This is a genomic window from Pseudomonas sp. REP124, assembly GCF_020164475.1.
Classification (GTDB): domain Bacteria; phylum Pseudomonadota; class Gammaproteobacteria; order Pseudomonadales; family Pseudomonadaceae; genus Aquipseudomonas.
In genome coordinates this window covers 1-55,666 of the sequence record NZ_JAIQWX010000009.1, presented here as the reverse complement: position 1 = coordinate 55,666, position 55,666 = coordinate 1, and the positions used below count along the sequence as shown (strand labels likewise).

General features: G+C 62.1%; 62 protein-coding genes (1 of these 62 cut by a window edge). 57 read left to right on the top strand and 5 right to left on the bottom strand.

Annotated elements, in window-relative coordinates:
• The 33 genes from fleR to K9857_RS03995 all read left to right on the top strand — a co-directional run.
• On the top strand, positions 1–610 hold the end of the coding sequence (gene fleR / locus K9857_RS04155) for a sigma-54-dependent response regulator transcription factor FleR (protein ID WP_224533619.1). Its footprint begins 782 nt before the window's first position; the window shows 610 of its 1,392 coding nt (coding positions 783–1,392); its start codon lies beyond the left edge, outside the window; the stop codon is at positions 608–610.
• 219 nt (positions 611–829) lie between these two features.
• Positions 830–1,159, top strand: a complete 330-nt coding sequence (gene fliE / locus K9857_RS04150) for a flagellar hook-basal body complex protein FliE (RefSeq protein WP_056853024.1) — start codon at positions 830–832, stop codon at positions 1,157–1,159.
• A 15-nt stretch (positions 1,160–1,174) separates the two neighbouring features.
• Positions 1,175–2,962 carry a flagellar basal-body MS-ring/collar protein FliF gene (fliF, locus tag K9857_RS04145; RefSeq protein WP_224533618.1) on the top strand — a complete coding sequence of 596 codons (1,788 nt, stop codon included), beginning with the start codon at positions 1,175–1,177 and terminating at the stop codon, positions 2,960–2,962.
• Positions 2,955–3,974: a flagellar motor switch protein FliG gene (gene fliG, locus K9857_RS04140; RefSeq protein WP_056853022.1), complete on the top strand. Its 1,020-nt coding sequence runs from the start codon at positions 2,955–2,957 to the stop codon at positions 3,972–3,974. Before fliF ends, fliG begins: the two co-directional genes overlap by 8 nt.
• Before the next feature lie 4 nt (positions 3,975–3,978).
• Complete coding sequence (fliH, locus tag K9857_RS04135) at positions 3,979–4,767, top strand: flagellar assembly protein FliH (RefSeq protein WP_224533617.1); 789 nt, start codon at positions 3,979–3,981, stop codon at positions 4,765–4,767.
• A complete protein-coding gene (gene fliI / locus K9857_RS04130; RefSeq protein WP_175376845.1) occupies positions 4,757–6,115 on the top strand; it encodes a flagellar protein export ATPase FliI in 1,359 nt (452 codons plus the stop codon). The genes fliH and fliI overlap by 11 nt, the downstream gene beginning before the upstream one ends.
• A gap of 6 nt (positions 6,116–6,121) precedes the next feature.
• On the top strand, positions 6,122–6,571 hold the full coding sequence (gene fliJ, locus K9857_RS04125) for a flagellar export protein FliJ (RefSeq protein ID WP_224533616.1): 450 nt from the start codon (positions 6,122–6,124) through the stop codon (positions 6,569–6,571).
• 189 nt (positions 6,572–6,760) lie between these two features.
• Positions 6,761–7,060, top strand: a complete 300-nt coding sequence (locus tag K9857_RS04120; protein ID WP_224533615.1) for an STAS domain-containing protein — start codon at positions 6,761–6,763, stop codon at positions 7,058–7,060.
• A 5-nt stretch (positions 7,061–7,065) separates the two neighbouring features.
• Complete coding sequence (locus K9857_RS04115; RefSeq protein ID WP_318011742.1) at positions 7,066–8,772, top strand: fused response regulator/phosphatase; 1,707 nt, start codon at positions 7,066–7,068, stop codon at positions 8,770–8,772.
• A gap of 31 nt (positions 8,773–8,803) precedes the next feature.
• Entirely contained in the window at positions 8,804–9,172 is a 369-nt protein-coding gene (locus K9857_RS04110; protein WP_224533613.1) for an Hpt domain-containing protein, read from the top strand.
• Between the two features lie 84 nt (positions 9,173–9,256).
• Complete coding sequence (locus K9857_RS04105; protein WP_224533612.1) at positions 9,257–10,609, top strand: flagellar hook-length control protein FliK; 1,353 nt, start codon at positions 9,257–9,259, stop codon at positions 10,607–10,609.
• Between the two features lie 216 nt (positions 10,610–10,825).
• Complete coding sequence (gene fliL / locus K9857_RS04100) at positions 10,826–11,326, top strand: flagellar basal body-associated protein FliL (RefSeq protein WP_224533611.1); 501 nt, start codon at positions 10,826–10,828, stop codon at positions 11,324–11,326.
• Between the two features lie 9 nt (positions 11,327–11,335).
• On the top strand, positions 11,336–12,304 hold the full coding sequence (gene fliM, locus K9857_RS04095; protein ID WP_224533610.1) for a flagellar motor switch protein FliM: 969 nt from the start codon (positions 11,336–11,338) through the stop codon (positions 12,302–12,304).
• 67 nt (positions 12,305–12,371) lie between these two features.
• On the top strand, positions 12,372–12,824 hold the full coding sequence (gene fliN / locus K9857_RS04090) for a flagellar motor switch protein FliN (protein WP_224533609.1): 453 nt from the start codon (positions 12,372–12,374) through the stop codon (positions 12,822–12,824).
• Positions 12,825–13,292, top strand: coding sequence for a flagellar biosynthetic protein FliO (gene fliO / locus K9857_RS04085; RefSeq protein WP_224533608.1), 468 nt, complete (start codon positions 12,825–12,827; stop codon positions 13,290–13,292). It abuts the gene before it with no gap.
• Positions 13,292–14,050 (top strand): flagellar type III secretion system pore protein FliP, encoded by a 759-nt coding sequence (gene fliP, locus K9857_RS04080; protein ID WP_224533607.1) that lies wholly within the window; start codon positions 13,292–13,294, stop codon positions 14,048–14,050. The genes fliO and fliP overlap by 1 nt, the downstream gene beginning before the upstream one ends.
• Positions 14,047–14,316, top strand: coding sequence for a flagellar biosynthesis protein FliQ (gene fliQ, locus K9857_RS04075; protein WP_175376855.1), 270 nt, complete (start codon positions 14,047–14,049; stop codon positions 14,314–14,316). The genes fliP and fliQ overlap by 4 nt, the downstream gene beginning before the upstream one ends.
• Before the next feature lie 12 nt (positions 14,317–14,328).
• A complete protein-coding gene (gene fliR, locus K9857_RS04070) occupies positions 14,329–15,105 on the top strand; it encodes a flagellar biosynthetic protein FliR (RefSeq protein WP_224533634.1) in 777 nt (258 codons plus the stop codon).
• A 3-nt stretch (positions 15,106–15,108) separates the two neighbouring features.
• A complete protein-coding gene (flhB, locus tag K9857_RS04065; protein ID WP_224533606.1) occupies positions 15,109–16,248 on the top strand; it encodes a flagellar biosynthesis protein FlhB in 1,140 nt (379 codons plus the stop codon).
• Positions 16,249–16,473: 225 nt separating this feature from the next.
• Complete coding sequence (gene flhA, locus K9857_RS04060) at positions 16,474–18,603, top strand: flagellar biosynthesis protein FlhA (RefSeq protein WP_224533605.1); 2,130 nt, start codon at positions 16,474–16,476, stop codon at positions 18,601–18,603.
• A 12-nt stretch (positions 18,604–18,615) separates the two neighbouring features.
• A complete protein-coding gene (gene flhF, locus K9857_RS04055; protein WP_224533604.1) occupies positions 18,616–19,941 on the top strand; it encodes a flagellar biosynthesis protein FlhF in 1,326 nt (441 codons plus the stop codon).
• 116 nt (positions 19,942–20,057) lie between these two features.
• Positions 20,058–20,888, top strand: coding sequence for a flagellar synthesis regulator FleN (fleN, locus tag K9857_RS04050; RefSeq protein ID WP_008001746.1), 831 nt, complete (start codon positions 20,058–20,060; stop codon positions 20,886–20,888).
• Complete coding sequence (fliA, locus tag K9857_RS04045; protein WP_077045792.1) at positions 20,885–21,625, top strand: RNA polymerase sigma factor FliA; 741 nt, start codon at positions 20,885–20,887, stop codon at positions 21,623–21,625. The genes fleN and fliA overlap by 4 nt, the downstream gene beginning before the upstream one ends.
• 165 nt (positions 21,626–21,790) lie before the next feature.
• Complete coding sequence (locus K9857_RS04040) at positions 21,791–22,162, top strand: chemotaxis response regulator CheY (RefSeq protein ID WP_003183998.1); 372 nt, start codon at positions 21,791–21,793, stop codon at positions 22,160–22,162.
• A gap of 19 nt (positions 22,163–22,181) precedes the next feature.
• Entirely contained in the window at positions 22,182–22,970 is a 789-nt protein-coding gene (locus K9857_RS04035; protein WP_224533603.1) for a protein phosphatase CheZ, read from the top strand.
• 39 nt (positions 22,971–23,009) lie between these two features.
• Positions 23,010–25,289 carry a chemotaxis protein CheA gene (locus K9857_RS04030; protein WP_224533602.1) on the top strand — a complete coding sequence of 760 codons (2,280 nt, stop codon included), beginning with the start codon at positions 23,010–23,012 and terminating at the stop codon, positions 25,287–25,289.
• A 50-nt stretch (positions 25,290–25,339) separates the two neighbouring features.
• Positions 25,340–26,494 carry a chemotaxis response regulator protein-glutamate methylesterase gene (locus K9857_RS04025; RefSeq protein WP_224533601.1) on the top strand — a complete coding sequence of 385 codons (1,155 nt, stop codon included), beginning with the start codon at positions 25,340–25,342 and terminating at the stop codon, positions 26,492–26,494.
• Positions 26,494–27,234, top strand: a complete 741-nt coding sequence (locus tag K9857_RS04020; RefSeq protein ID WP_110964366.1) for a flagellar motor protein — start codon at positions 26,494–26,496, stop codon at positions 27,232–27,234. The genes K9857_RS04025 and K9857_RS04020 overlap by 1 nt, the downstream gene beginning before the upstream one ends.
• 12 nt (positions 27,235–27,246) lie before the next feature.
• On the top strand, positions 27,247–28,137 hold the full coding sequence (motD, locus tag K9857_RS04015; RefSeq protein ID WP_175376862.1) for a flagellar motor protein MotD: 891 nt from the start codon (positions 27,247–27,249) through the stop codon (positions 28,135–28,137).
• Positions 28,138–28,180: 43 nt separating this feature from the next.
• Entirely contained in the window at positions 28,181–28,969 is a 789-nt protein-coding gene (locus tag K9857_RS04010) for a ParA family protein (protein ID WP_224533600.1), read from the top strand.
• A gap of 30 nt (positions 28,970–28,999) precedes the next feature.
• Positions 29,000–29,950, top strand: a complete 951-nt coding sequence (locus tag K9857_RS04005) for a CheW domain-containing protein (protein ID WP_224533599.1) — start codon at positions 29,000–29,002, stop codon at positions 29,948–29,950.
• 85 nt (positions 29,951–30,035) lie between these two features.
• Positions 30,036–30,521 carry a chemotaxis protein CheW gene (locus tag K9857_RS04000; RefSeq protein WP_007980742.1) on the top strand — a complete coding sequence of 162 codons (486 nt, stop codon included), beginning with the start codon at positions 30,036–30,038 and terminating at the stop codon, positions 30,519–30,521.
• The gene (locus K9857_RS03995) at positions 30,522–30,917 is read left to right on the top strand and encodes a DUF2802 domain-containing protein (RefSeq protein WP_224533598.1); all 396 of its coding nucleotides are present in this window, start codon (positions 30,522–30,524) and stop codon (positions 30,915–30,917) included.
• Positions 30,918–31,047: 130 nt separating this feature from the next.
• On the opposite strand, the gene K9857_RS03990 is transcribed toward K9857_RS03995, so the two are convergent.
• Both K9857_RS03990 and K9857_RS03985 read right to left on the bottom strand, forming a co-directional pair.
• On the bottom strand, positions 31,048–31,377 hold the full coding sequence (locus tag K9857_RS03990) for an EscU/YscU/HrcU family type III secretion system export apparatus switch protein (RefSeq protein WP_224533597.1): 330 nt from the start codon (positions 31,375–31,377) through the stop codon (positions 31,048–31,050).
• Positions 31,374–32,948, bottom strand: a complete 1,575-nt coding sequence (locus K9857_RS03985; RefSeq protein ID WP_224533596.1) for a flagellar hook-length control protein FliK — start codon at positions 32,946–32,948, stop codon at positions 31,374–31,376. The genes K9857_RS03990 and K9857_RS03985 overlap by 4 nt, the downstream gene beginning before the upstream one ends.
• A 198-nt stretch (positions 32,949–33,146) precedes the next feature.
• On the opposite strand from K9857_RS03985, the gene ccmA reads away from it, so the two are divergent.
• The 10 genes from ccmA to K9857_RS03935 all read left to right on the top strand — a co-directional run bounded on the left by ccmA (position 33,147) and on the right by K9857_RS03935 (position 40,578).
• The gene (gene ccmA / locus K9857_RS03980) at positions 33,147–33,782 is read left to right on the top strand and encodes a cytochrome c biogenesis heme-transporting ATPase CcmA (RefSeq protein ID WP_224533595.1); all 636 of its coding nucleotides are present in this window, start codon (positions 33,147–33,149) and stop codon (positions 33,780–33,782) included.
• Positions 33,779–34,447 (top strand): heme exporter protein CcmB, encoded by a 669-nt coding sequence (ccmB, locus tag K9857_RS03975; protein ID WP_007980754.1) that lies wholly within the window; start codon positions 33,779–33,781, stop codon positions 34,445–34,447. Before ccmA ends, ccmB begins: the two co-directional genes overlap by 4 nt.
• 97 nt (positions 34,448–34,544) lie before the next feature.
• Complete coding sequence (locus K9857_RS03970) at positions 34,545–35,300, top strand: heme ABC transporter permease (RefSeq protein WP_224533594.1); 756 nt, start codon at positions 34,545–34,547, stop codon at positions 35,298–35,300.
• Positions 35,297–35,473 carry a heme exporter protein CcmD gene (gene ccmD / locus K9857_RS03965; RefSeq protein ID WP_008055370.1) on the top strand — a complete coding sequence of 59 codons (177 nt, stop codon included), beginning with the start codon at positions 35,297–35,299 and terminating at the stop codon, positions 35,471–35,473. The genes K9857_RS03970 and ccmD overlap by 4 nt, the downstream gene beginning before the upstream one ends.
• The gene (ccmE, locus tag K9857_RS03960; RefSeq protein WP_224533593.1) at positions 35,470–35,925 is read left to right on the top strand and encodes a cytochrome c maturation protein CcmE; all 456 of its coding nucleotides are present in this window, start codon (positions 35,470–35,472) and stop codon (positions 35,923–35,925) included. Before ccmD ends, ccmE begins: the two co-directional genes overlap by 4 nt.
• Positions 35,926–35,928: 3 nt before the next feature.
• A complete protein-coding gene (locus K9857_RS03955; protein ID WP_224533592.1) occupies positions 35,929–37,932 on the top strand; it encodes a heme lyase CcmF/NrfE family subunit in 2,004 nt (667 codons plus the stop codon).
• Positions 37,929–38,465 carry a DsbE family thiol:disulfide interchange protein gene (locus tag K9857_RS03950; RefSeq protein WP_224533591.1) on the top strand — a complete coding sequence of 179 codons (537 nt, stop codon included), beginning with the start codon at positions 37,929–37,931 and terminating at the stop codon, positions 38,463–38,465. The genes K9857_RS03955 and K9857_RS03950 overlap by 4 nt, the downstream gene beginning before the upstream one ends.
• Positions 38,462–38,932, top strand: coding sequence for a cytochrome c-type biogenesis protein (locus tag K9857_RS03945; protein ID WP_224533590.1), 471 nt, complete (start codon positions 38,462–38,464; stop codon positions 38,930–38,932). Before K9857_RS03950 ends, K9857_RS03945 begins: the two co-directional genes overlap by 4 nt.
• Positions 38,929–40,137, top strand: coding sequence for a c-type cytochrome biogenesis protein CcmI (ccmI, locus tag K9857_RS03940; protein WP_224533589.1), 1,209 nt, complete (start codon positions 38,929–38,931; stop codon positions 40,135–40,137). Before K9857_RS03945 ends, ccmI begins: the two co-directional genes overlap by 4 nt.
• A gap of 27 nt (positions 40,138–40,164) precedes the next feature.
• A complete protein-coding gene (locus tag K9857_RS03935) occupies positions 40,165–40,578 on the top strand; it encodes a hypothetical protein (protein ID WP_224533588.1) in 414 nt (137 codons plus the stop codon).
• A 120-nt stretch (positions 40,579–40,698) separates the two neighbouring features.
• Here K9857_RS03935 and K9857_RS03930 read toward each other — a convergent pair whose 3' ends face one another.
• On the bottom strand, positions 40,699–41,904 hold the full coding sequence (locus K9857_RS03930; RefSeq protein WP_224533587.1) for an MFS transporter: 1,206 nt from the start codon (positions 41,902–41,904) through the stop codon (positions 40,699–40,701).
• A 139-nt stretch (positions 41,905–42,043) separates the two neighbouring features.
• Here K9857_RS03930 and K9857_RS03925 point away from each other — a divergent pair, with 139 nt between their 5' ends.
• The 14 genes from K9857_RS03925 to phnP all read left to right on the top strand — a co-directional run bounded on the left by K9857_RS03925 (position 42,044) and on the right by phnP (position 53,638).
• On the top strand, positions 42,044–42,940 hold the full coding sequence (locus K9857_RS03925) for a LysR family transcriptional regulator (protein WP_224533586.1): 897 nt from the start codon (positions 42,044–42,046) through the stop codon (positions 42,938–42,940).
• Positions 42,941–43,106: 166 nt separating this feature from the next.
• A complete protein-coding gene (phnC, locus tag K9857_RS03920; RefSeq protein ID WP_224533585.1) occupies positions 43,107–43,940 on the top strand; it encodes a phosphonate ABC transporter ATP-binding protein in 834 nt (277 codons plus the stop codon).
• A 45-nt stretch (positions 43,941–43,985) separates the two neighbouring features.
• Positions 43,986–44,987 (top strand): phosphonate ABC transporter substrate-binding protein, encoded by a 1,002-nt coding sequence (gene phnD / locus K9857_RS03915; protein ID WP_224533584.1) that lies wholly within the window; start codon positions 43,986–43,988, stop codon positions 44,985–44,987.
• A gap of 141 nt (positions 44,988–45,128) precedes the next feature.
• The gene (gene phnE, locus K9857_RS03910) at positions 45,129–45,911 is read left to right on the top strand and encodes a phosphonate ABC transporter, permease protein PhnE (RefSeq protein WP_224533583.1); all 783 of its coding nucleotides are present in this window, start codon (positions 45,129–45,131) and stop codon (positions 45,909–45,911) included.
• Between the two features lie 38 nt (positions 45,912–45,949).
• Entirely contained in the window at positions 45,950–46,654 is a 705-nt protein-coding gene (gene phnF / locus K9857_RS03905) for a phosphonate metabolism transcriptional regulator PhnF (protein WP_224533582.1), read from the top strand.
• A gap of 11 nt (positions 46,655–46,665) precedes the next feature.
• Positions 46,666–47,115 (top strand): phosphonate C-P lyase system protein PhnG, encoded by a 450-nt coding sequence (gene phnG / locus K9857_RS03900; protein ID WP_224533581.1) that lies wholly within the window; start codon positions 46,666–46,668, stop codon positions 47,113–47,115.
• Positions 47,115–47,705 (top strand): phosphonate C-P lyase system protein PhnH, encoded by a 591-nt coding sequence (gene phnH / locus K9857_RS03895; protein WP_224533580.1) that lies wholly within the window; start codon positions 47,115–47,117, stop codon positions 47,703–47,705. The genes phnG and phnH overlap by 1 nt, the downstream gene beginning before the upstream one ends.
• Positions 47,705–48,781: a carbon-phosphorus lyase complex subunit PhnI gene (locus tag K9857_RS03890; RefSeq protein WP_224533579.1), complete on the top strand. Its 1,077-nt coding sequence runs from the start codon at positions 47,705–47,707 to the stop codon at positions 48,779–48,781. The genes phnH and K9857_RS03890 overlap by 1 nt, the downstream gene beginning before the upstream one ends.
• On the top strand, positions 48,774–49,646 hold the full coding sequence (locus tag K9857_RS03885; protein ID WP_224533578.1) for an alpha-D-ribose 1-methylphosphonate 5-phosphate C-P-lyase PhnJ: 873 nt from the start codon (positions 48,774–48,776) through the stop codon (positions 49,644–49,646). The genes K9857_RS03890 and K9857_RS03885 overlap by 8 nt, the downstream gene beginning before the upstream one ends.
• A complete protein-coding gene (phnK, locus tag K9857_RS03880) occupies positions 49,643–50,449 on the top strand; it encodes a phosphonate C-P lyase system protein PhnK (protein ID WP_224533577.1) in 807 nt (268 codons plus the stop codon). The genes K9857_RS03885 and phnK overlap by 4 nt, the downstream gene beginning before the upstream one ends.
• Before the next feature lie 28 nt (positions 50,450–50,477).
• A complete protein-coding gene (phnL, locus tag K9857_RS03875) occupies positions 50,478–51,197 on the top strand; it encodes a phosphonate C-P lyase system protein PhnL (protein WP_224533576.1) in 720 nt (239 codons plus the stop codon).
• Positions 51,187–52,332: an alpha-D-ribose 1-methylphosphonate 5-triphosphate diphosphatase gene (locus K9857_RS03870; protein ID WP_224533575.1), complete on the top strand. Its 1,146-nt coding sequence runs from the start codon at positions 51,187–51,189 to the stop codon at positions 52,330–52,332. The genes phnL and K9857_RS03870 overlap by 11 nt, the downstream gene beginning before the upstream one ends.
• Complete coding sequence (gene phnN / locus K9857_RS03865) at positions 52,332–52,898, top strand: phosphonate metabolism protein/1,5-bisphosphokinase (PRPP-forming) PhnN (protein WP_224533574.1); 567 nt, start codon at positions 52,332–52,334, stop codon at positions 52,896–52,898. The genes K9857_RS03870 and phnN overlap by 1 nt, the downstream gene beginning before the upstream one ends.
• On the top strand, positions 52,889–53,638 hold the full coding sequence (gene phnP, locus K9857_RS03860; protein WP_224533573.1) for a phosphonate metabolism protein PhnP: 750 nt from the start codon (positions 52,889–52,891) through the stop codon (positions 53,636–53,638). Before phnN ends, phnP begins: the two co-directional genes overlap by 10 nt.
• 102 nt (positions 53,639–53,740) lie before the next feature.
• Here phnP and K9857_RS03855 read toward each other — a convergent pair whose 3' ends face one another.
• Together K9857_RS03855 and K9857_RS03850 are read right to left on the bottom strand one after the other, a co-directional pair.
• Positions 53,741–54,619, bottom strand: a complete 879-nt coding sequence (locus K9857_RS03855; protein WP_224533572.1) for a LysR family transcriptional regulator — start codon at positions 54,617–54,619, stop codon at positions 53,741–53,743.
• Positions 54,620–54,767: 148 nt separating this feature from the next.
• On the bottom strand, positions 54,768–55,424 hold the full coding sequence (locus tag K9857_RS03850; RefSeq protein ID WP_224533571.1) for a peroxiredoxin-like family protein: 657 nt from the start codon (positions 55,422–55,424) through the stop codon (positions 54,768–54,770).
• Positions 55,425–55,666: the final 242 nt, after the last annotated feature.

Sequence of the window (55,666 nt, the reverse complement as noted above, 5' to 3'; positions counted from 1 at the left end):
CCTGGATATTCGCGTGGTGGCGACCACCAACCGGGACCTGGCTGCGGAGGTGGCGGCGGGGCGTTTCCGTGAAGACCTTTACTATCGTCTGTCGGTGTTTCCGCTGGCTTGGCGACCGCTGCGTGAGCGGACCGCCGATATCCTGCCGCTGGCCGAGCGTCTGCTGACCAAACACGTCAATAAAATGAAGCACGCTGCCGCGCGATTGTCGCCGCAGGCGCAGGCCTGTCTCGTCGGTTATCCGTGGCCGGGCAATGTGCGCGAGCTGGATAACGCGATTCAGCGCGCGTTGATCCTGCAGCAGGGCGGTTTGATTCAGCCGCAGGATTTCTGCCTGACCGGCCCGATTGCCTGTGCGCCGTTGCCGGTTTCGCCACCAGTCGCCACGCCTGCGCGCCCTGTGGAGGTCGAAGCTGAATCGGCCGGCGCTCTGGGTGACGACCTGCGTCGCCGCGAGTTCCAGATGATCATCGACACCCTGCGCACCGAACGCGGCCGTCGCAAGGAAGCCGCCGAACGCCTGGGCATCAGCCCGCGCACCCTGCGCTACAAGCTGGCGCAGATGCGCGATGCGGGCATGGACGTGGAAGCCTACTTGTTCGCCACTTAATGGCCCACCCCAACCCCCTGTAGGAGCAAGCTTGCTCGCGATGGTCGTCAACGATAACGCTGGCTGTCTGTTGCCCCACGGTGTCATTGCATCCATCGCGAGCAAGCTCGCTCCTACAGATTATTCCTCGAGGCCACTGAGCTGGCACCCTTGTTGCTAACACCCCACTACCCGCCGAGTGAGCGTCAAAAAATTGCGGGCCGCCAATGAGAGTAGATCATGAGCCAAGGTATTGAATTCAATCGGTTGATGCTGGATATGCGTGCCATGCAAATGGACGCCATGTCTGCGCCGAAATCGACTGCCGCCGTCCCTGAACTGAATGGCAGCAGCTTCTCCGACATGCTCGGTCAGGCCGTCAATAAAGTGAATGACACACAGCAGGCTTCCAGCCAGCTCGCCAGTGCCTTCGAGATCGGCAAGAGCGGCGTGGACCTGACTGACGTAATGATTTCCTCGCAGAAGGCCAGCGTGTCTTTCCAGGCTCTGACCCAGGTGCGCAACAAGCTGGTTCAGGCCTACCAAGACATCATGCAGATGCCGGTTTAAGGACGAGACTCAGTCATGGCAGATGCAGTAGCCGATAACGTTCCGGCCAAGACCGCGCCGACAGAGGGCAAACCGCCGCTGTTCGGGCTGTCTTTCCTGGAAAACCTTTCCGAAATGACCATGCTGCGTCAGGTAGGCCTGTTGGTTGGCCTGGCCGCGAGCGTGGCGATTGGTTTTGCCGTGGTGTTGTGGTCCCAGCAGCCGGACTACCGTCCGCTGTACGGCAGCCTTGCCGGCATGGACACCAAGCAGGTCATGGAAACCCTGGCCGCCGCCGATATTCCGTACAACGTCGAACCCAATTCCGGTGTCTTGCTGGTCAAGGCCGACGATCTGTCCCGTGCCCGCCTGAAACTGGCAGCCGCTGGTGTCACTCCCAGCGACGGCAACGTCGGTTTCGAGATCCTCGACAAGGAACAGGGCCTGGGCACCAGTCAGTTCATGGAAGCGACCCGTTATCGTCGCGGTCTTGAAGGTGAGCTGGCGCGCACCATCTCCAGCCTGAACAACGTCAAGGGCGCCCGCGTGCACCTGGCGATTCCGAAAAGCTCGGTATTCGTGCGCGACGAGCGCAAGCCGAGCGCCTCGGTTCTGGTCGAACTGTATCCAGGTCGTGCGCTGGAACCGGGTCAGGTTCTGGCCATCATCAACCTGGTGGCGACCAGCGTTCCCGAGCTGAGCAAATCGCAGATCACCGTGGTCGACCAGAAGGGCAATCTGCTCTCCGATCAGGCGGAAAACTCCGAACTGACCATGGCCGGCAAGCAATTCGATTACAGCCGTCGCATGGAAAGCATGCTCACCCAGCGTGTGCACAACATCCTCGAGCCAGTACTGGGTAACGACCGCTACAAGGCTGAAGTTTCGGCCGATGTGGATTTCAGCGCCGTCGAGTCGACTTCCGAGCAGTTCAACCCGGATCAGCCGGCACTGCGCAGCGAGCAATCGGTCAATGAACAACGTACCGCCAGCAATGGCCCGCAAGGCGTACCGGGTGCCCTGAGCAACCAGCCGCCGTCACCGGCTTCGGCACCGCAAACCACCGGCGGGGCCGCTGCGCCTGCGGGCATGGTGCAACCAGGTCAGCCGCTGGTCGATGCCAACGGCCAGCAGATCATGGACCCGGCCACCGGCCAGCCGATGCTGGCGCCTTATCCTGCGGACAAGCGTCAACAATCGACCAAGAACTTCGAACTCGACCGTTCCATCAGTCACACCAAGCAGCAGCAGGGGCGCCTGAGCCGCCTGTCGGTGTCGGTAGTGGTGGACGATCAGGTCAAGGTCAACCCGGCCAACGGCGAAACCACCCGTGCGCCATGGAGCGCCGACGAATTGGCGCGCTTCACCCGTCTGGTTCAGGACGCGGTGGGCTTCGACGCCAGCCGTGGTGACAGCGTCAGCGTGATCAACATGCCGTTCTCCGCCGATCGCGGCGAAGTGATTGCCGACATTCCGTTCTACTCCCAGCCGTGGTTCTGGGACATCGTCAAGCAAGTGCTGGGTGTCCTGTTCATTCTGGTACTGGTGTTCGGTGTGCTGCGTCCGGTGCTCAACAACATCACCGGTGGCGGCAAGGGTAAGGAGCTGGCCGGTATCGGCAGCGACGTCGAGCTGGGTGGCATGGGCGGTCTGGACGGCGAACTGGCCAACGATCGCGTCAGCCTCGGCGGTCCGACCAGTATCCTGTTGCCGAGCCCGAGCGAGGGCTATGATGCCCAACTGAACGCAATCAAGAGTCTGGTAGCAGAAGACCCGGGTCGTGTGGCCCAGGTCGTGAAAGAGTGGATTAACGCAGATGAGTGATAACCGAGCCGTTGCCGCCAAGCTGACCAAGGTCGACAAAGCCGCGATTCTGCTGCTGTCCCTTGGTTCTACCGACGCCGCCCAGGTGCTGCGCCACATGGGGCCCAAAGAGGTCCAGCGTGTGGGCGTGGCCATGGCCCAGATGGGGAATGTGCACCGCGAGCAGGTCGAACAGGTGATGAGCGAATTCGTCGACATCGTCGGCGATCAGACCAGCCTGGGCGTCGGCTCCGACGACTACGTGCGCAAGATGCTCACCCAGGCCCTGGGCGAGGACAAGGCCAACGGCCTGATCGACCGCATCCTGCTCGGTGGCAACACCAGCGGCCTGGACAGCCTGAAGTGGATGGAACCGCGCGCCGTCGCCGACGTGATCCGTTACGAGCACCCGCAGATCCAGGCGATCGTGGTGGCGTACCTCGATCCGGACCAGGCCGGTGAAGTGCTGGGCAACTTCGACCACAAGGTGCGCCTGGACATCATTCTGCGGGTTTCCTCGCTGAACACTGTACAGCCGGCGGCCCTGAAGGAACTCAACCAGATTCTCGAGAAGCAGTTCTCCGGCAACTCCAATGCCTCGCGCACCACCCTGGGCGGTATCAAGCGGGCAGCGGACATCATGAACTTCCTCGACAGCTCCATCGAAGGCCAGCTCATGGACTCGATTCGCGAAGTCGACGAAGACCTGTCCGGTCAGATCGAAGACCTCATGTTCGTGTTCAACAACCTGGCCGATGTCGACGACCGCGGCATTCAGGCGCTGCTTCGCGAAGTGTCCTCCGACGTGCTGGTGCTGGCCCTCAAGGGTTCGGACGAAGGCGTCAAGGAAAAGATCTTCAAGAACATGTCCAAGCGTGCGGCCGAACTGCTGCGCGACGACCTGGAAGCCAAGGGCCCGGTTCGCGTCAGCGACGTGGAAACCGCGCAGAAGGAAATCCTCACCATCGCCCGTCGTATGGCCGAAGCCGGAGAAATCGTGCTCGGTGGCAAAGGCGGCGAGGAAATGATCTAACACCATGGCCAAGCATGACGATTCACCCACTGACCTGATCCGGGCCAGGGATGTCAGTGGGTTCGACACCTGGGCGCTGCCCAGCTTCGACCCGCCGGTACCTGAGCCTGAGCCTGAGCCGGAACCCGAACCGCCGGAAATCGAGGAAGTGCCGCTGGAGGAAGTCCAGCCACTGACCCTCGAGGAGCTCGAAAGCATTCGTCAGGAGGCTTACAACGAAGGCTTCGCCGTAGGCGAGCGCGAAGGTTTCCACAGCACCACGCTCAAGGTTCGCCAGGAAGCGGAAGCTGCGCTGGCGCCCAAACTCGCGGGGCTGGAGCAACTGATGGTGCATCTGTTCGAGCCTATTGCCGAGCAGGACACCCTGATCGAAAAGTCCCTGGTGGATCTGGTGCAGCACGTCACCCGCCAGGTGATCCAGCGTGAACTGGCCATCGATTCGAGCCAGATCGAACACGTCATGCGCGAAGCCCTCAAGCTGCTGCCGCTGGGCGTGAACAACGTACGCCTGTACATCAATCCCCAGGATTTCGCCCAGGTCAAAGCCCTGCGCGAGCGCCATGAAGAAACCTGGCGCATCGTCGAGGACGAGTCGCTGCTGCCCGGCGGTTGCCGGGTCGAGACCGAGCACAGTCGCATCGACGCCACTGTCGAGACCCGTGTAGCGCGGGTGATGGACAAGTTGTTCGATCAACTCCACGAACAGGCCCTGCATCCGGCTGCGGCCGACGTGACCCTGGAACTGCCGATCGACAGCCAACCTGCCGCTGCGGACACTCCCGATGCGCCTTGAACGCACCAGTTTCGCCAAGCGCCTGGGCAGCTATGCCGAGGCCACGCAACTGGAAGGCGCGCCGATCCTCGAAGGCCGCCTGCTGCGCATGGTCGGCCTGACCCTCGAAGCCGAAGGCCTGCGCGCTGCCATGGGCAGTCGCTGCATGGTGATCAACGACGATAGCTATCATCCGGTGCAGGTCGAAGCCGAAGTCATGGGCTTCTCCGGCAGCAAAGTCTTTCTGATGCCAGTGGGCAGCGTGGCCGGTATCGCCCCCGGCGCGCGTGTGGTGCCGCTGATGGAAAGCGGGCGCCTGCCGATGGGCATGAGCATGCTCGGGCGCGTGCTCGACGGCGCCGGTCGTGCGCTGGACGGCAAGGGCGGAATGAAGGCCGAAGACTGGGTGCCGATGGATGGCCCGACCATCAACCCGCTCAAGCGTGAACCGATCAGCGAGCCGCTGGACGTGGGCATCCGCTCCATCAACGGCATGTTGACGGTCGGTCGCGGTCAGCGACTCGGCCTGTTCGCCGGTACTGGCGTGGGTAAATCCGTATTGCTGGGCATGATGACCCGCTTCACCGAGGCCGACATTATTGTCGTCGGGCTGATCGGTGAGCGGGGTCGTGAAGTTAAAGAATTCATCGAGCACATCCTCGGTGAAGAAGGTCTCAAGCGTTCGGTGGTCGTGGCGTCACCAGCGGACGATGCACCACTGATGCGTCTGCGCGCGGCCATGTATTGCACGCGCATCGCCGAGTATTTCCGCGACAAGGGCAAGAACGTCCTGCTGCTGATGGATTCGCTGACTCGTTTCGCCCAGGCTCAGCGGGAAATCGCCCTGGCCATCGGCGAGCCGCCAGCGACCAAGGGCTATCCGCCTTCGGTGTTCGCCAAGCTGCCGAAACTGGTGGAGCGGGCGGGTAACGCCGAGAAGGGCGGCGGCTCGATCACCGCGTTCTACACCGTATTGTCCGAAGGTGATGATCAACAGGACCCGATTGCCGACTCCGCGCGAGGCGTGCTCGACGGACACATCGTGCTGTCCCGGCGTCTGGCCGAGGAAGGGCATTACCCGGCCATCGATATCGAGGCGTCGATCAGCCGGGTCATGCCGGCGGTGGTGTCGCCGGAGCACATGACGCGAGCGCAGTACTTCAAACAGTTGTGGTCGCGCTATCAACAGAGCCGCGATCTGATCAGCGTCGGAGCCTATGTGGCCGGCGGCGACCGCGAGACCGACCTGGCGATTTCCCTGCAACCGCAGTTGGTCAAATACCTGCGCCAGGGCCTCAACGACAGCATCAGTCTGGGCGAAAGCGAAGCCTATCTCGCCTCGATCTTCGCACCTGCGGCGGGCGGTTAACCGGTCATGGCCCAGAGTCGCGCAGGGCGCCTCGCCCCCGTGGTGGAAATGGCCGAGAAGGCCGAGAAAACCGCGGTCCAGCGCCTGGGGCATTTTCAGGGACAGGTGCGGCTGGCCGAGAGCAAGCTGGCGGACCTGGAAGCCTTTCGTCTCGATTATCAGGAACAGTGGATCGTGCGCGGTAGCAGCGGCGTGAGCGGACAATGGTTGCTGGGTTATCAGGGCTTTCTGGCGCAGTTGGGCACCGCTATCGATCAGCAACGCCAGAGCCTGGCCTGGCACCAGAACAACCTGAACAAGGCGCGCGATACCTGGCAACAGGCCTTCGCCCGGGTCGAGGGGTTGCGTAAACTGGTTCAACGTTACATGGACGAGGCGCGGGCGATCGAGGACAAGCGCGAGCAGAAGCTGCTTGATGAGTTGTCCCAGCGGTTGCCGCGGCAGGAGCAGTATTGAATCCGGTGGACCGCGTTATCGTTCTTCGCGGGCAAGCCTCGCTCCCACAAAAAACTTCACACCTATCCGTAGGAGCGAGGCTTGCCCGCGAAAGCAATTTCATAGGCTCCGCGATGCCGCCTTGCCCCAACCTTTACCAAATGCTACACCTTGTACAAGAAGGTTCATCAATGACAAGGAAGCCATGAAATGTCAGTCATTACCGAAGTTTCCCCGGATGGCCAAAAACTGACGATCTCGGTCAGAGGTCGATTCGATTTCGCCAAACATCAGGAATTCCGCGAATCCTACGAGGACAGAGATCTCGGCGCCGTCGTGATCGACCTGAAGGAAGCCACCTACCTGGACAGCTCCGCGCTGGGCATGTTGCTGCTGTTGCGTGACCACGCCGGCGGCGACGATTCGGATATTCGCGTCGTCAACAGCAGCTCCGACGTGCGAAAAATTCTCGCGATCTCCAACTTCGACAAGCTGTTCGACATCAGTTGAGCGCCGTGCAGGCTGTACTCGAGTCGCTGACGATCCTGATCGCCGAGGATAGCGCGGCCGATCGCATGCTGCTGTCGAGTATCGTCCGTCGCCAGGGCCATCAGGTGCTGACGGCGGGCAACGGTGCCGAAGCGGTCGAAGCCTTTCGCCAGCAGCGTCCGCAACTGGTCCTGATGGACGCGATGATGCCGGTGATGGACGGCTTCGAAGCGGCGCGGCAGATCAAGGAGCTGGCCGGGGAAACCCTGGTGCCGATCATCTTCCTGACCTCGTTGTCCGAGAGCGAAGCCCTGGCTCGCTGTCTGGAGGTAGGGGGCGACGATTTTCTGGCGAAACCCTATAACCAGGTGATCCTGGCCGCCAAGATCAAGGCGATGGATCGCCTGCGGCGACTGCAGGCGACCGTGCTGGAGCAGCGCGACCAGATCGCCCGGCATCACGAGTATCTGCTCAACGAGCAGCGGGTGGCCAAGGCGGTGTTCGACAAAGTCGCTCACTCCGGCTGCCTGAACGCCCCCAACATCCGCTATCTGCAATCGCCCTACGCGCTATTCAACGGTGACTTGCTGTTGGCCGCGTTCACGCCCTCCGGCGACATGCACGTACTGCTTGGCGATTTCACTGGCCACGGTTTGCCGGCGGCGGTCGGTGCGATGCCGCTGGCAGAGGTGTTCTACGGCATGACCGCCAAGGGGTATGGCCTGGCGGAAACCCTGCGCGAGATGAATGCCAAGCTCAAGCGCATCCTGCCGGTGGACATGTTCTGTTGCGCGACGCTGCTGTGTCTGAGTTTTCAGCGTCAGTCGGTGGAGGTCTGGAACGGCGGCATGCCCGATGGTTACTTGCACAGCATCGGCACCGGAGAACGCAAGCCGCTGAAGGCCCGGCATTTGCCGCTGGGTGTGCTCAGCCCGCAGACCTTCGATGACCGCACCGAAGTGTTTCCAATGGCCCTCGGTGATCGGGTTTTCCTGCTGTCCGACGGGGTCATCGACACCTGCGACGTCAACGATCAGCTGTTTGGCGTTGAGCGCTTGCAGCAGGTGTTTGCCGCCAATCGGGAGCCTGATGCGTTGTTCGAGGACATCGAACAAGCGCTGCGGGATTTTCGTGGCGAGGCCCGGGACGATGTGAGTATGGTCGAGATCAGCCTGCTGGACCCGATCCTGCTCAGCCCGCCGGCGCCGATCTATTCCGACAGTGGCCAGTCCTGCCCGCTGGACTGGTCGGTGAGTTTCGAATTCCGCGCCGCCACGCTCAAGCGCTTCAATCCGCTGCCGTATCTGCTGCAACTGCTGCTTGAAGTGCACGGCCTGCGGGCGCAGAGCGGGGCGCTCTACAGTGTTCTGGCCGAGTTGTATTCCAATGCCCTGGAGCATGGCGTGCTGGGGCTCGATTCGAGCCTCAAGCGCGATGTCGCCGGTTTCGCCCGTTATTACCAGGAGCGCAATGCCCGCCTGGAAGCGTTGCAGGATGGCTACGTGCGGGTGCATCTACAGGTCTCGCCGCAGGGCGAGGGTGGCTGTCTGGTGATTCGCGTCGAGGATAGCGGCAAGGGTTTTGATGTCGAACGAGTGATGCAGCGACCGGTCGATCCTGTCCGTTTGTCGGGACGCGGCGTCAGTCTGATCCGTCAGTTGGGGCGTAACGCCGGTTGGTCCGACGATGGTCGAAGTGCCCGCGTGGAGTTTTTCTGGGAGGGTCTGGCATAATTCCGCGCATTCTTGATCAAGGAGTGAGCAAGTGGCTGATACACATCTTGACCCGGACGTGCTGAGCGCGTTGCGGGACGTCATGGAGGATGAGTTCTCGACATTGATCGATACCTTCCTCACCGACTCCGAACAGCGGTTGCGGCAATTGGCCGTGGCTGTCGAGCCTACGCAGTTGCTGGAAACGGCCCACAGTTTCAAGGGCAGCAGCAGCAACATGGGCGCTATTCGCCTGGCGGAGCTGTGCCACGACCTGGAGTACAGGGCAAAGGAGCGCAATCTGTCCGGCGTTGAATCGCTGATCGCGGAAATCTCCCGCGAATTCGCTTTTATCCGGCCTCTCTATGAAGAAGAGCGACAGCGTTCGCACTCTGCCATCGCGACCGTTCGGCCGTATTGATCCACATCAAGGCAAAGCTGGCGCGACCCTTGCAGTCTAATCTCCCAACTGTACCTACGATCCCAGTGCAGCGGAGACCGTTTAATGCCCGTTACCCCCAATATTCTTCTTCAGGCCGCCGCGCAGGCCAAAGCTCAGGCCACCAACGCCAATTCCGTGGCGCAGGCCGCCGAGCCCGGGGACAAGGCTGCAAGCTTCGCTCAGGTCTACGCCAAGCAGGCGCAAAACAAACCTGCTCCCGCGGCGGATAACCCGGTCAAACCGGCCCGCGATAAGGTAGCGGACAATGCCGGCAAGAAGGATGTCGTCGACGACAAGCCTGCCGCCGACGAACCGGTGGTTGCCGATAGCGGCAAAACCTTGCCCGCCGACAAGCCGGCGCAAGCTGATGACAAAACCGACGATGATGCGGCGAATGCTGCTCAGACTCCGGTTGCCAATGCGGCACCGGTAGATCCGGCTGTAGATCCGGCCCTGTTGCAGGCGGTCCAGCCCACTGTCACGACGCCCGTTCCGGCAACGCCGCCAGCGGTCGATCCGCAACCGGCGCCGATTCAAGCGGCGGCTGTCGCGGCAACTCCCGCGCAGGCCGTTGCCGACACTGACACCGATTTCGACCCTGAAGCCGATCCCCTCGACGCACTGCCCGCTGTCCGTATGGCCATGGAGCAGAGCGGTCATGTGTCGGCGTCCAGTCAGGCGCAACCCAAGGCGGCGCCTACACCAGCCCAGGCGCAAGCCGACGGCGAGCAGACCGCCGCGCAGAACTTTGCCGCCGGCATGGCCAGCATGCTTGATGCCCAAGCCAGCAAGGACAGCACCAGCCAGGGCGGCGACAAGGCTTTCAGCGGCCTGATCGACGATGGTCTGAAGGACCTGAAGTCCGCCAGTAGCGATACCCGGGTCGATGACTTCGCCAATCGTCTGGCGGCGCTGACTCAGGCGGCCACGCCGAAGACCGCCAATGCCGTGCCGGTAAACCAGCCAATCGCCATGCACCAGAGCGGCTGGACCGAAGAGGTGGTGAACCGCGTCATGTACCTGTCCAGCGCCAATCTCAAGGCGGCGGATATTCAGCTGCAACCCGCGGAACTGGGGCGCCTGGACATTCGGGTGAACATGGTTCCGGACCAGCAGACTCAGGTGACCTTCATGAGCGCGCATCCCGGCGTTCGCGAAGCGCTGGACGGGCAAATGCATCGCCTGCGTGACATGTTCGCGCAGCAGGGCATGGGGCAGGTCGACGTCAACGTCTCCGACCAGTCCCGGGGTTCGCAGCAGGGCCAGGAACAGGCCCAGCAGAGCCAGAGCGGGCGAACCAGTGCCAGCGGCGGTCGCCTCGACGCCGTGGATGACGAGATCGCACCGAGCGTCGCAGAGGTGGCTGCGGCAACCACCAGCGTGATTGGCTCCAGCGCGGTCGACTACTACGCCTGATCCGCTTCACCTCGCCCCCTGTAGGAGCGAGCATGCTCGCGATGGTCGTCAACGATAACGCTGGCGGCCTGACACCCCGCGGTGTCTGGGCTTGCATCGCGAGCGTGCTCGCTCCTACAGGAGGCGCGTCCGTCTCCTATCCGATCGTTCTGGCATAACCTTTGCTCTTCCCTATCCGTGCGACTGTGAAACCCCGAATAGTGACGGATTATTGGCATGGCGAAGAGCGACGCAGCAGTAAAAGACCCCGCAACCAAAGGCAAACTCAAGTTGATTATCCTGATCGTAGTAGCCGTGCTACTGGCGATCGGTTTGTCCGTGGGAGCGACCTGGTACTTCATGCACAGCGCTCAGAGCAAGCCTGTCGAGGTGGCTGAAGTGGTTCCGGTGGGCAAGCAGCCGGCGATTTTCGAGTCGATGGCACCTGCGTTCGTCGCCAACTACAACCAGAACGGCCGTCAGCGCTACATGCAGGTGAGCATCACCATGCTCGCGCGCAGTCAGGCCGACATGGACGCCCTCAAGGTGCACATGCCGGTGATCCGCAATAACCTGGTCATGCTGTTCTCCGGACAGGATTTCGCCACGCTCGCCTCGCCAGTAGGTCAGGAAATGCTGCGTCAGAAAGCCACGGCCAGCGTTCAGGAAGTGGCGCAGAAAGAACTCGGCAAAGTGGTTGTCGAACAGTTGCTCTTCACTAATTTCGTATTGCAGTAGGTACACGACATGGCCGTGCAGGACCTCCTGTCCCAGGATGAGATCGACGCGCTGTTGCATGGCGTGGACGACGGTCTGGTACAGACCGATACCGTTGCCGAGCCCGGCAGCGTCAAAAGCTACGACCTGACCAGCCAGGATCGCATCGTCCGCGGACGCATGCCGACCCTGGAAATGATCAACGAGCGTTTCGCTCGCTACACGCGCATCAGCATGTTCAACATGCTGCGTCGTTCGGCGGACGTGGCGGTCGGTGGCGTGCAGGTGATGAAGTTCGGCGAATACGTGCACTCGCTGTACGTGCCGACCAGCCTGAACCTGGTCAAGATCAAACCGCTGCGCGGTACCGCGTTGTTCATCCTCGACGCCAAGCTGGTGTTCAAGCTGGTGGACAACTTCTTCGGCGGCGACGGCCGTCACGCGAAGATCGAAGGGCGTGAATTTACCCCGACCGAACTGCGTGTGGTGCGCATGGTGCTTGAGCAGGCCTTCGTCGACCTTAAGGAAGCCTGGCAGGCGATCATGGAAGTGAACTTCGAGTACATCAACTCGGAAGTGAACCCGGCCATGGCCAACATCGTCGGCCCGAGCGAGGCCATTGTGGTGTCGACCTTCCACATCGAACTCGATGGCGGTGGCGGCGACCTGCACGTGACCATGCCGTATTCGATGATCGAGCCGGTGCGTGAAATGCTCGACGCCGGCTTCCAGTCCGATCTCGACGACCAGGACGAGCGCTGGGTCAATGCCCTGCGCCAGGACGTCATGGATGTCGACGTGCCGATCGGCGCGACCGTCGCCCGTCGCCAGCTGAAACTGCGCGACATTCTGCACATGCAACCGGGGGACATCATCCCGGTGGAAATGCCAGAAGACATGATCATGCGCGCCAACGGCGTGCCGGCCTTCAAGGTCAAGATGGGTTCGCACAAAGGCAACCTGGCGTTGCAGGTGATCGAGCCGATCGAGCGCCGCTGAGGCGCATCACACATTCGTATTTAACTGACGGCTTCCCCTTGAAAGGTGGCCTGCCGAGGACACATTGATGACTGACGATATGAACAACGACCAGGCGCTGGCTGACGAGTGGGCTGCGGCCCTGGAAGAGTCCGGTGATGGTGGTCAGGCCGATATCGACGCCCTGCTGGCGGCCGATGCAGGTATTTCCAGCTCCAACCGTGTACAGATGGAAGAGTTCGGCAGCGCGCCGAAAAACAATGAGCCGGTGAGCATGGACGGTCCGAACCTGGACGTGATCCTCGACATTCCGGTGTCGATCTCCATGGAAGTGGGCAGCACCGACATCAACATCCGCAACCTGCTGCAACTCAACCAGGGTTCGGTGATCGAGCTGGATCGTCTGGCCGGTGAGCCGCTGGACGTGCTGGTCAACGGCACCCTTATCGCCCACGGCGAAGTGGTGGTAGTCAACGAGAAGTTCGGCATCCGCCTGACGGACGTGATCAGCCCAAGCGAACGTATCAAGAAGCTGCGCTGAGTGAAAAAGCTCCTGGGTGTTCTGGCGGCGCTGATGTTGCCGCTCTTCGCGCTGGCCGCCGAGCCGGCCGCGACGACAGCGGCGACCACCGCCGCAACCGCTGCCGCGCCTGTGGCCAGCAGTGGCGTTGCCGGGCAATTGACGCAACTGGTGCTGGGCCTGCTGCTGGTGGTGGGGCTGATCTTCTTCCTCGCCTGGCTGTTGCGCCGGGTCCAGCAGGCAGGGCCAGCGGGCAAGGGGCAGGTGATCGACATCGTCGGCACCCGAGCGCTCGGTCCGCGTGACCGTCTGGTGCTGGTGCAGGTGGGCAACGAGCAGATTCTGCTTGGCCTCAGCCCCGGCACAATCACCGCGCTGCACGTGCTCAAGGAGCCGGTGCAGGTGCCGGGTACCACAGAGAAAACCACACCCGAGTTTGCCCAGCGCCTGATGGAACTGTTGGGCAAGGATCAGAAGGATAAGAAGTGATGGGTGCGTTACGCATCGTCTTGACGCTGGCCCTGATGCTGGCCGCGCCGCTGGCGTTTGCCGCCGATCCGTTGTCGATTCCGGCGATCACACTGGGCACCAACGCCCAGGGCGCCCAGGAATATTCGGTCAGTCTGCAAATCCTGCTGATCATGACCGCGCTGAGTTTCATTCCGGCGTTCGTCATGCTGATGACCAGCTTCACCCGGATCATCATCGTGTTCTCGATCCTGCGTCAGGCCCTGGGCCTGCAACAGACGCCGTCGAACCAGATCCTCACGGGCATGGCGCTGTTCCTGACTCTGTTCATCATGGCCCCGGTGTTCGACCGGGTTAACCAGGACGCCCTGCAACCGTATCTGGCGGAAAAGATGACCGCTCAGGACGCGATCGCCAAGGCCCAGGTGCCGATCAAGGACTTCATGCTCGCCCAGACCCGCACCAGCGATCTGGAGCTGTTCATGCGCCTGTCCAAGCGCACCGACATCGCTACGCCCGATCAGGCGCCGCTGACCATCCTGGTGCCGGCGTTCGTGACCTCTGAGCTCAAGACCGCGTTCCAGATCGGCTTCATGATCTTCATTCCGTTCCTGATCATCGACCTGGTGGTGGCCAGTGTGCTGATGGCCATGGGTATGATGATGCTGTCGCCGCTGATCATTTCCCTGCCGTTCAAGATCATGCTGTTCGTGCTGGTGGACGGCTGGGCGCTGATCATCGGTACCCTGGCCAGCAGTTTCGGGGGTGTATCGCCATGACGCCAGAAGTCGCCGTCGACATATTCCGTGATGCCCTGTGGCTGACCACGCTGATGGTCGCGGTGCTGGTGATACCGAGCCTGCTGGTGGGCCTGGTGGTGGCGATGTTCCAGGCCGCCACCCAGATCAACGAACAGACCCTGAGCTTCCTGCCGCGTCTGCTGGTAATGCTGGTGACCCTGATCGTCGCCGGTCCGTGGCTGGTGCAGACCTTCATGGAATACATCCTGCAGCTCTACCACAGCATTCCGCAGGTCATCGGCTAAACCATGTCTTCCCTGTTGCAACTGACGGACACCCAGATCAGTACCTGGGTGGCGGCCTTCATGTTGCCGCTGTTCCGCATCGGCGCCTTGCTGATGGTCATGCCGGTGTTCGGTACTTCGCTGGTGCCCAAGCGCATTCGTCTCTATTTCGCTCTGGCGATCACCGTGGTGCTGGCACCCAATCTGCCGCCGATGCCGCCGGTCAATGCGCTGGACCTGAGCGGCTGGCTGCTGATCGGAGAGCAGATCCTGATTGGCGCGATCCTCGGTTTCTCCCTGCAATTGTTCTTTCAGGCGTTCGTGATTGCCGGGCAGATCCTCGCGATCCAGATGGGCATGGGCTTCGCCTCGATGGTCGACCCCACCAACGGCGTGTCGGTGGCGGTGATCGGGCAGTTCTTCACGATGTTGGTGACCCTGATGTTCCTGGCGATGAACGGCCATCTGGTGGTGTTCGAGGTACTTACCGAGAGCTTTACCACGCTGCCGGTGGGCAGCGGACTGATGACCAACCATTACTGGGAGTTGGCCGGCAAGCTGGGCTGGGTGCTTGGCGCGGCGCTGGTGCTGGTACTGCCGGCGATCACCGCGCTGCTGGTGGTCAACATCGCGTTCGGCGTGATGACCCGGGCGGCGCCGCAACTGAACATTTTCTCCATCGGCTTTCCGCTGACCCTGGTGCTGGGGATGTTCATCCTCTGGGTCGGGCTGGCGGACATTCTCAATCAGTATCAACCGCTGGCCACCGAAGCCCTGCAGTTTTTACGCGAACTGGCGAGGGCGAGCTGAGCCATGTCTGAGAGCGAGAGCGGTCAGGACAAAACAGAAGACCCCACGGAGAAAAAGAAAAAGGACGCACGAGAGAAGGGCGAGATCGCCCGTTCCAAGGAGCTCAACACGCTGGCGATCATGCTGGCCGGTGCCAGCGCGCTGCTGATTTTCGGCGGCATGCTCGCCCAGGAAATGATGGAGCTGATGCGCCTGAATTTCTCCCTGTCCCGGGAGGTGGTGCTGGATCAGCGCTCGATGGGCCTCTTTCTGCTGCAGTCGGGGAAAATCGCCTTGCTGGCGATTCAGCCGGTGATGATCACCCTGATGCTGGCCGCACTGATCGGTCCGATTGCCTTGGGTGGCTGGCTGTTCTCCGCCGGCACCATGGCACCCAAGTTCAGTCGCATGAACCCCGGCGCCGGTCTCAAGCGGATGTTCTCGACCAAGTCCGTGGCCGAGTTGCTGAAGGCTTTGGCGAAATTCTTCATAGTTCTGTTCGTGGCCTTGGTCGTGCTGTGGTCAGACATCGACGACCTGCTGCGCATCGCCCACGAACCGCTGGATCGGGCAATCACCCACAGCCTGCAAGTAGTCGGCTGGAGCACGCTGTGGATGGCTTGCGGGCTGATCATCATCGCCGCCGTGGACGTGCCGATTCAGCTGTGGGAAAGCATCAAGAAGCTGAAGATGACCAAGCAGGAAGTGCGCGACGAGCACAAGGATCAGGAAGGGCGGCCGGAGGTCAAGCAACGGATTCGACAGCTTCAGCGAGAAATGTCCCAGCGCCGGATGATGGCCGCGGTGCCCGAGGCCGATGTAGTCATCACCAACCCGACTCACTACGCCGTGGCGCTCAAATACGACTCGGACAAAGGTGGCGCGCCGGTGCTGATTGCCAAGGGCAGTGACTTTCTGGCGCTGAAAATCCGTGAAATCGCAGCCGCCAACGAAGTCCTGCTGCTGGAATCGCCGGCACTGGCGCGGTCGATCTACTACTCCACCGAACTGGAACAGGAAATCCCTGGCGGACTGTACCTGGCGGTGGCGCAGGTGCTGGCGTATGTCTATCAGATCCGCCAGTACAAGGCGGGCAAGGGCAAACGACCGGAGCCGCTCAAGGATGACCTGCCGATTCCGCCGGATTTGCGGCGTGATTCCTGATTTTTGAGTTGGTAATGCCGGACGCTTCGCGGGCAAGCCTCGCTCCTACAGCTAATCGGATTCTGTAGGAGCGAGGCTTGCCCGCGAAAAACATTTGCGAACAACAAAAAATCCCCTGAAATCCCCCAATTCCCTGTCCATGCAAAAGTTGGAAAGCTTTTTGCAATAACCCCCGTGCGCCTGTTTCCGGCGTCAAAAGTTTGCTTCACGTCACGGGGTATTTCGGTGGATCGGTCTCAATTAATCAGCAGTGCTCGCAGCAACGTGGCAGAGCTCAGTCGCGGCAATCTGGGTGTGCCGTTGCTGTTGCTGGTCATGCTGGCGATGATGATGCTGCCGGTGCCGCCGTTCCTGCTGGACGTGTTCTTCACCTTTAACATCGCCTTGTCGATTGTCGTGCTGCTGGTCTGCGTGTACGCGCTGCGGCCGCTGGACTTCGCGGTGTTCCCGACCATTCTGCTGGTGGCGACCCTGTTGCGACTGGCGCTGAACGTGGCTTCCACCCGGGTGGTGATGCTCCACGGCCAAGACGGTCACGCCGCCGCCGGTAAGGTGATCCAGGCCTTCGGTGAAGTGGTGATCGGCGGTAACTACGTGGTCGGTATCGTGGTCTTCGCGATCCTGATGATCATCAACTTCGTCGTGGTGACCAAGGGTGCCGGGCGTATTTCCGAGGTGAGCGCGCGTTTCACCCTCGATGCGATGCCCGGCAAACAGATGGCGATCGACGCCGACCTCAACGCAGGTCTCATCGATCAGAACCAGGCCAAGGCCCGTCGTGCTGAAGTCGCCCAGGAAGCCGAGTTCTATGGCTCCATGGACGGTGCCAGCAAATTCGTTCGCGGTGACGCCATCGCCGGCCTGCTGATTCTGTTCATCAACCTGATCGGCGGTATGGCGGTCGGTATCTTCCAGCACAACATGACCTTCGGTGACGCCGGCAGGGTGTACGCGCTTTTGACCATTGGTGACGGTTTGGTGGCGCAATTGCCATCACTGTTGTTATCTACAGCAGCAGCCATCATGGTGACCCGTGCTTCCGGATCGGAAGACATGGGCAAACAGATCAATCGTCAGATGTTCGCCTCGCCCAAGGCGCTGGCCGTGGCGGCGGGCTTGATGGCAGTGATGGGCCTGGTGCCCGGCATGCCGCACATCTCCTTCCTCAGCATGGCGGCCCTGGCGGCCGGCGGCGCTTACCTGTTCTGGAAAAAGCAGAACCAGGTCAAGGTGCAGGCGCTGGAAGAGGTCAAGCGTCAGCAGGAACTGCTGCCATCGCCGGCCCGCGCCCAGGAAACCAAGGAGCTGGGCTGGGATGACGTGACGCCGATCGACATGATCGGCCTGGAAGTGGGCTACCGCCTGATTCCGCTGGTGGACCGCAATCAGGGTGGTCAGTTGCTGGCGCGGATCAAGGGCGTGCGCAAGAAGCTGTCCCAGGACCTGGGCTTCCTGATGCCGACCGTGCACATTCGCGACAACCTCGACCTGGCGCCAAGCGCCTATCGCTTGACCCTGATGGGGGTGATTCTGGCCGAAGCCGAGATCTATCCGGATCGCGAACTGGCGATCAACCCGGGGCAGGTCTACGGCACGCTCAACGGCATCACCGCCAAAGATCCGGCTTTCGGGCTGGAGGCGGTGTGGATCGAAATCAGCCAGCGTGCCCAGGCGCAATCGCTGGGCTACACCGTGGTCGATGCCAGTACGGTAGTGGCGACTCACCTGAACCAGATTCTGTACAAACACTCCAGCGAGCTGATTGGCCACGAGGAAGTGCAGCAGTTGATGCAACTGCTGGCGAAAAATTCGCCAAAACTGGCCGAAGAACTGGTACCGGGCGTGTTGTCGCTGTCGCAATTGCTCAAGGTTCTGCAGGCGTTGCTGGCCGAACAGGTGCCGGTTCGCGATATCCGCAGCATCGCCGAAGCCATCGCGAACAACGCTTCCAAGAGTCAAGATACCGCCGCATTGGTGGCCGCGGTTCGCGTCGGCGTATCCCGCGCAATCGTGCAAAGCATTGTAGGCACTGACTCGGAGCTGCCAGTGATCACGCTGGAGCCAAGGTTGGAACAGATTTTGCTCAATAGTCTGCAGAAGGCAGGACAAGGCTCGGAAGAGGGCGTTCTGCTTGAGCCAAGCATGGCTGAGAAGCTGCAACGTTCGTTGATCGAAGCAGCACAGCGTCAGGAGATGCAAGGTCAGCCGGTGATTCTGCTGGTGGCCGGTCCGGTTCGCGCGATGCTCTCGCGTTTTGGCCGGCTGGCAGTGCCGGGCATCCATGTATTGGCCTACCAGGAAATTCCGGACAACAAGCAAGTGACCATCGTTGCGACAGTAGGGCCCAACGGCTGAGGGTAGTGATTCATGCAAGTTAAGCGTTTTTTCGCCGCCGATATGCGTCAGGCCATGAAGCTGGTTCGTGATGAGCTGGGCGCTGAAGCCGCCATTATCGGCAACCGCCGGATTGCCGGTGGTGTCGAGCTGACAGCTGCCCTGGATTACAAGCTGTCGGCGCTGGCTCCTCGGGTTCCGAACATGGAACTCGAAGACGAGCTGCGCAAGACCCAGTCGCGGATCGTCACCGCCCAGGCCGAATTGAGCCTGCGCAGCGAAGGCGAGAGCGACAACGCGGTCAATCGCCAATTGTTCGCCGGCCTGCCGCTGACCGCTGCCGAGCCGCTGATCGAGCCGACCTATGCCGAGCCACGTCGTGCGGCGCCTGCGCCTGCCGCGGCGCCGGCGATCGACCAGCGTGCATTCGACTCGATGCGTTCGGAACTCAACGGTCTGCGCGAGCTGCTGGAAGTACAACTGGGTTCGCTGGCGTGGAATCAGCTGCAAGGCCGCCGTCCGGATCAGGCCAACCTGTGGCGCCGCCTGCAACGCATCGGCCTCTCCGGTCCGCTTTCCCGCGACCTGCTGGCGATGATCACCGACATCGAAGAACCCCGTCAGGCCTGGCGCATGTTGCTGGCGCATCTGGCACGCATGATCGCCACACCGGAAATCGAGCCGCTGGAAGAGGGCGGAGTGATTGCCATGGTCGGCCCTGCCGGCATGGGCAAGACCACCACCCTGGCCAAGCTGGCTGCCCGCTACGTACTCAAGTACGGCGCGCAGAACATCGCGCTGGTGAGCATGGACAGCTATCGTATCGGTGCCCAGGAGCAGTTGAAGACCCTCGGTCGGATTCTCAACGTGTCGGTAACCCACGTCGATCCGGGTCAATCACTGGTTCAGGCGCTGGATCCACTGCTGCGTAAGCGCGTGGTGCTGATCGACACCGCAGGCCTTCAGGCCAGCGATCCAGCGCTGCGCATGCAGCTTGAAAGCCTGGCCGGACGCGGCATTCGGTCGAAAAATTATCTGGTTCTGGCAACCACCAGCCAGAAGCAGGTTCTAACGGCTGCCTACCACAGTTACAAGCGCTGCGGGCTGGCGGGCTGCATCCTGACTAAACTGGATGAAACCGCCAGTCTGGGCGAGGTGTTGAGCCTTGCCATCAGCCATGAATTGCCGGTGGCCTACCTGACCGATGGCCCGCGGATTCCGGATGATCTGCATCTGCCGCGCCGTCATCAACTGGTCAGTCGCGCCGTCAGCGTGCAAATGCAGGAAGAGCCCAGCGAAGAAGCCATGGCCGACATGTTCGCTGATATCTACCACAGCCCGACCAAGCAGGTAGGCTGAGGTAAAAATGAATAGTTTTTGTACCTACATCGATGGTCTGCCACGCATTGTTCCGGTTGTGAACGCGCAGCCAGTAATGTGGCCTCCGTCTATGCAAGACAAGGTAAAGAAATAACATGGGCAGCATGCATCCCGTACAGGTGATCGCGGTGACCGGCGGCAAAGGTGGCGTCGGGAAAACTAACGTGTCAGTGAACTTGTCCCTGGCTTTGGCAGAGCTTGGCCGTCGTGTCATGTTGCTCGACGCCGACCTGGGGCTGGCGAACGTCGACGTTCTGCTGGGCCTGACCCCCAAACGTACCCTGGCCGACGTGATCGAAGGCCGCTGCGAGCTGCGCGACGTCCTGTTGCAGGGGCCTGGCGGCATCCGCATCGTTCCGGCTGCGTCCGGGACCCAGAGCATGGTCCATCTGAGCCCGGCCCAACACGCCGGCCTGATCCAGGCTTTCAGCGACATCGGCGACAACCTCGATGTGCTGGTGATCGACACCGCTGCGGGTATCGGTGACTCGGTAGTCAGTTTTGTGCGCGCCGCACAGGAAGTGTTGCTGGTGGTCTGCGACGAGCCGACCTCCATCACCGACGCCTACGCCCTGATCAAGCTGCTTAACCGCGACTACGGCATGAACCGTTTCCGCGTGCTGGCCAACATGGCCCAGAGCCCACAGGAAGGGCGCAACCTGTTCGCCAAGCTGACCAAGGTGACCGACCGTTTCCTCGACGTCGCCCTGCAATACGTCGGCGCCGTGCCGTACGACGAAAGCGTGCGCAAGGCCGTGCAGAAACAGCGCGCGGTCTATGAAGCTTTCCCGCGTTCCAAGTGTTCGCTGGCGTTCAAGGCCATCGCGCAGAAGGTCGATACCTGGCCGCTGCCTGCGAACCCACGTGGCCATCTGGAGTTTTTCGTCGAGCGCCTCGTGCAACAAACGGCAGGACCCGTGCTATGACAGCCAGCGGTTACAACCTTTACAAAAAGTCGGCGCGTGACGCGCAGTACGAGCTGATCGAGCGTTACGCGCCACTGGTCAAACGCATTGCCTACCACTTGCTGGCGCGTCTGCCGGCCAGTGTGCAGGTCGAAGACCTGATCCAGGCCGGCATGATCGGCCTGCTTGAAGTCTCGACCAAATACGACGCCAGCAAGGGCGCGAGTTTCGAAACCTATGCCGGCATCCGCATCCGCGGCGCCATGCTCGACGAGGTACGCAAAGGGGACTGGGCACCACGTTCGGTCCATCGCAATACCCGGATGGTCAGCGATGCCATTCGCGCGATTGAAGCTAAAACCGGACGTGACGCTAAAGATCATGAGGTTGCTGCCGAACTCCAGTTGAGTCTCGATGATTACTACGCAATTCTGAACGACACCCTGGGTAGCCGTTTATTCAGTTTCGACGACCTGTTGCAGGACGGCGAACACGAAGGGCTGCACGAGGACGGCGCCAGTGCTCATCTCGAGCCGTCACGCGATCTGGAAGATGAACGCTTCCAGGCGGCGCTGGCGGATGCGATTGCCAATTTGCCGGAGCGTGAGCGACTGGTGTTGGCGCTGTACTACGACGAAGAGTTGAATCTCAAGGAAATCGGCGAGGTCCTGGGAGTCAGCGAGTCTCGGGTCAGCCAGTTACACAGCCAGTGCGCGGCCCGTTTGCGGGGGCGTTTGGGAGAGTGGCGAGCGCGCTGAAGGCAGTGTGGGGGCACTGCGAGTTGGCTGGCGGGGTGATGAACCGCGCCGGTCTCGATCCGTTGTATCCCCGACAGTCATCGAGTGTTTGCCAGATTGATTGAAATGGCGCGTCCAGGTGCTGGGCGCGTTTAAGTCTGCTTGGAGGTCGAATTGGACAAGAACATGAAAATCCTCATCGTTGATGACTTCTCAACGATGCGGCGGATCATTAAAAACCTGTTGCGTGACCTTGGGTTCACCAACACGGTCGAGGCCGACGATGGCACTACCGCCATTCCGGTTCTCAACAGCGGGAGCATCGACTTTCTGGTGACTGACTGGAACATGCCCGGCATGACCGGTATCGATCTGCTGCGCCACGTGCGCGCCGATGAAAAACTCAAGCACCTGCCGGTACTGATGGTGACTGCCGAAGCCAAGCGCGAGCAGATCATCGAAGCGGCCCAGGCCGGCGTCAACGGCTATGTCGTCAAACCCTTCACCGCTCAGGCGCTGAAAGAAAAAATCGAGAAGATTTTCGAACGCATCGGTTGATCGGCGTCACGGGGAAGCTATGGGACATAACGAATCTTCGCAGGGCGATTTCGAATCGACCCTGAAAAAACACGCCGTCGAACTGGTCGCGAGCCTTGAAAAAGGCCGATTCGGCGATGCTGTGCAATTGATCCATGAGCTCAATCAGACCCGTGACCGCGGCCTGTATCAGGAAGTGGGCAAGCTCACCCGCGAGCTGCACAGCGCAATCGTCAATTTCCAGATTGACCCGCACATGCCGCAGGCCGAGGAAGTGTCGCAGATCACCGACGCCACCGAGCGTCTGGGGTATGTGGTCAAGCTGACCGAAGCTGCGGCCAATCGCACCATGGACCTTGTTGAAAACGCCACGCCTGTGGTCAACCGCCTGAGCGAAGAAGCCCAGGCGCTGAGCACGGACTGGGGACGTTTCATGCGCCGCGAAGTCGGGGCTGAAGAGTTCCGCGAACTGGCGCGACGTGTCGACGCTTTCCTGGCGCGCAGCAGCGAAGACGGTCGCACGGTGTCGAGCAATCTCAACGACATCCTGCTGGCTCAGGATTATCAGGACCTCACCGGCCAGGTGATCAAACGTGTGACCCAACTGGTCACCGAAGTAGAAAGCAACCTGCTCAAGCTCGTACTCATGGCCAGCCAGGTAGACCGCTTTGCGGGTATCGAACATGACCGTGCGGCGATGCTTGCAGAAAAAGATCCACAAAAACATCTCTCTCAGGGTGAAGGTCCGCAGATTCATGCCGATAAAAGAGAAGACGTTGTATCCGGTCAGGATGATGTGGACGACTTGTTATCCAGCCTTGGTTTTTAGGTTCTTTTTTAGACCTGTTCTGTTAGGAGCACACCATTAATGAGCTTCGGCGCCGATGAAGAGATCCTTCAGGATTTCCTGGTTGAGGCCGGCGAGATTCTAGAGCAACTGTCCGAGCAACTGGTCGAGCTGGAAAGCCGGCCGGACGATGCGGACCTGCTCAATGCAATTTTTCGCGGTTTTCACACTGTAAAAGGGGGCGCCGGCTTCCTTCAGCTCAACGAGCTGGTGGAGTGCTGTCACATCGCCGAGAACGTGTTCGACATCCTGCGCAAGGGTGAGCGTCGCGTCGACTCGGAACTGATGGACGTGGTTCTCGAAGCACTGGACGCAGTCAACAGCATGTTCGGCGAAGTCCGCGACCGCAGCCCGATCACGGCTGCCACACCCGAATTGCTCGCTGCCCTGTCGCGCCTTGCCGAACCGCAAAGCGCTGACGAGGCCGCTGCTGCACCTGTAGCCGAAGTGGTTGAAGAGCCTGTCGCCGAGAGCGAATCGGCCGACATCACCGACAGTGAATTCGAACAGCTGCTGGACTCGCTCAACGCCGTCAAGGCGCAGGCCGAGGCTCCGGCTGCTCCAGCCACTGCCCCGGCTGCAGCCAGTGAGGAAGCGGCCAGCGACGAAATCACCGATGCCGAGTTCGAGTCGTTGCTCGACCAACTGCACGGCAAAGGCCAGTTCGCCGTCAACTCCCTGCCAGCGACGCCTGCCGCGCCCCAGGAGCCGAAAGCCGAAGGCGACAGCTCCGACATTACCGATGACGAATTCGAAGCACTGCTCGATCAGCTGCACGGCAAGGGCAACTTCGCCGTTGAAGCACTGGAATCGGCCATCGCTTCGGCGACGCCGCCTGCTGCCCCCACCGCTGCGGCGGCCGGCAGCGACCTGATTACCGATCACGAATTCGAAGCACTGCTTGACGATTTGCACGGCAAGGGCAAGTTCACCGACGTGGCGGCGAAAGCCGGCACCGCTACTGCTGCTACCAGCGCTCCCGCGGCAACGCCTGCAGCCAAGGCAGCAGCGCCGAAACCCGCGGCCAAGGCGCCTGAGCCAAAAGCCGAAACATCTGCACCAGCCGCCGCTGCCGCACCGGCGCCAGCCCGTGCCCCGGCCTCGCCACCGCCTGAAAAGCCGGCCAGCGAAGCCGAGACCACCGTGCGGGTCGACACCGCGCGTCTGGACGAGATCATGAACATGGTCGGCGAACTGGTGCTGGTGCGTAACCGCCTGGTCCGCCTGGGCCTCAACAGCGGCGATGAAGCCATGTCCAAGGCTGTGTCGAACCTCGACGTGGTCACCGCCGATCTGCAGACCGCGGTCATGAAGACCCGGATGCAACCGATCAAGAAGGTCTTCGGGCGCTTCCCGCGTCTGGTTCGCGACCTGGCTCGCCAGCTCAAGAAAGAGATCAACCTGGAACTGGTCGGCGAAGACACCGACCTGGACAAGAACCTGGTCGAGGCCCTGGCCGACCCGCTGGTGCACTTGGTGCGCAACGCGGTCGACCACGGCATCGAGTCGCCGGAAGAGCGCGAAGCCTCGGGCAAGGCCCGTGGCGGCAAGGTGGTCCTGGCCGCCGAGCAGGAAGGTGACCACATCCTGTTGTCGATCTCCGATGACGGCAAGGGCATGGACCCGAACGTCCTGCGTTCCATCGCGGTGAAACGCGGCGTGATGGACAAGGATGCGGCCGAGCGCCTGAGCGACACCGAGTGCTACAACCTGATTTTCGCCCCGGGCTTCTCGACCAAGACCGAGATCTCCGACGTGTCCGGCCGCGGCGTGGGCATGGACGTGGTGAAGACCAAGATTTCCCAGCTCAACGGCTCGATCAACATCTACTCGGCCAAGGGCCAGGGATCGAAGATCGTCATCAAGGTGCCGCTGACCCTGGCAATCATGCCGACGCTGATGGTCATGCTCGGCAACCAGGCGTTCGCGTTCCCGCTGGTGAACGTCAACGAAATCTTCCACCTCGACCTCTCTACCACCAACGTGGTGGACGGCCAGGAAGTGGTGATCGTGCGGGACAAGGCGCTGCCATTGTTCTACCTCAAGCGCTGGCTGGTCAGCTCCGCCGCTCACGAAGAGCAGCGCGAAGGCCATGTGGTGATCCTTTCGGTGGGCACCCAGCGGATCGGCTTCGTCGTCGATCAACTGGTGGGCCAGGAAGAAGTGGTCATCAAGCCATTGGGCAAGATGCTCCAGGGAACCCCGGGCATGTCGGGCGCCACCATCACCGGTGACGGTCGCATCGCGCTGATTCTCGATGTACCGAGCATGCTCAAGCGTTACGCCACGCGGCGTATTTGATTCTGGTGGAGCGGGGCGACTGAGCCTCGCTCCGTCCTAACGGAGTGTTTATGGCAGTTAAAGTCCTGGTGGTGGATGATTCGGGGTTTTTCCGCCGCCGCGTCTCGGAAATTCTTTCAGCGGATTCCAATATCCAGGTCGTCGGTACGGCGACTAACGGAAAGGAGGCGATCGATCAGGCACTGGCCCTCAAGCCGGACGTGATCACCATGGACTACGAGATGCCGATGATGGATGGCATCACGGCGGTGCGGCACATCATGCAACGCTGCCCGACCCCGGTCTTGATGTTCTCCTCGCTGACCCATGAAGGCGCCCGGGTAACCCTGGATGCGCTGGACGCCGGCGCGGTGGACTTCCTGCCGAAGAATTTCGAAGACATCTCGCGCAATCCCGAGAAGGTCAAGCAACTGCTGTGCGAGAAGATCCACAGCATCTCGCGCAGTAACCGTCGCCTGAGCAGCTATAGCGCGCCGGCGCCAGCGGCCGCCCCTTCGCACACCTCAACCTCTGCGCCTTCGCCTGCGCCATCGAGCATTGGCAGCTACGGCAGCAGCGCGCCTGCACGCACCTCGCCGATCCCGAGCCGGGCACCTGCGCCTGTGCACACCCATGCGTCTGCATCGCCAGCGCCCAAGCGCAAGGCCTACAAGCTGGTCGCCATCGGCACGTCCACCGGCGGTCCGGTTGCCCTGCAGCGAGTCCTGACCCAGTTGCCGGCGAGTTTCCCGGCGCCGATCGTGCTGATCCAGCACATGCCGGCAGCCTTCACCAAGGCTTTCGCCGAGCGCCTGGACAAGTTGTGCCGCATCACCGTCAAGGAAGCCGAGGATGGCGACATCCTGCGTCCGGGCCTGGCGTTGCTGGCCCCTGGCGGCAAACAAATGATGATCGACGGCCGTGGCGCGGTGAAAATCCTGCCGGGCGACGAGCGTCTGAACTACAAGCCGTGCGTGGACATCACCTTCGGTTCGGCAGCCAAATCCTACGGTGACAAAGTTCTGGCGGTGGTGCTGACCGGCATGGGCGCCGACGGTCGCGAAGGCGCGCGTCTGCTCAAGCAGGGCGGCAGTTCGATCTGGGCCCAGGATGAGGCCAGTTGCGTGATCTACGGCATGCCGATGGCCATCGTCAAAGCCGAGCTCGCCGACGCGGTGTACAGCCTGGACGACATCGGCAAGCACCTGGTCGAGGCCTGTATCTGATGGACGTTCTCAGCCTTATCGGCATCATCATGGCCTTTGTCGCCATCATCGGCGGCAACTACCTGGAAGGCGGTCACCTCGGCGCTCTGGCCAACGGCCCGGCGGCGTTGATCGTACTGGGCGGGACCATCGGCGCGGCGCTGCTGCAATCGCCGATGAGCGCCTTCAAGCGCGCCATGCAGATCCTGGCGTGGATCCTGTTTCCGCCGCGGGTCGACCTGGCCGGCGGTATCGACCGTGTCGTCAACTGGAGCCTGACCGCCCGCAAGGAAGGCCTGCTGGGTCTTGAAGGCGTGGCCGATACCGAACCTGACAGCTACTCGCGCAAAGGCCTGCAACTGCTGGTCGATGGCGCCGAGCCGGAAGCCATCCGCAGCATTCTGGAAGTGGATTTCTACACCCAGGAAAGCCGCGACATCGAGGCGGCCAAGGTCTTCGAGAGCATGGGCGGCTACGCGCCGACCATCGGGATCATCGGCGCGGTGATGGGCCTGATTCACGTCATGGGCAACCTGGGCGATCCGTCGCAATTGGGTAACGGTATCGCCGTGGCCTTCGTTGCCACCATCTACGGTGTGGCCAGCGCCAACCTGGTGCTGCTGCCGATTGCCGCCAAACTCAAATCCATCGCATTGCGTCAGTCGCGTTATCGCGAAATGTTGCTCGAAGGCATTCTGTCGATCGCCGAAGGTGAAAACCCTCGCTCCATTGAGTTGAAGCTTCAGGGCTTCATGGATTAAGGGAATAACCTCATGGCCCGTCGTCGCCAGCATGAAGAGCATGTAAACCATGAACGTTGGCTGGTTTCCTATGCCGACTTCATCACCTTGCTGTTCGCATTTTTCGTGGTGATGTACTCCATTTCTTCGGTCAACGAAGGCAAGTACAAGATCATTTCCGAGGCGCTGATCGGTGTCTTTACCGATACCGATCGCGCCCTCAAGCCGATTCCCATCGGCGATGAGCGGCCCAAGACCGTGACCCCGGCCAAGCCTCTGGTCAAGGACAGCGATCAGGTTGACGCGGGAGTTGCCGGTGCCAGCGATCCGCTCAAGAGCATCGCCGATGATATCAGCGCGGCGTTCGGCGACCTGATCAGCTCCAACCAGATGACCGTGCGCGGCAACGAGTTGTGGGTCGAGATCGAACTCAATTCCAGCCTGTTGTTCGGCAGTGGCGATGCCATGCCCAGCGACATCGCGTTCAACATCATCGACAAGGTCGCGGCGATCCTGAAGCCGTTCGACAACCCGATCCACGTCGAAGGTTTCACCGACGACCAGCCGATTCGTACCGCGCAGTACCCGACCAACTGGGAACTGTCGTCGGCCCGTTCAGCGAGCATCGTGCGCATGCTGGCGATGCAGGGAGTCAACCCGGGTCGTCTGGCGTCGGTGGGTTACGGCGAGTTTCAGCCGGTGGCCAACAACGCCACGGCCGAGGGGCGGGCGCGCAACCGGCGCGTGGTGCTGGTGGTGTCGCGCAACCTGGACGTACGCCGCAGCCTGACCGGTACAGGTACCGCTCATACCACTCCCGATGCGGCATTGAAGCGGGCTGGCACACAAACTGCACCGACCCCGGTCAAGTCGCCGGTACGCGAGAGCTCCGTCAATTCTCCGTCACCCGCATTAACACGTTGAGCTATTTCTCGGTCGATCCGTTCGACCGGGAGGAACATTCCGAATGAGAGTCTGGGCAGTCGCCAATCAAAAGGGTGGTGTCGGTAAAACCACTTCCTCCATCGCTTTAGCCGGTTTGCTGGCCGAGGCGGGCAAGCGCGTGGTCGTGGTCGACCTCGACCCCCACGGCTCCATGACCAGCTATTTCGGTTACGACCCCGACAGCCTGGAACACAGCAACTACGACCTGTTCCTGCACAAGGGCACCGTGCCCCAGGGCCTGCCCGGGCAATTGCTGCTTTCCACCAGCGATGAACGCATTTCCCTGTTGCCATCGAGCACGGCGCTGGCGACCCTTGAACGTCAGTCGCCGGGCCAGAGCGGCCTGGGCCTGGTGATCGCCAAGAGCCTGGCGCAGCTGTGGCAGGATTTCGATTACGCGATCATCGACAGCCCGCCGCTGCTCGGCGTGTTGATGGTCAACGCCTTGGCGGCGAGCCAGCAACTGGTGATCCCGGTGCAGACCGAACACCTGGCCGTCAAAGGCCTGGAGCGCATGGTCAATACGCTGACGATGATCAATCGCTCGCGCAAGCAGACCTTGCCGTTCACCATCGTGCCGACCCTGTTCGACCGCCGTACCCAGGCGTCCCTCGGTACGCTGCGGGTCTTGCGCGACAAGTTCCCCGAAGAGATCTGGCAGGGCTACATCCCGGTGGATACGCGCTTGCGCGATGCCAGCCGTGCCGGTCTGACGCCTTCGCAATTCGACGGCAAGAGCCGTGGAGTTCTCGCCTACCGTGCGCTGCTCAAGCAATTGCTGGCGGCGCAGCTTGTTTCGCAGGTGGCGTGAGATGAACCCGATCCGTCTGGGGGCATGCCAATGAATCGGCCGTTGAAGATCACGTCGCGCCCGCAACTGGCCTTGCAGTCGTATCTGGACAGTTTGCTGGAGGATGTGCCCGAGGAATTGGTGCTGCCTGTCGAGGTTTTGCCCGAAGAGGCCGCATCTGAAACCGTGCTGGACGAATTCCAGGCGGCGGTGCTTGAAGAGCAGGTCCGTGATGCCCGTGCAGCCACAGTTACAGCTGCACCGGCTCCGATAGCTCCGGTGGTGAAGGCCCCGGTGCTGGAAGCTGCACTGCCGGTCATGGCCCCGATTTCCACCATCGCGCCGTTGCTCAAAGCCCTGGTGCCGCCACCGGTCGAGGTTCCGCCGCCGCAGGAACCCGTCGTCGAGGTACCGGAACCAGCGGCCATAGAGGTGACGCAAACTCTGATCCCGCCGGTGGTCGAAGTCCACCTGCCGCCGAGCAATACGCCGCCTCCAGTGGAAACCGATGGCCGTCCGAGCTGGGCGGCCGAGCCTTTCGAATGCCTGCTGTTCGACGTCGCAGGTCTGACCCTGGCGGTGCCTCTGGTCTGCCTGGGTTCGATCTATCCGCTGGCCGGTCACGACCTGACGCCACTGTTCGGTCAGCCGGAGTGGTTCCTGGGCATCCTGCCGAGCCAGGCCGGCAATCTGAAGGTGCTCGACACCGCGCGCTGGGTGATGCCGGACCGCTATCGCGACGACTTCAAGCAGGGCCTGCAATACGTGATTTCGGTCCAGGGCTACGAATGGGGGCTGGCGGTCCACCAGGTCAGCCGCTCGTTGCGCCTGGACCCGAATGAAATCAAATGGCGCAGCCATCGCGGTCAACGACCGTGGCTGGCCGGCACAGTGATCGAACACATGTGCGCGCTGCTGGATGTTTCCGAACTGGCCGCGTTGATCGCCAGCGGCGGGGCAAAGCACATGGGCGGCAGCAAGCCGGTCCAGAAATTGAAATGAAATCTGCACGACAAACAGGCGACGGCATTCGAATGCCGCAGCACCGTACACATACCGCCAGAGCGGTTTTTCGAGGGGAAAGGCTATGAATGACAAGGCGACGGCGGCAAAGGGTTCCGAAGATCCGATCCTGCAATGGGTGACCTTCAAGCTGGACAATGAAACCTACGGCATCAACGTGATGCGTGTTCAGGAAGTCCTGCGCTACACCGAAATCGCTCCTGTTCCGGGTGCGCCAAGCTATGTGCTGGGCATCATCAACCTGCGCGGCAACGTGGTCACCGTGATCGACACCCGCCAGCGCTTCGGCCTGATGAATGCCGAAATCAGCGACAACACCCGTATCGTCATCATCGAAGCCGACAAGCAAGTCGTCGGGATCATGGTCGATAGCGTGGCCGAAGTGGTTTACCTGCGTCAGTCGGAAATCGAAACCGCACCGAACGTCGGTAACGAAGAATCCGCCAAGTTCATTCAAGGCGTGTGCAACAAGAACAACGAACTGCTGATCCTTGTCGAACTGGACAAGATGATGAGCGAAGAAGAATGGTCGGAACTGGAGAGTATCTGATTGATTCTCGAGGTAGCGGTCATTGTCCTGTTCCTGTTTTGGGCAGGCACGCTGGCAATGTTTCTGGCGTACATACGCAGTCAAAAGCAGATCGCTGCGCAACAGGCCGAGAGCGATGCGCTGCGTGATCAGCGCATCAAGGACCTGGGCAAACGCGTCGATAACTACCAGAACGGCAACGTCCGCATGGGCGAGGATCTGCACGAACTGCGTGCCATCGTCGCGCCCCTGCCGGACAAACTCGCCCAGGTCGAACAGCGCGACCCCTCCAGCCTGTCGTTCGCCCAAGCGGCCCGACTGGTCGGCATGGGCGCCAGCGTCGACGAACTCACCCAGTCCTGCGGCCTGACCCAGGCCGAGGCGGAGCTGATGAGCAAGCTTCACAAAAACACCTGAACCACCCCTCACCTGTAGGAGCGAGCACGCTCGCGATGGAGGACCGGACACCGCGGGGTGTCTGGTTGCCAGCGTTATCGTTGGCGTCCATCGCGAGCGTGCTCGCTCCTACAGGATGGCGTTCGAAGACTTAGTAATCGTCTCCTCGCTCCGTCACATCCTTCTCCACTCGCGGCGCATTCGGATCCTGTCCTGCCGGGAACTTGCCCTTCAGATTCCACGCGAACGCAATGATCTCGGCAATCGTGCGGTACAGCTCTTCCGGAATGCTGTCTCCCAATTCCATCCTTGCCAGCAATCTCACCAGTTCCGGGTTTTCGTAGATCGGTACTTCGTATTCGCGGGCGATTCGCAGGATTTCTTCCGCCAATTCTTCGTCGCCCTTGGCGGTGAGGGTGGGGGCGTGGTGGCCGTCGTATTGGAGGGCGATGGCCTGGCGTGGGGCGTTGGCGTTGTTCATGCGGTTTCGTCGACCCAGCGTTGTTCGAGGCGGGTTTGGGGGCCTTGGGGCGGTTTGCCCTGGTGGCAGTCGAGATCGGTGACGTTCAGGCCCGAGGCCAGCAGGCGCTGGCGCAGGGCGGCCAGGTTGTTTTCGATCAGGTCGGCGGTGTAGGGGCGTTCGGCCCACAGTTGGCTGGACAGGCTGCCGCGGATCAATTGCGCCTGAACCTGCATCGGACCCAAGGGTTCCAGATCGAATGCCAGTTCGACGCGCCACAGTTGCTGCTTGGGCTCGCGTTCGTCGCGACGTTCCTGGGGTTGCTCCCGGTCGGGGATTTCTTCGCGCTGGAACTTGATCTGCAGGGGCACGATGTCCTGCAGGTTGCGCATCGGGATTTCCAGTTGCCAGGTGCTCACCAAGCGACCGTCGCTGGTCACGCCGGTCTGTTCCAAGCTCGACAGCTGATGGCTTTGCAGGCGCGATACCGCTGCGGCGGCCAGGCGCAGCAGGTGTTCGAGGTCGTCCTCGCCTTCGGCGCTTTGCAGCAGGCGCTCGGGCAGCGGGAAGCTGGTGGGCGAGGGTTTGGCGCTGACCTGGCCGAGCATCCCGAGGGCGTTGCGCACGAAGCTCGGCATGGCCTGGGCCAAAGTATTGGCGGCGATGATCGCACTGAGGTTGGTGCTGGTCGGCAGGTTCGGCGTCAGTTGCGCGATCAGCTTGAGCAGATCGGCTTTCATGTCCGGGGCCAGTGTCGGGTTCTGACCGCCCAGCAGCTTGGTTTCAAGAAACGCGCCGCTGCCGACCAGCGCTTGAAGCAGTCCCTTGGGCGTACTCAGTTGCTGTACGTCGGGCAGACCGGCCAGCAGTTTGTCCACGGCGACGCGCAGGTCGCTGGAGGTCTGATTCGAGGGCGGCAGGTTCTGCAGGAGTTTGAGCAAGCCATCCAGCGAACCCTGGCGGCTGGTTTGGCTGGCCAGTTGCTGAGTCACCGCCAATTGCTCCTGACGACTGCTCAAGGGTAGGAACTTCAGGGTCTGGGTGTCCTGCACCTGGGCGCTGAGCAGGGTGCCGATGCGCAGGGGCTGCGGGCTGTCGATGCTCAAGGTGCTGCCGCTCAGGGCGGTGTTGAGCAGGCTCACCATCGAGCGAAACACCGTCGGTTGCCCCGGCACTTGTGGCAGCACCTGGGAGGTCAGCACTTTGCCCTGCAACAGGGTGCCCACCGGCAGTTGCGCGGTGTCGAGGCGGGTGAGGGTCGCGACGCTGGAAGCGATGGCCTGTTGCACGGTGATGGCCAGGTTGCCGGCCGAAGGCTGGGTCACCGCGATGCTGGTGCCCTGGGCCAGCGGCTGGTTGCTGGTGGCCGAAACCGTGGTCTGGCGACCGCTGTCGAGGGTGACCTTGAGCAGCAGTTGAAAGGTCTGGTCCGCCTGCTTGAGCGACAGCACTTCGGCCTTGGCGGTCTGACCGGCGTTGATCAGGCCCTCGATGGGCGTCAGCAGCTTGAGCAATTCACCACTGACCGTCTGCGGACGCGTGGACGCCGCAGGCGTTTGCGGTAGCGGGAGGATGTTCATTTCGCCTGTCATACGCGGTCACAACCTTGGGAAAATGCGCTCTTTGGAGTAGGAAATGGCATGTATAATGCCGCGCGGTTGTATACAGGCTGCCCGAAACATTGCAATTATTTGACTCAGGTCGCGCGCCCGGGCCGCCAATTCAACTATTGTGCATCTCTTTAACGGCCGCGTCAGAGCCGACTTGAACCGTATAAGGCCCGTGAACCCTTGACCAGTCCTGTCCTGCAAACCGTTGCCCTTGCCTGCGAGCGAGACCTTCGGCTGCTTTTTGAAAATCTCGATTTGAGACTGGCCAGTGGCGAAATGATTCAAATCAGCGGCCCCAATGGCAGCGGCAAGACCAGCCTGTTGCGCCTGCTGTCCGGATTGATGCAGCCGACCGCCGGTGAAGTGCTGCTCAATGGTCAGCCATTGCACGAGCAGCGCGCGGAGCTGGCGCGCAACCTGTTGTGGATCGGGCACGCGGCGGGGATCAAGGACTTGCTCACCCCCGAAGAGAACCTGAGCTGGCTGTGCGCCCTGCATCAGCCGGCCTCCCATGATGCGATCTGGCAAGCCCTGGCGGCGGTCGGATTGCGTGGTTTCGAAGACGTTCCCTGTCATACCCTGTCCGCCGGCCAGCAGCGCCGTGTCGCCTTGGCGCGCCTGTATCTGGACAGCCCGCCGCTATGGATTCTCGACGAGCCGTTCACCGCGCTGGACAAGCAGGGCGTGGCGCAGCTCGAGGAGCACCTCGCCGGCCACTGCGAACGGGGCGGCATGGTGGTTTTGACCACTCACCACACGCTGAGCCGGATGCCGGCCGGTTATCGCGACGTCGATCTGGGGAAATGGGCCGTATGAGTGTGTTTGGCCTGTTGGTCGCCCGTGAGGCCCGTCTGCTGTTCCGTCGTCCGGCGGAGCTGGCCAATCCGCTGGTGTTCTTCGCGATCGTGGTATCGCTGTTCCCGCTGGCGGTCGGCCCCGAGTCTCAATTGTTGCAAACCTTGTCTCCGGGCCTGGTCTGGGTGGCGGCGCTTTTATCGGTCCTGCTCTCGCTGGACGGGCTTTTCCGCAGTGATTTCGAGGATGGATCGCTGGAACAGTGGGTCCTTTCGCCGCACCCCCTGGCTCTTCTGGTTTTGGCAAAGGTACTGGCACACTGGGCTTTTTCCGGGCTGGCACTGGTTTTGCTCGCTCCCTTGCTGGCGTTGATGCTCGGTTTGCCCGCCGCCTGTCTGCCGGTGTTGCTGCTTTCGTTGTTGCTCGGTACACCGGTGCTGAGCCTGCTCGGCGCGGTGGGCGCGGCGTTGACCGTCGGTTTGAAGCGCGGTGGCCTGTTGCTGGCGTTGCTGATTCTGCCGTTGTACATCCCGGTGTTGATCCTCGGCAGTGGCGCCTTGCAGGCGGCCTTGCAGGGCATGCCGGCGACCGGTTATCTGTTGTGGCTTGGCAGCCTGACCGCCCTGGCGATAACCCTGACACCCTTTGCAATAGCTGCTGGCCTGAAGATCAGCGTCGGCGAATAATAATGAGGTCTGATCAATTTTTGATCACTTCTTTTGAAGTAAGGCAGACCCTTTGACCGACTCGTGAAAGCGAGCGGCAACCGTGATGGAAACAGTAATGAACTGGACCTGGTTTCATAAGCTCGGCTCACCCAAGTGGTTCTACGGCATCAGCGGCAAAATGCTGCCGTGGCTGAGCATCGCAGCGTTGCTGCTGATCGGCGTTGGCGTGGTCTGGGGCCTGGCCTTCGCGCCGCCCGACTATCAGCAGGGCAACAGCTTTCGCATCATCTATATCCACGTTCCGGCCGCCATGCTGGCGCAGTCCATCTATGTGATGCTGGCGGTGTGCGGCGTCGTGGGGCTGGTGTGGAAAATGAAACTGGCCGACGTCGCCCTGCAATGCGCGGCGCCCATCGGCGCCTGGATGACCGCGGTGGCGTTGGTCACCGGCGCGATCTGGGGCAAACCGACCTGGGGTTCTTGGTGGGTCTGGGATGCGCGACTAACGTCCATGCTGATCCTGCTGTTTCTGTACTTCGGTGTCATTGCGCTGGGCAACGCCATCAGCAATCGTGACAGCGCGGCCAAGGCCTGCGCGGTGCTGGCGATTGTCGGCGTGATCAACATCCCGATCATCAAGTACTCGGTGGAGTGGTGGAACACCCTGCACCAGGGCGCGACCTTCACCCTGACCGAAAAGCCGGCGATGCCCGCCGAAATGTGGCTGCCGCTGCTGCTGACGGTGTTGGGTTTCTATTGTTTCTTCGGCGCGGTCCTGCTGCTGCGCATGCGTCTGGAAGTGCTCAAGCGCGAGGCGCGGGCCAGTTGGGTCAAGGCCGAAGTGGAAAACAGCCTGGAGGTCGTTCGATGAGTTTTGCGTCATTCGGCGATTTCCTCGCCATGGGCCATCACGGTCTGTATGTCTGGTCGGCCTATGGCATCTGCCTGGCGGTGCTGGCCCTCAACGTGGCGGCGCCGATCCTGGCCCGCAAGCGTTATCTGCAACAAGAGGCGCGTCGTCTGCGCCGGGAGAACGGCAAGTGAATCCGCTGCGTAAAAAGCGTCTTATCATCATTCTCGCGATTCTGGTCGGGGTCGGCGCTGCCGTCGGCCTGGCCCTGAGCGCCCTGCAGCAAAACATCAATCTGTTTTACACGCCCACCCAGATCGCCAATGGCGAAGCGCCGCAAGATACGCGCATTCGCGCCGGCGGCATGGTCGAGAAGGGTTCGCTGCAACGCTCCAGCGATTCGCTGGACGTGAAGTTCATCGTCACCGACTTCAACAAATCCGTGACCATCACCTATCGCGGCATCCTTCCGGATCTGTTCCGCGAAGGGCAGGGCATCGTTGCCCTGGGCAAGCTCAACGCCGATGGCGTGGTGGTGGCCGACGAAGTGCTGGCCAAGCACGACGAGAAGTACATGCCGCCGGAAGTGACCAAGGCGCTCAAGGACAGTGGTCAGTCCGCTCCTGCTCCAGCGAAGGAGGGTTGATTGATGAATTCCGATCTTCTTGTTTCCGGTCTTTTCATTCCAGAGTTGGGCCATTTGGCGATGATTCTGGCGCTGTGTTTCGCGCTGGTTCAGGCCGTGGTACCGCTGCTGGGTGCCTGGCGCGGTGACCGTTTGTGGATGAGCCTGGCCCAGCCGGCCGCGTGGGGCCAGTTCGCCTTTCTGCTGTTCGCCTTCGGTGTCCTGACCTACGCGTTCATGACCGACGACTTCTCCGTCGCCTATGTCGCCAGCAACTCCAACAGCGCGCTGCCGTGGTACTACAAGTTCAGCGCGGTGTGGGGCGCCCACGAAGGTTCTTTGCTGTTGTGGGCCTTGATCCTCGGTGGCTGGACCTTCGCCGTGTCGGTGTTCTCCCGGCAGCTGCCGCAGGTGATGCTGGCGCGGGTGCTGGCGGTCATGGGCATGATCAGCACCGGTTTCCTGCTGTTCCTGATCCTCACTTCCAACCCGTTCGCACGCATCCTGCCGCAGATTCCTGGCGACGGACGCGACCTCAACCCGCTGCTGCAAGACATCGGCCTGATCGTGCATCCACCGATGCTGTACATGGGTTACGTCGGTTTTTCCGTGGCTTTCGCCTTCGCCATTGCCGCGCTGCTGGGCGGTCGCCTGGATGCGGCGTGGGCACGTTGGTCGCGGCCATGGACCATCGTCGCCTGGGCCTTTCTCGGCATCGGCATCACCCTCGGCTCCTGGTGGGCCTACTACGAGCTCGGCTGGGGCGGCTGGTGGTTCTGGGACCCGGTGGAAAACGCCTCCTTCATGCCTTGGCTGGTGGGCACCGCGCTAATTCACTCGCTGGCGGTCACGGAAAAACGTGGCGTTTTCAAGAGCTGGACCGTGCTGCTGGCCATCGCCGCGTTCTCGTTGAGCCTGTTGGGCACCTTCCTCGTGCGTTCCGGCGTGCTGACCTCGGTTCACGCGTTCGCCTCCGACCCGGAGCGCGGCGTGTTCATCCTGATCTTCCTGCTGTTCGTGGTCGGCGGTTCGCTGACGCTGTTCGCCCTGCGCGCGCCGGTGGTCAAGAGCCAGGTCGGCTTCAACCTCTGGTCCCGGGAAACCCTGCTGCTGGGGAACAACCTGGTGCTGGTGGTGGCGGCGTCGATGATCCTGCTCGGCACCCTGTATCCGCTGATTCTCGATGCCATGACCGGCGCCAAGCTGTCGGTCGGCCCGCCATATTTCAACGCGCTGTTCATTCCGTTGATGGCCTTGTTGATGCTGGTGATGGCGGTCGGCGTGATCGTGCGCTGGAAAGACACTCCGGTGAAATGGCTGATGAGCATGCTCACCCCGGTGCTGCTCGGCAGCGTCGCCATGGCCGTGGTGGCCGGCGTCGCCTACGGCGATTTCAACTGGGCGGTACTCGCGACCTTCCTGCTCGCGGCCTGGGTGTTGCTGGCCGGCGTGCGTGACATCTTCGACAAGACCCGCCACAAAGGCCTGATCAAAGGCCTGCCGACCCTGACCCGCAGCTATTGGGGCATGCAACTGGCGCACGTGGGCATCGCGGTCTGCGCCCTGGGTGTGGTGCTGTCGAGCCAGAACAGTGCCGAGCGCGACCTGCGCCTGGCGCCGGGCGAGTCCATGGACCTGGCCGGTTACCACTTCGTGTTCGAAGGCGCCAAGCACTTCGAAGGCCCGAACTTCACTTCCGACAAGGGCACCATCCGGGTGATCCGCGATGGCAAGGAAATCAGCGTGCTGCACCCGGAAAAACGCCTCTACACCGTGCAGAATTCGGTCATGACCGAAGCCGGGATCGACGCCGGATTCACCCGTGACCTCTATGTGGCGCTGGGCGAACCGCTGGGCGATGGTGCCTGGGCCGTTCGCGTTCACGTCAAACCGTTCGTACGCTGGATCTGGTTCGGCGGCTTGCTCACCGGTCTCGGTGGGTTGTTGGCGGCGCTGGATCGGCGTTATCGGGTCAAGGTAAAAAGCCGGGTGCGTGAAGTACTGGGTATGGATGGAGCCACTGCATGAAACGTTGGTTGATGCTGTTGCCGCTGGCGATTTTTCTGGTGGTCGCTGTTTTCCTGTATCGCGGTCTGTACCTGGACCCGGCCGAGTTGCCGTCGGCGATGATCGGCAAGCCTTTCCCGGAGTTTTCCCTGCCGACTGTGCAGGGCGACAAGACCCTGACCCGTGCCGATATCGTCGGTAAACCGGCACTGGTCAACGTGTGGGGCACCTGGTGCATTTCCTGCCGGGTCGAGCACCCGGTGCTGAACAAGCTGGCCGAGAAGGGCGTGGTGATCTACGGCATCAACTACAAGGACGTCAACGCCGACGCCTTGAAGTGGCTGAGCGAGTTCCACAATCCCTATCAGCTGGACATCCGTGACGACGCCGGCACCCTGGGCTTGAACCTGGGTGTCTATGGCGCGCCGGAAACCTTCTTCATCGACGCCAAGGGCATCATTCGCGACAAGTTCGTCGGGGTGATCGACGAGCAGGTCTGGCGCGAAAAACTGGCAGCCAAGTATCAGGCGCTGGTCGATGAGGCCAAGCCATGAAGCGCTGGCTCGCCGCGGTGGTCCTGGGCTTGAGCATGGCCGGCGTGGCCCATGCCGCCATCGACACCTACGAGTTTGCCAAGGAAGGGGATCGTGAGCGTTTTCGCGAGCTGACCAAGGAACTTCGTTGCCCCAAGTGCCAGAATCAGGACATCGCCGACTCCAACGCACCGATCGCCGCCGACCTGCGCAAAGAGATTTTCCGCATGCTCGGTGAGGGCAAGGACAACCAGCAGATCATCGACTTCATGGTGGACCGCTACGGTGACTTCGTCCGCTACAAGCCTGCCCTGAACGCCAAGACCGCGTTGCTCTGGTTCGGCCCTGCCGGCCTGTTGTTGGGCGGTTTTGTGGTCATCGCCGTGATCGTCCGCCGCCGTCGCACGCAACGCGCCGAAACCCCGGACTCGCTTTCTGCCGAGGAGCGCAAGCGCCTCGACCAACTGTTGGATAAAAACCAAGAATGATTGATTTCTGGCTCGCTGCAGGTCTGCTGCTTCTGGTGGCCCTGAGTTTTCTGCTGATCCCCGTCCTGCGCCACCGTCGCGCCCAGCTCGAAGAGGATCGTACCGCCCTGAACGTGGCGCTGTATCAGGAGCGCGTGGCTGAGTTGCAGTCTCAGCAGGATGAAGGCGTGCTCGATGCCGCGCAGATGGAGGCCGGTCGCGCCGAAGCTGCGCGCGAACTGCTCGCCGATACCGAAGGTGCTGTCGTGCCGCGTGCTTCGCGCCTGGGCAAACCGGCGCCGTTGCTGGCGGCGATCCTGGTACCGGTGCTGGGTCTTGGTTTGTACCTGCATTTCGGTGCCAGCGACAAAGTCGAGCTGACCCGGGAGTTCTCCCACGCGCCCAAATCGATGGAAGAAATGACCCAGCGCCTGGAGCGTGCGGTCGCGGCTCAGCCGGAATCCGCCGAAGCGCTGTACTTCCTCGGTCGTACCTACATGACTGAAGAGCGTCCTGCGGACGCGGCGAAGATCTTCGAGCGCACCGTGAACCTCGCCGGGCGCCAGCCGGAACTGTTGGGGCAATGGGCACAGGCTCTGTATTTCGCCGAGGGCAAGAAGTGGTCGGAGCAGATCCAGGCGCTGACCGATGAAGCGCTCAAAGCCGATCCTAACGAAGTCACCAGCCTGGGGCTGCTCGGCATTGCCGCGTTCGAAGCTCAGCGTTATCAGGACGCCATCGATTACTGGAATCGCTTGATGGTGCAGTTGCCGCCGGAAGACAAGTCGCGCATCGCCCTGCAGGGCGGCATTACCCGCGCCACCGAGAAGCTGGAGGCCAGCGGCGGCAAGGTGGCTCCTGCTCCTGCTGCGGTAGCCAAGACTGGTGCGCTGCTCAAGGTCCAGGTGGATCTGGCAGCGGACCTGAAGGCCAAAGTACAGCCGGGTGACAGCGTGTTCATTTTCGCCCGAGCGACTTCGGGTCCGCCCGCGCCGCTGGCGGCCAAGCGCCTGACCGTGGCTGACCTGCCAGCAACCGTCGAACTGGGCGATGCTGACGCAATGATGCCGCAGTTGAAACTGTCGAACTTCCCTGAAGTCCAACTGGTTGCGCGCATCTCCCGCGCCGGCCAACCGACGGCAGGCGAGTGGATCGGACGCAGTCAGCCTCTGGCCAGCAGCACCACCGCGCCGCAGACACTCACCATCGACAGCCCGGATAAATAAACCCGGGAATCAACAGGAAGCATCGTCATGACCGCCATCGCTCGTATCACCCTGCTCAGCGTCGTTCTCGGGCTGAGCGCTTGTGCGGTCCAGCGACCCGAGCAGCCGACACCGCCGCCGATCCCGCCGTCGCAGCCGGGTACCAAGCCGGCACCTACTACAGTGCCGAGCAAGCCGACCACGCCGACAGCCCCGGCCAAGCCCGCCAAGCCGCTGCCGCGCACCTCGGCGAGCTTCGCGCCGCCGCCTGGGGGCAGCAGCCATTGGGACCCGAAGCTGGGTGTCTATGTGCTCGAGGATCAGCCCAACACCTTCTACCGCCAGCGCACCTACTACCGCTGGAACAACGGCTGGAGCCGCTCGATCAGCCCGAAAGGGCCGTGGGAAGAGACCGATATCCACGGTGTACCGGGTGGCTTGGGGCGGCAGTTCGGTCAGTAAGATTCTTTAACTGTAGGAGCGAGCACGCTCGCGATGGTCTCAAGAACGCCGCTGGGCATCAGATTCCCCGCGTTATCGTTCACGACCATCGCGAGCGTGCTCGCTCCTACAGGTTTATGGTCAGGCGGTCTTGCGTGGTCTGCCGATCCAATGGATCAACAGGGCCAACAACCCAAGCGCAACACCCAACACCACAATCCCCGACCAACCATACCGCGTCATCAACCACCCGCTGACCGCAGCCCCCACCGCCCCGCCAAAAAACGTCGCCGTCATGTAAAGGCTGTTGATCCGCCCCTGCGCCTTCGGATCGACCGCAAACGCACGGGTCTGATTCGACACCAGCCCCGACTGCACGCCGATATCCAGCACGATCACCCCGAGCACCAGTAACGCCAGCGAAGTCTGCGCACCGGCCAGCAGCAGGTAGGCCAGAGTGACAATGCCGATGCTGGCGCCGATCACACTGCGTGAACCCAACCGGTCTGTTGCCCGACCACCGAGGGAGGCCGCAAGCGCACCCGCCGCGCCGATAATCCCGAAGCCCCCGGCCCAGGCACTGCCCAACTGGAAAGGCCCGTTGGCCAGCAATGCCGCCAGGTTCACCCAAAACGCATTGAAGCAGGCCCACAGCAGCGCCTGGACGATCATCGACTGACGAATCGGTGCGTTGTCGCGCATCAGCGGCCACAGCGAAGCGAGCAGGCGCGGGTAGGACAGGTTGGTGCTGGGCACGCCTTGGGGCAGCAACGACGCCGCAGCAATCCACACCGGAATCATGAACGCCGCTTCCACGCCATACACCGCACGCCAGCCCCAGGTTTCACCCACCACGCCGGCGATGGTGCGCCCGAGCAGAATGCCGACCATGATCCCGCTGACTACCGTGCCGACGTTGCGTCCGCGCTCGCTGGGTTTGGACATGACGGCGGCGAAGGGCACCAGCTGTTGCGGCACGCAACTGACGATGCCGAGGCCGAACGAGGCGGCGATCAGGGTGCCGACGCTGGGCGAGATGGCCGCCGCAATGGCAAAGCAGAACGCCAGGGCGATTTGCCCCAATACCAGTTTGCGCCGGTCAAATCGGTCGCCCATCGGCAGAAGCAGGGCCAACCCGGTAGCGAAACCCAGCAGCGCAGCGCCGGCCACCAGGTCGACCGTGGTCAGGTCCAGCCCAAGATCCGCGGCAATCAACGGCAAAATCGGCTGGGTGCAGTAGATGTTGGTGATCACCGCGCCGGCGATGATCGCCATCATGATGATCTTGCCGCGTGACGCCAGCGCAGGCGCTGCGGTGCTTTCGGACGATAAGGGCAGGGCGCTCACGGCACTCTCCTTGAGGTTGGCTTCCGGCAGTGCGACGGGATATCGCGCGCGGGAGATGAGTGTCCAAAGTACGCACTCGCGTGAAACTGGATAATCCCCTAGGATCGGGAATCATCCTTCCATAATTTGATAGGGCGCCATGAACCGTCTCGATTCCATGTCTGTACTGATCGCGGTGGTCGATGCCGGCAGTCTGTCAGGCGCCGCGCGTTATCTCGGCATGCCGTTGGCCACCGTCAGCCGCAAGGTGGCGGAGCTGGAATTGCACCTGAACACCCGCTTGCTGCATCGCACGACAAGGCAACTGTCGCTGACCGAAGCCGGCGCGTCCTACGTGGCGGCGTGCCGGCGGATTCTTGAAGACATTGGCGAAGCCGAACGTGCGGCGACCGGTGAATACGCTTCGCCAAAGGGGCAGTTGGTGGTGACTGCTCCAGTGGTGTTCGGGCGTCTGCATCTGGTGCCGGTGGTGGCCGAGTTTCTCGCGCACTATCCCGAGATCGAGATCAACCTGATGCTTACCGACCGTGTGGTGCATCTGATGGAAGAGAACTGTGACGCTGCGGTGCGCATCGGTGAATTGCCCGACAGTTCGCTCATGGCGACAAAAGTGGGGGAGGTGCGCAGGGTGGTCTGTGCAAGTTCTGAATATCTGGCGACCCATGGTGTACCTGTCACGCCGGCGGACTTGAGTGAACACGCATGTATTACGTTCGAAGTGCTGGAGTCTGTTGGCGCCTGGGTATTCGAGGCGGGCAAATCACAGACGTCCGTGCGCGTTCATTCGCGGTTTGCGGTCAATACGGCAGAAGCGGCCATCGACGCGGCGAAGCTTGGGGTAGGGGTAATTCGGGTGTTGTCCTATCAGGTAGCGGACGCCTTGAGCCAGAACGCCCTGCAGGTGATTCTCGAACCCTTCGAATCCTCGCCCCTGCCCATCAGTCTGGTGCACAAGGGGCAACCCCCATTACCCCTGAAGCTGCGCGCCTTCCTCGACTTCGCCACCCCGCGCCTGCGCGCCCGCATGGCGGATTGAACACGATCCCTTCATGGGCGTTTGGCCATCTCAACCTTTCACAAAACCTTCATCAAATAGTTAATCCAGCGACATGTGCGAGTCATAGGGCTGACACAGCCCGTGCCTAAAGTCTGTTGAACACAAATGCGGCCATGGACGGCTGTTCAACAAGACAGAGAAGCCCATGAACGCAGCTATCCATGTCAATCATCTGAACAAGACCTTTGCGCGTAAAACCGCACTGGTTGACCTCGAACTGACCATCGCGGCCGGTGAGATGGTCGCGCTGATTGGCGCTTCCGGCTCCGGCAAATCCACCCTGTTGCGCCACTTGGCGGGCCTGGCCTGTTGCGATCGCAACAACGGCGGCAGCGTCAAGGTGCTGGGGCGGGAAGTGCAGGCCAGTGGACGGCTCAATGGCAAGGTGCGGCGCCTGCGTGCCGACATCGGCTACATCTTCCAGCAGTTCAACCTGGTCAATCGCCTGAGTGTGCTCGACAACGTGCTGCTCGGTTGCCTGGGGCGCATGCCGCGCTGGCGCGGCAACCTCAGCCTGTTCAATGCCGAGGAAAAACAGTTCGCCCTGGAGTCCCTTGATCGCGTCGGCCTGGCCGATCTGGCGGCGCAACGTGCCTCGACCCTGTCCGGCGGTCAGCAACAACGCGTGGCGATTGCCCGGGCGTTGACCCAGCGGGCCGAAGTGATTCTGGCCGATGAACCGATTGCCTCGCTCGACCCCGAGTCGGCGCGCAAGGTCATGGAAATCCTCGCCGACATCAATCGCCGCGACGGCAAGACAGTGGTCGTGACCCTGCATCAAGTGGACTACGCCACCCGCTATTGCCCGCGCGCCGTGGCCCTCAAGGGCGGGCGCATTCATTTCGACGGCCGCGCCGCCGAGCTGAACAGCCAGTTCCTCAACGATTTGTACGGTGCCGACATCGACACCAGTTTGATGTGCTCCGACCAGATCCGCCCCGCCGAAGCACTCCCCCGGCTGGTCATGGCGCGCGCATAAGCCTTTCCCCAATTCCCAAACCGTACACCCTCAGGAAACCTTTCCATGTTGAACCGTATCGGTCGCGTTCTTGCGAGTGCAACCCTGGTTGCAAGCTGTGTACTGGGCACCGCCCAGGCTGAAGAAAAAGCCATCAACTTCGGCATCATGTCCACCGAGTCGTCGCAGAACCTCAAGAGCATCTGGCAGCCGTTCCTCGATGACATGCAGAAGAAAACCGGGCTGAAGGTCAACGCCACCTTCGCCTCCGACTATGCCGGCCTGATCCAGGGCATGCGCTTCAACAAGGTCGACGTGGCCTGGCTGGGCAACAAGGCCGCCATCGAGGCGGTGGACCGTTCCAACGGCGAAATCTTCGCCCAGACCGCTGCCGCCAGTGGCGCCGCCGGCTACTGGAGCGTGCTGATCGCGCGCAAGGACAGCCCGATCAACTCCGTTGACGACATGCTGAAAAACGCCAAGACCCTGACCTTCGGTAACGGCGATCCAAACTCCACCTCGGGCTACTTGGTGCCGGGCTACTACGTGTTCGCCAAGAACCACGTCGATGCGGCCACTGCGTTCAAGCGCACCCTGAACTCCAGCCACGAGGTCAACGCCCTGAGCGTGGCCAAGGGTCAACTGGACGTGGCGACGTTCAACACCGAAAGCTGGGATCGCCTCGAAGTCACCCAGCCGGACAAGGCGGCCATGCTCAAGGTGATCTGGAAATCGCCGCTGATCCCGGCCGACCCGCTGGTGTGGAGCAAGGCCTTGGGCGACAGCGAGAAGCAGAAGATCCGCGATTTCATCTTCAGCTACGGCAATACCGATTCCGAGAAAGCGGTGTTGGCGGGGATGCAGTTGGGCAAGTTCCTCAAGTCCAGCGACGACCAGTTGCTGCCGATCCGCCAGCTTGAGCTGTTCAAGCAGCGCACCACGATCAGCGCCGACACCAAGCTCGACGCTGCAGACAAAGCCAAGAAGCTGGCTGATATCGACGCCGACCTGGCCAAGCTGCAACAGCGCATCAGCGAACTGGAACCGAAGACTGCCGCTAACGGCTAAGTCCGACCCCTCTCCTGTAGGAGCGAGCACGCTCGCGATGAACCCGAGAACGCCGCGGGGTATCAGGCGGCCAGCGTCATCGTTGACCACCATCGCGAGCATGCTCGCTCCTACAGGTTCAGGAAACACTTCGAGGTACTCATGACCACTCTGCACGCTGAAGCTGTCGGCAAGCGCACCTGGCCGCAATACGCCGGTTGGGGCCTGTTCCTGGTCCTGCTGGCCTGGGCCTGGCACGGCGCCGAGATGAATCCGATGGCGCTGTACCGCGACTCGGGAAACATGGCGACGTTCGCCGCGGACTTTTTCCCGCCTGATTTCCATGAATGGCGCGCCTACCTCAAGGAAATGCTCATCACCGTACAAATCGCCCTCTGGGGCACGGTGCTGGCGATTGTCTGCTCGGTACCGCTGGGCATTCTCTGCTCGGAAAATATCACCCCCTGGTGGATTCACCAGCCGCTGCGCCGGGTGATGGATGCTTTCCGTTCGATCAACGAAATGGTCTTCGCCATGTTGTTCGTGGTGGCCGTCGGTCTTGGCCCATTCGCCGGTGTCCTGGCGTTGTGGATCAGCACCACCGGTGTGTTGGCCAAGCTGTTCGCCGAAGCCGTGGAAGCGATTGATCCAGGCCCCGTCGAAGGGGTTCGCGCCACCGGTGCCAGCGCCTTGCAGGAAGTGATCTACGGCGTGATCCCGCAAGTGATGCCGCTGTGGGTGTCCTACGCGCTGTATCGCTTCGAGGCCAACGTGCGCTCGGCGACGGTGGTGGGGATGGTCGGTGCCGGCGGTATCGGGGTGATCCTCTGGGAAAACATCCGCGCCTTCCAGTTCGTTCAAACCTGCGCCGTGCTGATGGTGATCATCGTCGTCGTGAGCCTGATCGACATCTTCTCGCAACGCCTGCGCAAGCAGTTCATCTGATTTTTCGGAGGGGTGCCCACGGGCGCTTTTTTTAAAGCATGCAGTTGTCTAGACAAGATGAGCCGGTGTACCGCGAGCTCGCCGACATTCTGCGTCGCGAGTTGGCCAGCTACAGCGCCGGGGAGTTCCTGCCGGCCGAAGTGCAACTGGCCGAACGCTTCGGCGTCAACCGCCACACCCTGCGCCGCGCCATCGATGAGCTGGTGTTCGAAGGCAGCCTGTTGCGGCGCCAGGGCAAGGGCACGCAAGTGCTGGAACGCCCGCTGATTTACCCGATGGCCGCCGACAGTGCCTACAGCCAGTCATTGTCGGCCCAGGGCCTTGGGGTTGAGGCGGTCCTGCTCAAGCGCCGCTACTGCTTTGCCAGCCGTGAAGAAGCGCAGCACCTGGGCATCGCCGAGATGGCGCCGATGATCGAATTGCAGACCTTGCGCAAGCTCGACGGCCAGCCGGTCAGCCTGATCCGTCATCGCTACTGCGCCAGCCATGCGGCCCTGCTGGCGGACTACACCGGCGGCTCCTTGCGCCAGTACCTGAGCGAACGCGATCTGCCGCTGACCCGTACCCAAAGCCTGATCGGCGCCCGTTTGCCCAACCGCGAAGAAGCCGCGCTGCTGATGATGCCCCGGCATCTGCCGGCGCTCAGCGTGTTCACCCTTTCCCGCGATCGCGATGGCCGCGCGGTGGAGCTGGCTCAGTCCACCAGTCGTTCCGATCGCTTCCAGTACCAGGTCGTCACCTGATGGAGAACCCGATGCAAAACCCTGTTCCTCAAGCCGAACGGCAGCACTGGATCGGCGTGCTGGCCCGCGCCCGCCGCAGTGAATTGCTGCCCCACGAAGCCGCCTTGCGCGACGTCGAGTACCAGCTGATCCGCGCCCCGGAAATCGGCATGACCCTGGTCCGTGGCCGCATGGGCGGCAACGGCGCACCGTTCAACGTCGGTGAAATGACCGTGACCCGTTGCGTGGTGCGCCTGGCCGACGGCCGCACCGGCTACAGCTATCTGGCCGGGCGCGACAAGGTCCATGCCGAACTGGCAGCCCTGGCCGACGCGCATCTGCAAGGCTCGCAGCAGCGCCACTGGCTCGAGCAGATCATCACCCCGCTGGCCAACGCCCAGGCCGAACGCCGGGCGCAAAAAGAGGCGGACACCGCCGCCACCAAAGTCGAATTCTTCACCCTCGTGCGAGGAGAAAACTGATGAGCGCACAGCTGTTGCAACCGGCGTTCGCCGATCCGGTGCTGGATTCTCAGCGCGGGTTTCGCGCCGCTCTCAAAGCGCTGGCCGGCCCGGGTGTGATCCAGACCCTCCAAGCCTCGCCGAGTCTCGACGGCCTGGCGCCAGCGACTTATGCGCTGTGCCTGGCAATGCTGGATGTGGACACGCCGCTGTGGCTGGCGCCGTCCTTCGACACGCCGCTGATCCGCGCCAACCTGTCGTTCCACTGCGGTTGCCCGCTGACCACCGACCGTGAAACGGCGCGCTTTGCCCTGCTCGGTGCCGACGACCTGCTGGACTTGAGCGGCTTCGATCACGGTAACGACCGCTACCCGGACCAGTCCTGCACCTTGCTGGTCCAACTGCCGAGCCTTGATGGCGGGGCGGTGCTTGCCTGGCAGGGGCCGGGGATCGAAACCCAACATCGCGTCGCGCTGCCGGTGGCCGAGGGTTTCTGGGGCGAGCGAGAACGACGCAACGAATTCCCCCGCGGACTGGACCTGTTTTTCACCGCCGGACATGACCTGATCGGCCTGCCGCGCAGCACTCGCATCACACAGGAGCGTGCCTGATGTACGTAGCCGTCAAGGGTGGCGAACAGGCCATCGACAATGCCCACCGTCTGCTGGCGAAAAAACGCCGTGGCGATACTACGGTCAGCGAGCTGAGCGTCGAGCAGATCCGTCAGCAACTGCCGCTGGCGGTAGCACGGGTGATGAGCGAAGGCTCGCTGTTCGACGAAGAACTCGCGGCGCTGGCGATCAAGCAAGCGGCCGGTGATCTGGTGGAGGCGATCTTCCTGCTGCGCGCCTATCGCACCACGTTACCGCGCTTCAGCCCGAGCCTGCCGATCGATACCGCGAAGATGCAGCTCAGCCGCCGTATCTCCGCCACGTTCAAGGACCTGCCCGGCGGGCAATTGCTGGGCCCGACCTTCGACTACACCCATCGCCTGCTCGACTTCGCGCTGCTGGCCGAAGGCGAGTATCCGGGGCCGCAAGCCAGCGAGAACCCCCGCGTCGAAGACTGCCCGCGAGTGCTCGGCCTGCTGGCGCAGGAAGGCCTGATCAAGACCGAATCGGACAACGGCGACACCGTGGCCGACATCACCCGCGACCCGCTGGAGCTGCCCGCCAGCCGCGCCGAACGTCTGCAGGCGCTGGCGCGTGGCGATGAAGGTTTCCTGCTGGCGCTGGGTTATTCGACCCAGCGCGGTTACGGCCGCAACCACCCGTTCGCCGGGGAAATCCGCATCGGCGACGTCGAGGTCTGGATCGATCCTGAAGAGCTGGGCTTCCCGATCTGCCTGGGCAGCATCGAAGTGACCGAGTGCGAGATGGTCAATCAATTTGTAGGTTCTGCCACGGAGCTTGCGCAGTTCACCCGTGGCTACGGCCTGGCCTTCGGACATGCCGAGCGCAAGGCAATGGGTATGGCGCTGGTCGACCGCGCGCTGCGGGCCAAGGAATACAACGAAGAGATCGTGTCCCCGGCGCAGCAGGAAGAATTCGTGCTGATGCACTGCGACAACGTCGAGGCGTCGGGCTTCGTCTCGCACCTCAAATTACCTCACTACGTGGACTTCCAGGCCGAACTGGAACTGATCCGCAAACTGCGCAAGCCTGCCGAGGGGCAAAGCCATGAATGACCTGAGCCAGGTACCGGTTAGAGACGCCGCGTACAACTTCGCCTACCTCGATGAACAGACCAAACGCATGATCCGCCGCGCCTTGCTCAAAGCGGTGGCGATCCCCGGTTATCAGGTGCCGTTCGGTGGCCGCGAGATGCCGCTGCCCTACGGTTGGGGCACCGGCGGCATGCAGTTGACCGCGGCGATTCTCGGCGACGATGACGTGCTCAAGGTGATCGACCAGGGCGCGGACGACACCACCAACGCCGTGTCGATCCGCCGCTTCTTCGCTCGTACCGCCGGTGTCGCCACCACCGAAGCGACGCCGGAAGCGACCGTGATCCAGACCCGTCACCGCATCCCGGAAACCGCGCTGCACGCCGATCAGATCATGGTCTATCAGGTGCCGATTCCAGAGCCGCTGCGCTTTATCGAACCGTCGGAAACCGAGACCCGGACCATGCACGCGCTCAACGATTACGGGGTGATGCACGTCAAGCTCTACGAGGACATCGCCACTTTCGGGCATATCGCTACCGCTTATGCGTATCCGGTAATGGTCGACGAGCGCTACGTGATGGACCCGTCGCCCATTCCGAAATTCGACAACCCGAAACTCGACATGAGCCCGGCGCTGATGCTGTTCGGCGCCGGTCGCGAGAAGCGTCTATACGCGGTGCCGCCGTACACCCGCGTCACCAGCCTCGACTTCGAGGATCACCCGTTCGAAGCGCAGAAGTGGGAAGAGAACTGCGCCATCTGTGGCAGCCACGACTCGTTCCTCGACGAGCTGATCATCGACGACGCCGGCACCCAGCGCTTCGTCTGTTCCGACACCTATTACTGCGCCCAGCGCGTCAGCCAGCAGGAGCAGGGTCAATGAACCAGGCGCTGAAAAAAGATCTGTCCGTGTCCACCGAGCCCTTGCTGCAAGTGCGTGACCTGTCGCTGCTGTACGGGCCGGAAAAGGGCTGTCAGGACGTCAGCTTCGACCTGTATCCCGGCGAAGTGCTGGGGATCGTCGGCGAGTCCGGATCGGGCAAGTCGACCCTGCTGTCACTGCTCAGCGGGCGGTTGCCGCCACAGCGTGGGATCGTCGGATATCGCGACAAACAGGGCCAGTGGCTCGACCTGTACAGCGCCAGCGAAGCCGAGCGCCGCACCTTGCTGCGCACCGAGTGGGGTTTTGTCGAACAGAACCCGCGAGACGGCCTGCGCATGGGCGTGTCGGCCGGCGCCAACATTGGCGAGCGACTGATGGCCCAGGGCGTTCGCAACTATCAACAGCTGCGCGGGGCGGGCCTGGACTGGTTGAACCAGGTGGAGATCGACCCGCAGCGCATCGACGATCTGCCCCGGACCTTTTCCGGTGGCATGCAGCAGCGCCTGCAAATTGCCCGCAACCTGGTGTCGAGTCCGCGTCTGGTGTTCATGGACGAGCCGACCGGCGGCCTCGATGTGTCGGTGCAGGCGCGCCTGCTCGACCTGCTGCGCGGCCTGGTGCGTGAGCTGGACCTGGCGGTGGTGATCGTCACCCACGATCTGGCGGTGGCACGGTTGCTGGCCGATCGGCTGATGGTGATGCGTCGCTCGCGGGTAGTGGAGACCGGTCTGACCGATCAGATCCTCGACGATCCGCAGCACCCTTATTCGCAACTGCTGGTGTCTTCGGTGTTACAGCCGTGAAGCCCCGTCCAACTGTGGAAACCGAGCGATGAATACCTTGATCGAGGTCCGTGACCTCTTGAAAACCTTCACCCTGCACCAGCAGAACGGCGTGGTCCTCAACGTATTGCGCGGGGTGGATTTCAGTGTGGCGGGCGGCGAATGCCTGGTGCTGCACGGCCAGTCCGGCGCCGGTAAAAGCACCTTGCTGCGCACTCTGTATGGCAACTATCTGCCGGCGGGCGGCAGCATTCGCGTGCAGCACGACAGCCAGTGGCTGGAACTGGTGGGCGCCGAGCCTCGGGACATTCTGCAGGTGCGTCAGCGCACTCTGGGTTATGTCAGCCAGTTCCTGCGGGTGATCCCGCGTGTCGCCTGCCTGGACGTAGTGATGGAGCCGGCGCTGGCCCGAGGCTGGTCGAAACAGCTGGCGAAATCACGGGCCGAGCTGCTGCTCACTCGCCTGAACATTCCGCAACGCCTGTGGCAACTGGCGCCCGGCACCTTCTCCGGTGGCGAGCAGCAGCGGGTAAACATCGCTCGCGGCTTCATGGTGGCGTGGCCTGTGATGTTGCTCGACGAACCGACGGCGTCGCTCGACGACAGCAACCGTCAGGTGGTTCTGGAACTGATGAACGAAGCCAAGCAAGCCGGTGCCGCGCTGATCGGCATCTTCCACGACCGTATCGCCCGCGAGGCGGTTGCCGATCGCCATCTCGACATGACTCCAGCCCCTGCAAGCCAGAAGGAATACGCCGATGCCCGTTGAACAGATCCTCAGCAATGCCCAACTGGTCACCGCTGACCGTGTGTTCTACGGCACCGTGCTGCTGCGCGACGGCCTGATCGCCGAGGTTGCCGAAGGCCCGAGCCGCTTGCCCCAGGCCCAGGACCTCAATGGCGATTTCCTGCTGCCGGGTCTGGTGGAGCTGCACACCGACAACCTGGAAAAACACATGACCCCGCGCCCCGGCGTGGACTGGCCGTCGCGCCCGGCGGTGCTCAGCCACGATGCGCAGATCATCGCGGCGGGCATCACCACGGTGTTCGACGCGGTATCCATCGGCGATGTGAACCCCAAGGGCAATCGCATGCAGAAGCTGCCGGCGATGCTCGAAGCGATCTCCAGCGCCTCCGAGGCCGGTCTGACCCGCGCCGAGCACCGCCTGCACCTGCGCTGCGAGCTGTGCCACCCGGACACCTTGAGCGTGTTCCGCGATCTGGTGGAGAACCCGCTGGTGCAACTGGTGTCGGTGATGGACCATTCGCCGGGTCAGCGCCAATTTGTGCTGGAGTCCAAGTACCGTGAGTACTACATGGGCAAATACCACCTGACCACGACGCAGATGGACGAATTCATCACGCTGCAGATGGCCAACTCCCGCCAGTACAGCGACCGCTATCGCGCGGCGATCGTCGAGCATTGTCTGTCTCGCGGTTTGTCGGTGGCCAGCCACGACGACGCGACCCTGGCCCACGTCGAGGAGTCGGCGCGCTACGGCATGACCATCGCCGAGTTCCCGACCACGGTAGAAGCGGCGCGCGGCTGCAAGGAGCGCAACATGAAAGTGTTGATGGGCGCGCCGAACATCGTGCGCGGCGGATCGCACTCGGGTAACGTGGCGGCCGCCGAGCTGGCGGAGCAAGGGCTGCTGGATATTCTGTCCAGCGATTATTATCCGGCCAGCCTGCTGCAAGCGGCGTTTACCCTGGCGGCGCAGAGCGAAAGCATCGATCTGGCCCAGGCGATGCGCATGGTCAGCCTCGCCCCGGCCAGCGCCGCCGGGTTGAACGATCGCGGGCAGATCGCCCAAGGGTTGCGTGCCGATCTGGTGCAGGCGCGCAGTCAGGACGGTTTGCCGGTGGTCCAGCAAGTATGGCGACAAGCGAAGAGGGTGTTTTGATGTCAGGCAGGTTGATCTATCTCATCGGGCCTTCAGGTTCGGGCAAGGACAGCCTGCTGGATGCCGCACGAGCGCGACTGGCCGAACGTGGCTGTCGCATCGTGCGGCGTGTCATCACCCGTTCGGCGGAAGCGGTGGGCGAGGCGGCGCTGGGCGTGAGCATGCAGCAGTTCACCGAGATGCTGGCTCAGGGCGCGTTTGCCATGAGCTGGCAGGCCAATGGACTGGCCTATGGCATCACGCGGGAGATCGACGATTGGCTGGCAGCGGGGGAGGACGTGCTGGTCAATGGATCGCGCGGGTATCTGCCCCAGGCCCGTCAGCGCTATCCGCAAGCGCGGGTGGTGCTGCTGACCGTCGATCAGGCGGTGTTGCGCCAGCGGTTGCTGGCGCGGGGGCGAGAGTCGGAGGTCGAGATCGAACAGCGGCTGGCGCGTAACCAGCGTTTTGGCGAGCGTTTGCTGGCGGAGTATCCGGACGTGCTTCGGCTCGACAACTCCGGACCGCTGGAAGGCACCGTCGAAGCCCTGCTGGCCTGCATCGACGAGCCGCCCCTGTGCGCCTGACGCTGCTGGGCACCGGCGATGCCCGACAGGTGCCGGTCTACGGTTGCGAATGTCAGGCCTGCGTGCGGGCGCACATCGATGAACGCTGGCGACGACGACCCTGCTGCGCATTGATCGAATGCGGCGAGCAGCGCTGGCTGATCGACAGCGGCCTGCCGGACCTCACCGATCGCTTCCCGCCGCGCAGCTTCAACGGCATCTTCCAGACCCACTACCACGCCGATCACGCCCAGGGTTTGCTTCACCTGCGCTGGGGCCAGGGCCTGACCGTCCCCGTCCACGGCCCGGCGGACCCGGAAGGTCTGGCCGACCTCTACAAACACCCGGGCATACTGGATTTCAGCCAACCGTTCGAGCCCTTTGAAACCCGCACGTTCGGCAACCTGAACGTCACCCCGTTACCGCTGCTGCACTCCAAACCCACTCTCGGTTACCTGCTGCAAGGCGAAGGACGCCGCATTGCCTACTTGACCGACACCGTCGGCCTGCCACCCGCCACCACCGCCCACCTGCAACGCCAACCCCTGGACCTGCTGGTCCTCGACTGCTCGATCCCCCCCCAACCCCATGCCCCACGCAACCACAACGACCTCAACCTGGCCCTGCAATGCATCGAAGAGCTGCAACCGAAGTCGGCCGTGCTGACCCATGTCGGGCATACGATGGATGCGTGGCTGATGGAGCATCGGGGGGAGCTGCCGGAGAATGTCAGTGTCGGGTTTGATGGGTGTGTGCTTTAGCGTCAAAAGCAAAAGATTGCAGCCTACGGCAACTCCTACAGTGACCGTACTCGATCCTGTAGGCGCTGCCGAAGGCTGCGATCTTTTGATCTTGATTCAACGCTACCTCAACAACCCCTGCACATACTCCACAAACGCCCGTGCCTTGGCGCTGGCCATCCTGCCCGTAGGGAACAACGCCCACAGGTCCATGATCGGCAATGTCCAATCGGTCATCACGGCCCTGACCGAACCGTCGACCAGTTCCGGGGCGAACATCCACTCTGAGGCCATCGTCAGGCCTTGATGGGAGAGGACGGCTGCGCGCAGGCCTTCGGCGGCGTTGACGCGGATGCGGCCGTTGATGATGACCGATTGCTCCTCGCCGTCTTTGCTGAAGGACCAATGCGCGCCGCCACCAAGGTTGTAGACGATGGCCGGGTGTTTGCTGAGGTCGGCGGGGCAGGTGGGTTCGCCGTGTTTTTCGAAGTAGGCCGGCGTGCCCAGCACCACGCGCCGGCATTCGGCGATTTTGCGCGCGGTGAGGCCGGAGTCGCTGAGCGCTCCCATGCGCAGGGCGATGTCGACGCCTTCTTCCACCAGGTTGACGTTGCGATCGTCGAGCATCAGGTCGATGTTCAGTTCCGGGTTCTGCTCCAGGAACGGCCCCAGGTGCGGGACGATGTGCAGCCGGCCGAAGGTCACGGCTGTGCAGATGCGCAGGTTGCCGGTCAGGCCGCTGGCCGAGCCCCGCGCCGCGTTCTCGGCCTCGTCGGCTTCCTCGATGGCCCGCTTGGCCCGTTCGAAAAACGCCAGGCCCGCTTCGGTGGGCGTGAGGCCACGGGTGGAGCGCAACAACAGGCGCACCGCCAGTCGCGATTCGAGCTGGGCGATGGTTTTCGACACGGCGGGCTGGCCGATGTTCAGGCGCCGGGCGGCGGCGGAAAAGGAGCCGGTTTCCACCACGTAGACGAAGGTTTCCATTGCGGCGAGGCGGTCCATCGTGGGTCCTTGTAAAAGTCTGAAAATTGCGGAGATCCCCTGTGGGAGCGGGCTTGCTCGCGAAAGCGGTGGGTCAGTAATGCAAATGTCGACTGACACAACGCCTTCGCGAGCAAGCCCGCTCCCACATTAGAGCTGTGGTGTTTTATCAACCGCGAATCGCATCCAGCATCGCTTCCGGCTCCGGCCGTTGAGTGTAATCCGGGTTGACCTCCGCGTATCGAATCAAGCCGTCCTGCCCAATCACATAACGCGCCGGCATTGGCAGCGTCCAGGATGGATCATCGTTGAAAGCGGGCAGGTCGTTGCGCAGGTTTTTGTACAACCCGATCAGATAATCCGGCAGCGCGAAACGCAGACCGAAGGCTTCTGCCACATCGTTATGGGTATCGCTGAGAATCGGAAACTGCAGGCCGTTGGTGCGCATCGACTTGCGGCTGTTGGCGGCGATCTGTGGCGAGATCGCCACCAGGCTTGCGCCGGCCTGCTGCAGTGTCGGCAGGAAGTCCTGCAACGCTTGCAGCTCCAGGTTGCAGTACGGACACCAGACACCGCGGTAGAAGGTCAGCACCAACGACCCCCTTGCCAGAAGGTCCGCGGACGACACCGGGTTGCCATCAGGGTCCTTGAGGGTAAACAGCGGCGCCTTGTCCCCGACCTTGAGCGCACGGTTCGCCGCGCCCGATGCAATCAGTTCGGCAGTGGCCCGTTCCATGATCGGATGGATTTCAGCCGGCGCGTTGTACGGCGGTTTACCGGCCTTGAAGTCGGCTTTGAAGGCATCGAGTTTTGCTTGCAGGGTCATGATCGTATCCCGTTCGAGAAAGCCGGTTTGGCTGGGATCGATGGTGACCTTGGGCAGGCGAGGGCGGAACGCAGGTGGGAGGCATAGGATTAATGCCTGGGGGGAATGCTTCCTTTCAATCGTCGTCTGCAAGACAAAACGCTTCGCGGGCAAGCCTCGCTCCTACAGGTCTGCGTAAACCTGTAGGAGCGAGGCTGAACTGGCCTAATAATCCCGGACACCTCTTTAGGGCGATATGATTC

Bases quoted from the DNA above. Each gene is read 5' to 3' on its own strand.
- fliE (WP_056853024.1), top strand. From the start codon at position 830: ATGAGCCAAGGTATTGAATTCAATCGGTTGATGCTGGATATGCGTGCC.
- fliF (WP_224533618.1), top strand. From the start codon at position 1,175: ATGGCAGATGCAGTAGCCGATAACGTTCCGGCCAAGACCGCGCCGACA.
- fliG (WP_056853022.1), top strand. From the start codon at position 2,955: ATGAGTGATAACCGAGCCGTTGCCGCCAAGCTGACCAAGGTCGACAAA.
- fliH (WP_224533617.1), top strand. From the start codon at position 3,979: ATGGCCAAGCATGACGATTCACCCACTGACCTGATCCGGGCCAGGGAT.
- fliI (WP_175376845.1), top strand. From the start codon at position 4,757: ATGCGCCTTGAACGCACCAGTTTCGCCAAGCGCCTGGGCAGCTATGCC.
- fliJ (WP_224533616.1), top strand. From the start codon at position 6,122: ATGGCCCAGAGTCGCGCAGGGCGCCTCGCCCCCGTGGTGGAAATGGCC.
- K9857_RS04120 (WP_224533615.1), top strand. From the start codon at position 6,761: ATGTCAGTCATTACCGAAGTTTCCCCGGATGGCCAAAAACTGACGATC.
- K9857_RS04105 (WP_224533612.1), top strand. From the start codon at position 9,257: ATGCCCGTTACCCCCAATATTCTTCTTCAGGCCGCCGCGCAGGCCAAA.
- fliL (WP_224533611.1), top strand. From the start codon at position 10,826: ATGGCGAAGAGCGACGCAGCAGTAAAAGACCCCGCAACCAAAGGCAAA.
- fliM (WP_224533610.1), top strand. From the start codon at position 11,336: ATGGCCGTGCAGGACCTCCTGTCCCAGGATGAGATCGACGCGCTGTTG.
- fliN (WP_224533609.1), top strand. From the start codon at position 12,372: ATGACTGACGATATGAACAACGACCAGGCGCTGGCTGACGAGTGGGCT.
- fliP (WP_224533607.1), top strand. From the start codon at position 13,292: ATGGGTGCGTTACGCATCGTCTTGACGCTGGCCCTGATGCTGGCCGCG.
- fliQ (WP_175376855.1), top strand. From the start codon at position 14,047: ATGACGCCAGAAGTCGCCGTCGACATATTCCGTGATGCCCTGTGGCTG.
- flhB (WP_224533606.1), top strand. From the start codon at position 15,109: ATGTCTGAGAGCGAGAGCGGTCAGGACAAAACAGAAGACCCCACGGAG.
- flhF (WP_224533604.1), top strand. From the start codon at position 18,616: ATGCAAGTTAAGCGTTTTTTCGCCGCCGATATGCGTCAGGCCATGAAG.
- fleN (WP_008001746.1), top strand. From the start codon at position 20,058: ATGGGCAGCATGCATCCCGTACAGGTGATCGCGGTGACCGGCGGCAAA.
- fliA (WP_077045792.1), top strand. From the start codon at position 20,885: ATGACAGCCAGCGGTTACAACCTTTACAAAAAGTCGGCGCGTGACGCG.
- K9857_RS04040 (WP_003183998.1), top strand. From the start codon at position 21,791: ATGAAAATCCTCATCGTTGATGACTTCTCAACGATGCGGCGGATCATT.
- K9857_RS04035 (WP_224533603.1), top strand. From the start codon at position 22,182: ATGGGACATAACGAATCTTCGCAGGGCGATTTCGAATCGACCCTGAAA.
- K9857_RS04030 (WP_224533602.1), top strand. From the start codon at position 23,010: ATGAGCTTCGGCGCCGATGAAGAGATCCTTCAGGATTTCCTGGTTGAG.
- K9857_RS04025 (WP_224533601.1), top strand. From the start codon at position 25,340: ATGGCAGTTAAAGTCCTGGTGGTGGATGATTCGGGGTTTTTCCGCCGC.
- K9857_RS04020 (WP_110964366.1), top strand. From the start codon at position 26,494: ATGGACGTTCTCAGCCTTATCGGCATCATCATGGCCTTTGTCGCCATC.
- motD (WP_175376862.1), top strand. From the start codon at position 27,247: ATGGCCCGTCGTCGCCAGCATGAAGAGCATGTAAACCATGAACGTTGG.
- K9857_RS04010 (WP_224533600.1), top strand. From the start codon at position 28,181: ATGAGAGTCTGGGCAGTCGCCAATCAAAAGGGTGGTGTCGGTAAAACC.
- K9857_RS04005 (WP_224533599.1), top strand. From the start codon at position 29,000: ATGAATCGGCCGTTGAAGATCACGTCGCGCCCGCAACTGGCCTTGCAG.
- K9857_RS04000 (WP_007980742.1), top strand. From the start codon at position 30,036: ATGAATGACAAGGCGACGGCGGCAAAGGGTTCCGAAGATCCGATCCTG.
- K9857_RS03990 (WP_224533597.1), bottom strand. From the start codon at position 31,377: ATGAACAACGCCAACGCCCCACGCCAGGCCATCGCCCTCCAATACGAC.
- K9857_RS03985 (WP_224533596.1), bottom strand. From the start codon at position 32,948: ATGACAGGCGAAATGAACATCCTCCCGCTACCGCAAACGCCTGCGGCG.
- ccmB (WP_007980754.1), top strand. From the start codon at position 33,779: ATGAGTGTGTTTGGCCTGTTGGTCGCCCGTGAGGCCCGTCTGCTGTTC.
- K9857_RS03970 (WP_224533594.1), top strand. From the start codon at position 34,545: ATGAACTGGACCTGGTTTCATAAGCTCGGCTCACCCAAGTGGTTCTAC.
- ccmD (WP_008055370.1), top strand. From the start codon at position 35,297: ATGAGTTTTGCGTCATTCGGCGATTTCCTCGCCATGGGCCATCACGGT.
- K9857_RS03955 (WP_224533592.1), top strand. From the start codon at position 35,929: ATGAATTCCGATCTTCTTGTTTCCGGTCTTTTCATTCCAGAGTTGGGC.
- K9857_RS03950 (WP_224533591.1), top strand. From the start codon at position 37,929: ATGAAACGTTGGTTGATGCTGTTGCCGCTGGCGATTTTTCTGGTGGTC.
- K9857_RS03945 (WP_224533590.1), top strand. From the start codon at position 38,462: ATGAAGCGCTGGCTCGCCGCGGTGGTCCTGGGCTTGAGCATGGCCGGC.
- ccmI (WP_224533589.1), top strand. From the start codon at position 38,929: ATGATTGATTTCTGGCTCGCTGCAGGTCTGCTGCTTCTGGTGGCCCTG.
- K9857_RS03935 (WP_224533588.1), top strand. From the start codon at position 40,165: ATGACCGCCATCGCTCGTATCACCCTGCTCAGCGTCGTTCTCGGGCTG.
- K9857_RS03925 (WP_224533586.1), top strand. From the start codon at position 42,044: ATGAACCGTCTCGATTCCATGTCTGTACTGATCGCGGTGGTCGATGCC.
- phnC (WP_224533585.1), top strand. From the start codon at position 43,107: ATGAACGCAGCTATCCATGTCAATCATCTGAACAAGACCTTTGCGCGT.
- phnD (WP_224533584.1), top strand. From the start codon at position 43,986: ATGTTGAACCGTATCGGTCGCGTTCTTGCGAGTGCAACCCTGGTTGCA.
- phnE (WP_224533583.1), top strand. From the start codon at position 45,129: ATGACCACTCTGCACGCTGAAGCTGTCGGCAAGCGCACCTGGCCGCAA.
- phnF (WP_224533582.1), top strand. From the start codon at position 45,950: ATGCAGTTGTCTAGACAAGATGAGCCGGTGTACCGCGAGCTCGCCGAC.
- phnG (WP_224533581.1), top strand. From the start codon at position 46,666: ATGCAAAACCCTGTTCCTCAAGCCGAACGGCAGCACTGGATCGGCGTG.
- phnH (WP_224533580.1), top strand. From the start codon at position 47,115: ATGAGCGCACAGCTGTTGCAACCGGCGTTCGCCGATCCGGTGCTGGAT.
- K9857_RS03890 (WP_224533579.1), top strand. From the start codon at position 47,705: ATGTACGTAGCCGTCAAGGGTGGCGAACAGGCCATCGACAATGCCCAC.
- K9857_RS03885 (WP_224533578.1), top strand. From the start codon at position 48,774: ATGAATGACCTGAGCCAGGTACCGGTTAGAGACGCCGCGTACAACTTC.
- phnK (WP_224533577.1), top strand. From the start codon at position 49,643: ATGAACCAGGCGCTGAAAAAAGATCTGTCCGTGTCCACCGAGCCCTTG.
- phnL (WP_224533576.1), top strand. From the start codon at position 50,478: ATGAATACCTTGATCGAGGTCCGTGACCTCTTGAAAACCTTCACCCTG.
- K9857_RS03870 (WP_224533575.1), top strand. From the start codon at position 51,187: ATGCCCGTTGAACAGATCCTCAGCAATGCCCAACTGGTCACCGCTGAC.
- phnN (WP_224533574.1), top strand. From the start codon at position 52,332: ATGTCAGGCAGGTTGATCTATCTCATCGGGCCTTCAGGTTCGGGCAAG.
- K9857_RS03855 (WP_224533572.1), bottom strand. From the start codon at position 54,619: ATGGACCGCCTCGCCGCAATGGAAACCTTCGTCTACGTGGTGGAAACC.
- K9857_RS03850 (WP_224533571.1), bottom strand. From the start codon at position 55,424: ATGACCCTGCAAGCAAAACTCGATGCCTTCAAAGCCGACTTCAAGGCC.